General features: G+C 66.1%; 52 protein-coding genes (2 of these 52 cut by a window edge). 24 read left to right on the forward strand and 28 right to left on the reverse strand.

The annotated features are described in order from the left end of the window. The 4 genes in view from trpA to AAIO73_RS05885 are tightly spaced (at most 47 nt apart) and all read right to left on the reverse strand, a layout consistent with a single transcriptional unit that may run on beyond the window. On the reverse strand, positions 1–671 hold the 5' portion of the coding sequence (trpA, locus tag AAIO73_RS05870) for a tryptophan synthase subunit alpha (protein WP_345876798.1). Its footprint begins 133 nt before the window's first position; the window shows 671 of its 804 coding nt (coding positions 1–671); the start codon lies at positions 669–671; its stop codon lies beyond the left edge, outside the window. Further along, positions 668–1,108 carry an endonuclease domain-containing protein gene (locus AAIO73_RS05875; protein ID WP_345876799.1) on the reverse strand — a complete coding sequence of 147 codons (441 nt, stop codon included), beginning with the start codon at positions 1,106–1,108 and terminating at the stop codon, positions 668–670. The genes trpA and AAIO73_RS05875 overlap by 4 nt, the downstream gene beginning before the upstream one ends. Positions 1,109–1,155: 47 nt before the next feature. Beyond that, the gene (gene trpB, locus AAIO73_RS05880) at positions 1,156–2,385 is read right to left on the reverse strand and encodes a tryptophan synthase subunit beta (RefSeq protein WP_345876800.1); all 1,230 of its coding nucleotides are present in this window, start codon (positions 2,383–2,385) and stop codon (positions 1,156–1,158) included. 40 nt (positions 2,386–2,425) lie between these two features. Then, on the reverse strand, positions 2,426–3,061 hold the full coding sequence (locus AAIO73_RS05885) for a phosphoribosylanthranilate isomerase (protein ID WP_345876801.1): 636 nt from the start codon (positions 3,059–3,061) through the stop codon (positions 2,426–2,428). Between the two features lie 177 nt (positions 3,062–3,238). On the opposite strand from AAIO73_RS05885, the gene AAIO73_RS05890 reads away from it, so the two are divergent. From AAIO73_RS05890 to AAIO73_RS05900, 3 genes are read left to right on the forward strand one after another with little or no spacing between them, the layout of a single operon-like run. Beyond that, entirely contained in the window at positions 3,239–3,499 is a 261-nt protein-coding gene (locus AAIO73_RS05890) for a hypothetical protein (RefSeq protein WP_345876802.1), read from the forward strand. After that, positions 3,489–3,908 (forward strand): SAM-dependent methyltransferase, encoded by a 420-nt coding sequence (locus AAIO73_RS05895; RefSeq protein WP_345876803.1) that lies wholly within the window; start codon positions 3,489–3,491, stop codon positions 3,906–3,908. The genes AAIO73_RS05890 and AAIO73_RS05895 overlap by 11 nt, the downstream gene beginning before the upstream one ends. Beyond that, positions 3,905–4,168, forward strand: a complete 264-nt coding sequence (locus tag AAIO73_RS05900; RefSeq protein ID WP_345876804.1) for a hypothetical protein — start codon at positions 3,905–3,907, stop codon at positions 4,166–4,168. The genes AAIO73_RS05895 and AAIO73_RS05900 overlap by 4 nt, the downstream gene beginning before the upstream one ends. Here the strand turns inward: AAIO73_RS05900 and pyrF are convergent. The 10 genes from pyrF to AAIO73_RS05950 form a co-directional block, all read right to left on the reverse strand. Next, positions 4,158–4,835 (reverse strand): orotidine-5'-phosphate decarboxylase, encoded by a 678-nt coding sequence (gene pyrF, locus AAIO73_RS05905; protein ID WP_345876805.1) that lies wholly within the window; start codon positions 4,833–4,835, stop codon positions 4,158–4,160. The two genes, AAIO73_RS05900 and pyrF, sit on opposite strands and share 11 nt — an antisense overlap. Continuing rightward, positions 4,832–5,146 carry a lipopolysaccharide assembly protein LapA domain-containing protein gene (locus AAIO73_RS05910; protein WP_345876806.1) on the reverse strand — a complete coding sequence of 105 codons (315 nt, stop codon included), beginning with the start codon at positions 5,144–5,146 and terminating at the stop codon, positions 4,832–4,834. The genes pyrF and AAIO73_RS05910 overlap by 4 nt, the downstream gene beginning before the upstream one ends. A 75-nt stretch (positions 5,147–5,221) precedes the next feature. After that, positions 5,222–7,519, reverse strand: coding sequence for a patatin-like protein (locus AAIO73_RS05915; RefSeq protein WP_345876807.1), 2,298 nt, complete (start codon positions 7,517–7,519; stop codon positions 5,222–5,224). Continuing rightward, positions 7,516–8,211, reverse strand: a complete 696-nt coding sequence (locus AAIO73_RS05920) for an endonuclease/exonuclease/phosphatase family protein (RefSeq protein WP_242116331.1) — start codon at positions 8,209–8,211, stop codon at positions 7,516–7,518. Before AAIO73_RS05920 ends, AAIO73_RS05915 begins: the two co-directional genes overlap by 4 nt. Positions 8,212–8,257: 46 nt before the next feature. After that, on the reverse strand, positions 8,258–9,604 hold the full coding sequence (locus AAIO73_RS05925; protein WP_345876808.1) for a sensor histidine kinase: 1,347 nt from the start codon (positions 9,602–9,604) through the stop codon (positions 8,258–8,260). After that, a complete protein-coding gene (locus AAIO73_RS05930; RefSeq protein WP_066689608.1) occupies positions 9,601–10,320 on the reverse strand; it encodes a response regulator in 720 nt (239 codons plus the stop codon). The genes AAIO73_RS05925 and AAIO73_RS05930 overlap by 4 nt, the downstream gene beginning before the upstream one ends. Before the next feature lie 74 nt (positions 10,321–10,394). Then, positions 10,395–10,985: an EF-hand domain-containing protein gene (locus AAIO73_RS05935; RefSeq protein WP_345876809.1), complete on the reverse strand. Its 591-nt coding sequence runs from the start codon at positions 10,983–10,985 to the stop codon at positions 10,395–10,397. A gap of 120 nt (positions 10,986–11,105) precedes the next feature. Next, positions 11,106–11,795 carry a glutathione binding-like protein gene (locus AAIO73_RS05940; protein WP_345876810.1) on the reverse strand — a complete coding sequence of 230 codons (690 nt, stop codon included), beginning with the start codon at positions 11,793–11,795 and terminating at the stop codon, positions 11,106–11,108. Positions 11,796–11,854: 59 nt separating this feature from the next. Continuing rightward, positions 11,855–12,520, reverse strand: a complete 666-nt coding sequence (locus tag AAIO73_RS05945; protein ID WP_345876811.1) for a phytanoyl-CoA dioxygenase family protein — start codon at positions 12,518–12,520, stop codon at positions 11,855–11,857. Beyond that, entirely contained in the window at positions 12,517–13,737 is a 1,221-nt protein-coding gene (locus AAIO73_RS05950; RefSeq protein WP_345876812.1) for an SGNH/GDSL hydrolase family protein, read from the reverse strand. The genes AAIO73_RS05945 and AAIO73_RS05950 overlap by 4 nt, the downstream gene beginning before the upstream one ends. A gap of 206 nt (positions 13,738–13,943) precedes the next feature. On the opposite strand from AAIO73_RS05950, the gene AAIO73_RS05955 reads away from it, so the two are divergent. Next, positions 13,944–14,858, forward strand: a complete 915-nt coding sequence (locus tag AAIO73_RS05955; RefSeq protein ID WP_345876813.1) for a PAS domain-containing protein — start codon at positions 13,944–13,946, stop codon at positions 14,856–14,858. Positions 14,859–14,862: 4 nt separating this feature from the next. Here the strand turns inward: AAIO73_RS05955 and AAIO73_RS05960 are convergent, their stop codons facing one another. Then, a complete protein-coding gene (locus AAIO73_RS05960) occupies positions 14,863–16,497 on the reverse strand; it encodes a TadG family pilus assembly protein (RefSeq protein ID WP_345876814.1) in 1,635 nt (544 codons plus the stop codon). A 5-nt stretch (positions 16,498–16,502) separates the two neighbouring features. Then, the gene (locus AAIO73_RS05965) at positions 16,503–16,877 is read right to left on the reverse strand and encodes a TadE/TadG family type IV pilus assembly protein (protein WP_345876815.1); all 375 of its coding nucleotides are present in this window, start codon (positions 16,875–16,877) and stop codon (positions 16,503–16,505) included. Positions 16,878–17,407: 530 nt separating this feature from the next. On the opposite strand from AAIO73_RS05965, the gene AAIO73_RS05970 reads away from it, so the two are divergent. From AAIO73_RS05970 to AAIO73_RS05985, 4 genes are read left to right on the forward strand one after another with little or no spacing between them, the layout of a single operon-like run. Continuing rightward, complete coding sequence (locus AAIO73_RS05970; protein ID WP_345876816.1) at positions 17,408–18,319, forward strand: SGNH/GDSL hydrolase family protein; 912 nt, start codon at positions 17,408–17,410, stop codon at positions 18,317–18,319. Continuing rightward, positions 18,319–19,563, forward strand: a complete 1,245-nt coding sequence (locus AAIO73_RS05975; protein ID WP_345876817.1) for a GDSL-type esterase/lipase family protein — start codon at positions 18,319–18,321, stop codon at positions 19,561–19,563. Before AAIO73_RS05970 ends, AAIO73_RS05975 begins: the two co-directional genes overlap by 1 nt. Then, a complete protein-coding gene (locus tag AAIO73_RS05980) occupies positions 19,564–20,967 on the forward strand; it encodes an MBOAT family O-acyltransferase (protein ID WP_345876818.1) in 1,404 nt (467 codons plus the stop codon). 13 nt (positions 20,968–20,980) lie between these two features. Further along, on the forward strand, positions 20,981–21,328 hold the full coding sequence (locus AAIO73_RS05985; RefSeq protein WP_345876819.1) for a hypothetical protein: 348 nt from the start codon (positions 20,981–20,983) through the stop codon (positions 21,326–21,328). A gap of 79 nt (positions 21,329–21,407) precedes the next feature. On the opposite strand, the gene AAIO73_RS05990 is transcribed toward AAIO73_RS05985, so the two are convergent. Beyond that, positions 21,408–21,986: a cell wall hydrolase gene (locus AAIO73_RS05990; protein WP_345876820.1), complete on the reverse strand. Its 579-nt coding sequence runs from the start codon at positions 21,984–21,986 to the stop codon at positions 21,408–21,410. A gap of 377 nt (positions 21,987–22,363) precedes the next feature. Here AAIO73_RS05990 and AAIO73_RS05995 point away from each other — a divergent pair, with 377 nt between their 5' ends. Continuing rightward, positions 22,364–22,801 (forward strand): YbaN family protein, encoded by a 438-nt coding sequence (locus AAIO73_RS05995; protein ID WP_345876821.1) that lies wholly within the window; start codon positions 22,364–22,366, stop codon positions 22,799–22,801. On the opposite strand, the gene AAIO73_RS06000 is transcribed toward AAIO73_RS05995, so the two are convergent. Continuing rightward, a complete protein-coding gene (locus AAIO73_RS06000) occupies positions 22,784–23,308 on the reverse strand; it encodes a ferritin-like domain-containing protein (protein ID WP_345876822.1) in 525 nt (174 codons plus the stop codon). The two genes, AAIO73_RS05995 and AAIO73_RS06000, sit on opposite strands and share 18 nt — an antisense overlap. Positions 23,309–23,428: 120 nt before the next feature. Further along, positions 23,429–26,002 (reverse strand): ATP-binding protein, encoded by a 2,574-nt coding sequence (locus AAIO73_RS06005; RefSeq protein WP_526023765.1) that lies wholly within the window; start codon positions 26,000–26,002, stop codon positions 23,429–23,431. Between the two features lie 226 nt (positions 26,003–26,228). Here AAIO73_RS06005 and AAIO73_RS06010 point away from each other — a divergent pair, with 226 nt between their 5' ends. Genes AAIO73_RS06010 through AAIO73_RS06020 form a run of 3 tightly spaced genes read left to right on the forward strand, consistent with a single transcriptional unit; the run spans position 26,229 to position 30,607 of the window. After that, positions 26,229–26,786 carry a PAS domain-containing protein gene (locus AAIO73_RS06010; RefSeq protein WP_345876824.1) on the forward strand — a complete coding sequence of 186 codons (558 nt, stop codon included), beginning with the start codon at positions 26,229–26,231 and terminating at the stop codon, positions 26,784–26,786. A gap of 1 nt (position 26,787) precedes the next feature. Continuing rightward, positions 26,788–30,222 (forward strand): CheR family methyltransferase, encoded by a 3,435-nt coding sequence (locus AAIO73_RS06015; protein WP_345876825.1) that lies wholly within the window; start codon positions 26,788–26,790, stop codon positions 30,220–30,222. After that, positions 30,215–30,607, forward strand: coding sequence for a response regulator (locus AAIO73_RS06020; protein WP_345876826.1), 393 nt, complete (start codon positions 30,215–30,217; stop codon positions 30,605–30,607). Before AAIO73_RS06015 ends, AAIO73_RS06020 begins: the two co-directional genes overlap by 8 nt. A gap of 37 nt (positions 30,608–30,644) precedes the next feature. Here AAIO73_RS06020 and AAIO73_RS06025 read toward each other — a convergent pair whose 3' ends face one another. Genes AAIO73_RS06025 through AAIO73_RS06035 form a run of 3 tightly spaced genes read right to left on the reverse strand, consistent with a single transcriptional unit; the run spans position 30,645 to position 34,074 of the window. Then, positions 30,645–31,646, reverse strand: a complete 1,002-nt coding sequence (locus AAIO73_RS06025; RefSeq protein WP_345876827.1) for a glycoside hydrolase family 5 protein — start codon at positions 31,644–31,646, stop codon at positions 30,645–30,647. A 31-nt stretch (positions 31,647–31,677) separates the two neighbouring features. After that, positions 31,678–33,174, reverse strand: coding sequence for a lipopolysaccharide biosynthesis protein (locus AAIO73_RS06030; RefSeq protein WP_345876828.1), 1,497 nt, complete (start codon positions 33,172–33,174; stop codon positions 31,678–31,680). 60 nt (positions 33,175–33,234) lie between these two features. After that, positions 33,235–34,074: a glycosyltransferase family 2 protein gene (locus tag AAIO73_RS06035; RefSeq protein WP_345876829.1), complete on the reverse strand. Its 840-nt coding sequence runs from the start codon at positions 34,072–34,074 to the stop codon at positions 33,235–33,237. A 265-nt stretch (positions 34,075–34,339) separates the two neighbouring features. Between AAIO73_RS06035 and AAIO73_RS06040 the strand changes: the two genes are divergently transcribed. Then, positions 34,340–35,251 (forward strand): hypothetical protein, encoded by a 912-nt coding sequence (locus AAIO73_RS06040; protein WP_345876830.1) that lies wholly within the window; start codon positions 34,340–34,342, stop codon positions 35,249–35,251. A gap of 14 nt (positions 35,252–35,265) precedes the next feature. Then, positions 35,266–36,471 (forward strand): glycosyltransferase, encoded by a 1,206-nt coding sequence (locus AAIO73_RS06045; RefSeq protein ID WP_345876831.1) that lies wholly within the window; start codon positions 35,266–35,268, stop codon positions 36,469–36,471. A 1-nt stretch (position 36,472) separates the two neighbouring features. Here the strand turns inward: AAIO73_RS06045 and AAIO73_RS06050 are convergent, their stop codons facing one another. The 3 genes from AAIO73_RS06050 to AAIO73_RS06060 form a co-directional block, all read right to left on the reverse strand. Next, positions 36,473–37,930: a tryptophan halogenase family protein gene (locus AAIO73_RS06050; protein ID WP_345876832.1), complete on the reverse strand. Its 1,458-nt coding sequence runs from the start codon at positions 37,928–37,930 to the stop codon at positions 36,473–36,475. Further along, positions 37,927–39,423, reverse strand: coding sequence for a tryptophan halogenase family protein (locus tag AAIO73_RS06055; protein ID WP_345876833.1), 1,497 nt, complete (start codon positions 39,421–39,423; stop codon positions 37,927–37,929). Before AAIO73_RS06055 ends, AAIO73_RS06050 begins: the two co-directional genes overlap by 4 nt. A gap of 231 nt (positions 39,424–39,654) precedes the next feature. After that, on the reverse strand, positions 39,655–42,549 hold the full coding sequence (locus tag AAIO73_RS06060) for a TonB-dependent receptor (RefSeq protein ID WP_345876834.1): 2,895 nt from the start codon (positions 42,547–42,549) through the stop codon (positions 39,655–39,657). A gap of 217 nt (positions 42,550–42,766) precedes the next feature. Between AAIO73_RS06060 and AAIO73_RS06065 the strand changes: the two genes are divergently transcribed. Continuing rightward, positions 42,767–44,470 carry a glycoside hydrolase family 13 protein gene (locus AAIO73_RS06065; RefSeq protein WP_345876835.1) on the forward strand — a complete coding sequence of 568 codons (1,704 nt, stop codon included), beginning with the start codon at positions 42,767–42,769 and terminating at the stop codon, positions 44,468–44,470. 3 nt (positions 44,471–44,473) lie between these two features. On the opposite strand, the gene AAIO73_RS06070 is transcribed toward AAIO73_RS06065, so the two are convergent. Further along, positions 44,474–46,801 carry a bifunctional diguanylate cyclase/phosphodiesterase gene (locus tag AAIO73_RS06070; protein ID WP_345876836.1) on the reverse strand — a complete coding sequence of 776 codons (2,328 nt, stop codon included), beginning with the start codon at positions 46,799–46,801 and terminating at the stop codon, positions 44,474–44,476. 293 nt (positions 46,802–47,094) lie between these two features. Between AAIO73_RS06070 and AAIO73_RS06075 the strand changes: the two genes are divergently transcribed. Together AAIO73_RS06075 and AAIO73_RS06080 are read left to right on the forward strand one after the other, a co-directional pair. After that, complete coding sequence (locus AAIO73_RS06075; RefSeq protein WP_345876837.1) at positions 47,095–48,174, forward strand: SPL family radical SAM protein; 1,080 nt, start codon at positions 47,095–47,097, stop codon at positions 48,172–48,174. Next, complete coding sequence (locus tag AAIO73_RS06080; RefSeq protein WP_345876838.1) at positions 48,171–48,668, forward strand: metallophosphoesterase family protein; 498 nt, start codon at positions 48,171–48,173, stop codon at positions 48,666–48,668. The genes AAIO73_RS06075 and AAIO73_RS06080 overlap by 4 nt, the downstream gene beginning before the upstream one ends. Before the next feature lie 74 nt (positions 48,669–48,742). Here the strand turns inward: AAIO73_RS06080 and AAIO73_RS06085 are convergent, their stop codons facing one another. Both AAIO73_RS06085 and AAIO73_RS06090 read right to left on the reverse strand, forming a co-directional pair. Continuing rightward, complete coding sequence (locus tag AAIO73_RS06085) at positions 48,743–49,636, reverse strand: alpha/beta hydrolase (protein WP_345876839.1); 894 nt, start codon at positions 49,634–49,636, stop codon at positions 48,743–48,745. 57 nt (positions 49,637–49,693) lie between these two features. After that, positions 49,694–50,725: a LacI family DNA-binding transcriptional regulator gene (locus AAIO73_RS06090; RefSeq protein ID WP_345876840.1), complete on the reverse strand. Its 1,032-nt coding sequence runs from the start codon at positions 50,723–50,725 to the stop codon at positions 49,694–49,696. Between the two features lie 184 nt (positions 50,726–50,909). On the opposite strand from AAIO73_RS06090, the gene AAIO73_RS06095 reads away from it, so the two are divergent. The 7 genes from AAIO73_RS06095 to AAIO73_RS06125 all read left to right on the forward strand — a co-directional run. Beyond that, the gene (locus AAIO73_RS06095; protein WP_345876841.1) at positions 50,910–52,151 is read left to right on the forward strand and encodes an MFS transporter; all 1,242 of its coding nucleotides are present in this window, start codon (positions 50,910–50,912) and stop codon (positions 52,149–52,151) included. Next, entirely contained in the window at positions 52,148–53,752 is a 1,605-nt protein-coding gene (locus tag AAIO73_RS06100; protein ID WP_345876842.1) for a glycoside hydrolase family 43 protein, read from the forward strand. Before AAIO73_RS06095 ends, AAIO73_RS06100 begins: the two co-directional genes overlap by 4 nt. Before the next feature lie 79 nt (positions 53,753–53,831). Further along, positions 53,832–54,380, forward strand: coding sequence for a hypothetical protein (locus tag AAIO73_RS06105; protein ID WP_345876843.1), 549 nt, complete (start codon positions 53,832–53,834; stop codon positions 54,378–54,380). Between the two features lie 72 nt (positions 54,381–54,452). Next, positions 54,453–55,064 carry a TetR/AcrR family transcriptional regulator gene (locus AAIO73_RS06110; RefSeq protein ID WP_345876844.1) on the forward strand — a complete coding sequence of 204 codons (612 nt, stop codon included), beginning with the start codon at positions 54,453–54,455 and terminating at the stop codon, positions 55,062–55,064. A gap of 334 nt (positions 55,065–55,398) precedes the next feature. After that, positions 55,399–55,794, forward strand: a complete 396-nt coding sequence (locus tag AAIO73_RS06115) for a hypothetical protein (RefSeq protein ID WP_345876845.1) — start codon at positions 55,399–55,401, stop codon at positions 55,792–55,794. Further along, positions 55,791–57,038, forward strand: a complete 1,248-nt coding sequence (locus AAIO73_RS06120; RefSeq protein ID WP_345876846.1) for an efflux RND transporter periplasmic adaptor subunit — start codon at positions 55,791–55,793, stop codon at positions 57,036–57,038. Before AAIO73_RS06115 ends, AAIO73_RS06120 begins: the two co-directional genes overlap by 4 nt. Before the next feature lie 84 nt (positions 57,039–57,122). Continuing rightward, positions 57,123–57,307 carry the start of an efflux RND transporter permease subunit gene (locus AAIO73_RS06125; protein WP_345876847.1) on the forward strand. Its footprint extends 2,986 nt past the window's final position, so 185 of the gene's 3,171 nt are visible here — the first part of the coding sequence; it begins with the start codon at positions 57,123–57,125; its stop codon lies off the right edge, out of view.

Raw genomic sequence — 57,307 nt, forward strand, 5'->3', positions numbered from 1 at the left:
GCGACGCGCGCAATATTGGCCGCCTGTTCGGGAGTGCGCACGCCGAAGCCGACGGCGATCGGCAGGTCGGTCGCGGCCTTCAGCCGGGCGACGGCATCGTCGATCGACGCCTGCACCGCCTGCTGCTTGCCGGTGATCCCCGCGACCGAGACATAGTAGAGAAAGCCGCCGGCCCCCTCCAATACGTTCGGCAGGCGGGCGGCGTCGGTCGTCGGCGTGGCCAGCCGGATCGCGGCGACACCGTGTTCGCGCAACTGCTGTCCCAGGCTGTCGTCTTCCTCGGGCGGAATGTCGACGCAGATTACGCCATCGACCCCGGCCGCCGCAGCGGCTTGGGCGAACCAGTCCGCCCCGCGCCGGACCATCGGATTGGCATAGCCCATCAGCACCAGCGGCACGTCGGGGTGGCGTTCGCGAAAGCCCGTCGCGATGCGCAGCACATCGGCAGTCCGCGTTCCCGCCGCCAGCGAACGGATGTTCGCCGACTGGATGGCGGGACCATCGGCCATCGGATCGGTAAACGGCATGCCCAGTTCGATCACGTCCGCTCCCCCCGCGACCAGCGCGTCGAGGATGGCAGGGGTGGCGTCGGGCGTCGGATCGCCGGCGGTGACGAAGCACACCAGCGCCGGTCGGCCCTTGCCGAACGCAGCGGCGAGGCGCGCGGTCAAAGCCCTCTCTCCTTCAGGGGAGTTGCAGGTCGGTTGTGCCCCCGGCACAACCTCAACAGCGCGGGGCGCTGTTGACCTGCAACTGGTTGGGAGAGGGGGTGGGTCACGATACTTTCCAACAAGCGCAACACGCCTTCCAAATTATGCATCACGTCAGCGTTAGCGAACCGCACTACCCGATAGCCGAGTTCGGTCAAATAGGCGCTGCGCGCTTCGTCATACTCGACGGTTTCGCCGTGCAGGTGCCCGTCGAGTTCGATCACCAGCTTCGGCACGTTGCTGGCAAAGTCGGCGATAAACGGCCCGATCACTTTCTGCCGCCGAAACTTCACACCAGCGAACCGTTCGGCCCGCAACGCGAACCACAGACGCTGTTCGGCAGGAGTGGGAGCCTTACGTGCCGCCTTGGCTCTTTCCGTCAAACCGGCGTCGCGCACTGCCCCTCTCCCAACCCTCTCCCCTGAAGGGGAGAGGGCTTTTGGCTTTAGATATCGACCCCCAGCGCGCTAGCCACCGTGAAGATATCCTTGTCCCCGCGGCCGCACAGGTTGGCGAGGATGATTTGGTCGCTCCGCATGGTCTTCGCCCGCCGCGCCACTGCCGCAATGGCATGGGCGGGTTCCAGCGCCGGAATAATCCCCTCGGTCCGGCACAGCATCTGGAACGCGTCGAGCGCATCGACATCGGTCGCGCTGTCATATTCGACCCGCCCGATATCGCGCAGCCACGCATGTTCCGGCCCGATCCCGGGATAGTCGAGTCCCGCCGAGATCGAATGCCCCTCGGCGATCTGCCCGTCCTCGTCCTGCAACAAATAGGTCTTGTTGCCATGGAGGATACCGGGGAACCCGCCGGCCAGCGACGCGGCATGGTCCTTGTCCAGCCCATGGCCCGCCGCCTCGACGCCCAGCATCGCCACGTCGGCATCGTCGAGGAACGGATGGAACAGCCCGATCGCGTTCGATCCGCCACCGATCGCCGCGACCAGCAGGTCGGGCAGGCGGCCGGTCCGCTCCAGCATCTGCGCGCGCGCCTCGCGACCGATGATGCTTTGGAAATCGCGCACCAGCTCGGGATAGGGGTGCGGGCCGGCGGCGGTACCGATGATGTAGAAGGTGTCGTGGACGTTCGCGACCCAGTCGCGTAAGCCTTCGTTCATCGCGTCCGACAGCGTCGCCGCACCGCTGGTCACCGGCCGTACCTCGGCGCCCAGCAGCTTCATGCGGAACACGTTCGGCTGCTGCCGCTCGACGTCCTTGGCGCCCATATAGATGACGCAGGGCAGGCCGAAGCGCGCGCAGACGGCGGCGGTCGCCACGCCATGCTGGCCGGCGCCCGTCTCGGCGATGATCCGCGTCTTGCCCATGCGGATCGCCAACAGGATCTGGCCGATGCAGTTGTTGATCTTGTGCGCGCCGGTATGGTTCAGCTCGTCGCGCTTGAACCACACCTGCGCGCCCATGCCCGGCTCGGCCGATGCGCGCAGCGTCTCCGACAGCCGTTCGGCATGATAGAGCGGGCTGGGCCGACCGACATAATGCGTCATCAGGTCGTCGAACTGCGCGGCAAAGGCGGGATCGGCCTTCGCCGCCTTATATTCGCGGTCGAGGTCGAGGATCAGCGGCATCAGCGTTTCGGCGACATAACGGCCGCCAAAGGCACCGAAATGACCACGATCGTCGGGCTGGGCGCGATAGCTGTTGGGAGCGTTCATGGGGTCGCTCGTTACGCCCGGCGGCGGGCGCTGTCGAGTATCAGCCGCCGGTCACGCTGCGTACGAACGCGGCGATCCGCCCGGCGTCCTTGACCCCCGGCGCGCTTTCCACGCCCGATGACACATCGACCAGCGGCGCCCGCGTGACCCGGATTGCCTCGGCGACGTTGCCGGCATCGAGTCCGCCCGACAATGCCCAGGGCAGTGGATGGACGAAGCCGTCGAGCAGCCCCCAGTCGAACCGCAGCCCCATGCCACCCGGCAATGCCGCCCCGGGCGGGGTCTTGGCATCGTACAGCACCCGGTCCGCCGCTCCGACCAGCGTCCGCGCGGCCTCCAGATCGGCCCGCGTCTTGATCGCGACCGCACCCCAGACTTCCCGGCCGGTCCGCGCCCGGATCGCGGCGATCCGATCGGGCGCGGTCTTGTGAAGCTGGATCGCGTCCAGCCGGGCGGCGGCCATCGCCGCATCGAGCAGCGCGTCGTCGGGATCGACGAACACGCCCACCTTCGCGACCCGGTCCGGCACCTGCCGCGCCAGCCCCGCCGCCGCGTCGAACGCTAGATTGCGGGGGGAGGGGGCGAAGAAGACGAAACCGACATGGCTCGCCCCGGCGGTCAGCGCGGCAGCCAGCGTGTCGGGCGTCGACAGGCCGCAAATCTTGATCAGGGTCATGGACCGCGGCTTAGCGGGCGGCAGGGCGCGGCGAAAGGGCGTCGACCCCTGGAAAAATGCGCATGCTATGTCCGCACTATGCGATTGCCGACAATCGATCTCGTATTGCTATGTCGCGGTAAGTAGCTGGAACGGCACGGCCGCAACGACGGCCGGGTCCATCGAAGGCAACCGTATATGGCATCTGCAACGCAATCGGATATCGCGGAACCCGACCTGTTCTATGTCGGACAGGACTGTGCCGGGCACTGGCTGGTCCAGGACCGGCATCGGCGACTGGAGGGACGTTTCGTATCGTTTTCGGCGGCGTTGCGCTTCGCGGAGGCGGAGCGGCAAAGCTATCATGCCGGCATCGAACTGGCGACGGTCCCGCTGATCCCGATCATCCCGTTCGGACCGGTCGCGGGCGAACCGCGGGAGGCAGCACATGGCGCGTAACATCGCTCTCCGCGATCCGCGTTGGGATGCGATCGCCGCCACCTTGTCGGGATTGCGCCAGCGCCGCCGCCGGGCGGTGCGGATCGTCGATGCCGATTGCGGGTGCGGAACCCTGCTGCTCGCGGCATTGACCCATGCCCGCGCGCTCGGTTTCACCGCAATCGAAGGCCGGGGTCTCGACCGGTCGCCGATGCGGATCGGGCGTGCGCGGCGTGCCGCGATGCGGCTGCGCGATCCGGCGATCGGCGTGACGTTCGATGCGGGCGACGCGCTTGGCGCACTGGTCGAGGAAGTCGACGCGCCGGCCGATATCCTGCTGTGCCACACCGCCGTTCCGGGGTCGATGATGGCGGCGGCCGGGGACGTCGTGATCGGCGATTCGATCCCGTCCGGGCGGGGGGCGGCATGATGCGTCGTCGCGATCTATGCTGGCGCGCCGCGGGCATGACGCTGATCGTCGCTGCCTGTGCGGTCGCGGTTCTGGCTTATGGGTCGGCGTCGGCTCTGTTCGCGCTGCCGGCGGCGCTCGCCGGCCTGACGCTGGCCGTACAGGGCAAGCGGGTGATGCAGGCGATCCGGGCCACCCGTCACGGGCATGCCGACACCGCCGCTGCCATCCATCTCGGCCGGCGGCGGCACGGTCGATCCGGTTCGTGGCCTATAGCGTAGCCTCGATCGCGCGTGCCGCCTGATCGGGGTTTTCCGCCTGGGTGATCGGCCGTCCGATCACTAGCACCGACGCGCCGCCGTCCAGCGCCGCGCGCGGGGTCACCACCCGCTTCTGGTCGCCGACCGGGCCGTCCGCCGGCCGCACGCCCGGTACGACGAAGAACCCTTGCGGCCATGCCTTCTTCGCCGCCGCGACCTCGGCCCCCGAACACACGACGCCGTCGATCCCGGCACGCTTCGCCAGTTCGGTCAGCCGCACCACCTGTTCGTGCGGATCGGGGGCCAGGCCGATCGACGACAGGTCGTGCGCGTCGAGGCTGGTCAGCATCGTCACCGCCACCACCTTGGTCCCGACCGGCGCCGCCGCCTTCGCATCCTCCAGCATCGCCTGCCCACCGGCGGCATGGACGGTCAGGATGGCGGGATCGAGCGGCCCCAGCGCCTGGATCGCCTTGGCGACCGTGTTGGGGATGTCATGGAACTTCAGGTCGAGGAAGATGGGCAGGCCCAGATCGGCCATCGTCCGCACCCCCGCGCGGCCATTGGCCATGAAGAATTCGAGGCCGAGCTTCAGCCCGCCGACATGGCCGCGCACCGCCTGCGCCAGTGCCTTTGCCCGGTCCAAATCGGGGGTGTCGATCGCGACATAGATGGGCGAACGGCTCATAGCGTGGCTCCCATATTGGTCGTGGGTACCGCCTCGGCCGCGACGACCGGCACTGCATCCGCCCGGTGCAGGTCGGCCAGCGTCCGGTCGGTCGCCGCGATCCGCTGCCGCAAGCGCCAGCGCGTCAGGTGAAGCGCGACGAAGGTTGGCAGGAACCCGGCCAGAAAGGTCACGAGGAGCAGCAGCGGCAGGTTCACATCGGCATAAAGCGTGCCCCACAGCTTCAGCGGCACCATCGTCATGTTGTTCAGTGCAAAGGCGACCATCACCCCCACCAGCAATGCCCAGAACAGGGTTTTCAGGAACTGCATCGCTCAGGGAGCCTTCGTCGTTGTCGTCCGCCCTTCCTTACGCCCGTCGCGGCGGCTTTTCCAATAGGTGTCGGGTCAGCCGATTTCGGCGCGGAGTTCGTCGAACAGCGGCTGGATCGCCTGCAACCGCGGCTGTTCCTCGTCGAGAATGGCAAGGAACGCGGCACGCTTGTGCCGGGTGATCCAGCCGGGTGGCAGGCGGACCTCGGGCGGCAGGGTCGACAGCGCGATATCGATCATCCGCTCGGCCCCGTGTAGCCGCCCCCACAGATAGTCGTTCTCACGATAGGATCGGCTGAAGAACGCACCGAAATTGTTGAAGCGAATGCCTTTCAGCGTCGCCTCCGCACCGCCCGCCCGGATCGACGGCGCATCGTCGGGCGCGATGCGGTCGACCCGCACCGGATCGAATTCGTCCAGCCCTTCGCCGCCCAGCAGCGGCAGCGTCGCGATGTCGAAGAAGGGAAAGCCGAGATAGGCGAGCAGGATCGGCCGCCGGATATCGCGCGGGGTGGCGGACAGCGCCTCCGACATCCGCGCGTCGGTCTGCGCGTCGAGCGTCGCGAGGTCCATCGCACCGGCCATCGTCGTCAGCAGGTCGGCGGGATCGGCGCGCTTGTCCGCCGCCAGTGCCCGCACCGCGGCGAAATGGTCGGCATTCTCGCACGCCAGATAGGGCGTCAGGCTGGCGAAGATCGCCTCGCGCACCGGCGCCAGTGCCGCCGCGTCCTGTTCCGGCTCCATCGCCGAAATCGTCCGCACCAGCAGCCGCAACCGCCGGATGCGAAAGGCGAGATCGTGCGCGCGCAGAAACGCGACCGCCTCCGCCGACGCGCCGTCGCCATCGAACCGGACGCCACCGCGCTCCGCGACGACCCCGGCGAAGCCGTCGCGCAACCGCCGTATCCGGTCGGGCGACGCATCGTCCGCCAGCGTCGCGACGCGTTCGGCCAGCCGGTCCAGCACCTGATCGACCTTCAGCAGTCCATAAGCGGCATGGCCATATCCGGCGCGCTTGACCGCCTGCGCCTGCGCCCGCTGTCGCCAGCCGGCCAGCCGCGACGGCGTCGGCCAGTCGAGGAACAGCGTATAGCCGAACAGCTGTTCGACCTCCGCCTCCACGCCGCCGCGCAGTTGCTCGACGATCGCCAGCATCCGTTCGATCCGTTCCGATCTTCGCTGGATCGCATCCAGATTGTCGCGGATCGGCTGTTTGCGCGGCAGTTCGGACAGTGCGCCGAGGATCGTCTGAAAGAAGCTGGGGGGGCCGTCATGCGCGGTGCCGATGCCGAACTTGTGGTTGGGGGCGGGGTCGAGATAGACGAAGCGCCGATCGATCTGCCGCCGCGCCGGACGTTCGCGCAGCGCGTCGATCGCGGGGGCGAAGGGCGCATTGGCCAGCACCGATCCGTCGATCAGTGTCGCCTGCTCCGCCATGCCGACCGCCGACTGGCGCGGCAGCACCCGGCGCAGAAACGCATCGCGTCCCGGCCACTCCACCGCCCGATCGGCCAGCGCCGCGTCCAGCTCGCCGACCCGGAACGGCGGAAACGCACCGGGAAAGCTCGACGTCGCCCGCGCCGCGAACACTAGCTCGGCGGTATCGACCAGCCGTTCCCCGCCATGGTCGTGAAAGCCGATGACGAGCCGGTGCTCGGTCTCGACCACTTCCGGCGGTGAATTGAGCCGCAGCGTTTCGGGATGCCCCGCGAAATCGGTGACGGTCACGAACAGGTCGAGCGGCTGGCCGGGCGGCAGCAGCCGCGGCCCGGCGGGCGTCGCGGCCATCGCGGCAAAGGCGTCGAGCAGCATGTCGACCATCGCCCGCCCGCCAAAGGGCGGCTCGAACCAGCGCGCCCGCACGAAGCGGTCGAGCTTGGCGCGCAGTTCGTCGCGCGCAGCGATATCGACGCTCGACGCGGACTCGTCCTCGCGGCCCAGCGCCATCCACGCGATCGGTCGCGCCCAGGGTCGCGACAGCGCGCTCGCCGGCGCCTGTGCCGGATCGATCAGCGCCTCGATATCCGCGCCGTCGAGCCACAGGTCGGTCAGCGGATCAAGCGACTGGCCGGTCGACACCGCCTGCGCCAGGAACACGCCGTTGATCCCGCCCGCGCTCGCCCCAGCGACGATATCGACCAGCACGCGCAGGCGGATACCGGTCAGCGCGGCCAGATCGGTCAGCATCGCCTGATACACCGCCGCGCTACCCGTCAGCGGCTCGCCCGCGTCCTGCACCGCCCGGCTGGCACGAGCGATGTGCCATATTTCCTTGACCAGCCCGTGCATATACACGGCGAGGCTGATCCCCCCGTAGCAGACCAGCGCCAGGCGCAGTTCGCGTTCGTGGAGCGGGGGCGGGGCGTCGGTCATGCCGGGGCGAGCGTCGCCCAGATCGGCAGATGGTCCGATGCCTTGCGCGCGGCCGCGCTGTGATGAACGCCGGCATCGACGATCTTCAATTCGCTCGACACCATGATCCGGTCGAGCCGCCCGACCGGGTGGCGCGCGTGGAAGCTGGGGCCGGTCTCGGCAAAGCAGTGCGTCCGCCCGAAGTCGCGCAGACACCCCGATCGCGGCGTCCATTCGTTCAGGTCGCCCATCAGCACGCTGGGCAGTTTCGGCGAACAGCCATCGACCTCGCTCAGGATCGCGTGCGCCTGTTTACGTCGCCACAGCCCCGACAGGTCGAGATGCATGCCGACCACGCGCAAGGCTATGCCGTTGGTAGTGACGTCGGCCCGCACCGCGCCGCGCGGTTCGAGCGCCGGTATCTCGATCCGCCGCTGTCCGCTGACGCTCGCTTCCTTGCGCACCAACAGGGCATTGCCGTGCCAGCCCATCGATTTGGCCCGAATCGCCAGCGGCACCGCGACCCATGGGCTGTGTTCGTCGAGCAGATGCGCCGGAATCACGCCGGCGCGCTCGCCCAGCCGCCGGTCGCATTCCTGCAATGCGATGATATCGGCATCGATCTCGCGCAGCACCTCCAGCGTCCGCTCGGGCATCCGGCGGCGATCGGTGCCGATCGCCTTGCGCATATTGTAGCTGGCCACTTTTATCATCGCTCGGCACTCAACGTCGCGATACCGTATTTCGTTTCGCAGCCGTTCAGCGCGGCAACCGGATGGTCGCGTTCAATCCGCCGCCGTCACGGTTAACCAGCGTGATCTCGCCACCGGCATCCCGAACGATCGCCCGCGCGAGCGCCAGTCCCAGCCCGATCCCGCCGGTTTCGCGATTGCGCGACGTTTCCAGCCGGGTGAACGGATCGAACACCGCATCCATCCGGTCGACCGGAATCCCCGGCCCCCGGTCGGCGACGACGATCGCCACCGCGCGCGCGCTCGTTTCGACCCGCACCTCCGCTGCGCCGGCATATTTGATCGCATTCTCGATCAGGTTGCGCACCGCCCGCCGCATCAGATTGGGACGCAGGTGGAGCGGCACGCGCGCCGCCTCGACGAAATCGACGTCATGGCCAAGGTCGCGAAAATCGTCGACCACGGCGTCGACCAGTGCGGCGACGTCGACATCGGTCGGCGCCTCGCTCGGCCGACCCAGCCGGGCCAGCGAAAGGATATCGTCGAGCGTCGCGTTCATCTCGTCGATCGTTTCGGCCATGCGTGCCCGGTCGGTATCGTCCTCGACCGATTCGATCCGGACGCGCAGCGCCGCCAACGGCGTGCGCAGGTCGTGGCCGATCGCGCCCAGCATCCGGTCCTTCTCATCGACCATCGCATTCACCCGCTGACCCAGATCGGTAAAGGCGGAGATCAGCAGCCGCACATCCTGCGGCCCCGACGGCTCGATCGCCGGCAGCGGCCGGGCGGGGTGAAATTCGCGGGCCGCCACCGCCAGCCGGCGCAGCGGCTTGGCGATCCGCCGCCCGATCCACAGCACCGGCAACAGCACGATGACATAGAGGATGAAGGTCTGCGCCAGCGACTGCCATAACAGCCCGCGCTCCGCCATCGGCCAGGGAGTATGCGATACCAGCCAGCCGCGACCGGGCAGTTCGACCGCCACGTCGAGCACCGCGCCCATGCGCCGCAGCCGTTCGGCACGCTGTCCGCCTATGCCGCGTTCCTGGATCTCGGCCTCGTCGATCGGACGGATGCGTGCGGCGATCCGGCCGGGGCGAATGCCGGCATCGGCAAAACCGGCGCGGATCGCCTGTTCGACGTCGCGTTCGGGTTCGCCGCGCAGGGGGGGCATCCGGTCGGTCACCAGCCGCACGCCGCGCATCCGGTCGCGCGCCGGCGCGGGGCGGGGCGCCGTCGTCCGCTCGGCGGCGTCGATCAGGCGGGTGACCGCAGGAAGGGTGATTTCGGCAAAGCGAAAGGCGCGCCGTTCCCGCAGCAGCAGCGCGAAGTTCAGCGCCTGCGCCACGAACAGCGCCACCGCGACCAGCAGCGCGATCTGACCGGGCAGGCTGGTCGGCCACAGCCGCCTCACAGGCGGGTTACCTCGGTCGCCAGCGTATAGCCGCCGCCCCAGACGGTCTTGATGATCTCCGGGTTGCGGACATCGGTCTCGATCTTCTTGCGCAACCGACTGACCTGATTGTCGATCGCGCGGTCGAATGCAGCGGCCTCGCGCCCTTGAGTCAGGTCGAGCAACTGGTCGCGGGTCAGCACCTGGCGCGGGCGCGTCACCAGTGCGTGGAGCAGATTATATTCGCCGGTCGACAGCGGCACCGACACGCCCTCGCGATCGACCAGCGCGCGCTCGCCGGTCTTGAGCACCCAGCCGGCAAAGGCGAACGATCCTGCTTCGGGCGCATGCTGCCGGACAGCGCCACCGGCCGTCCGGCGCAGCACGACCTTGACCCGCGCCGCCAGTTCGCGCGGGGAAAAGGGTTTCACGACATAATCGTCGGCGCCCATTTCCAGCCCGACGATGCGGTCAGTCTCCTCCGCGCGCGCGGTCAGCAGGATGACGGGGGTCTCGCTGGTCTCGCGGATATGGCGGCACAGCGACAGCCCGTCCTCGCCCGGCATCATGATGTCGAGGATGGCAAGGTCGATCGCATAGGCGTTAAGCCGCGCGCGTGCGCCCTCCGCATCGCCCGCCTGGGTCACGCGAAACCCCTGTTTCGTCAGATACTGTGCGAGCGGTTCGCGGATCGATCGTTCGTCGTCGACCAGCAACAGATGTGGGATATCGGCCATGTCGGACATGCTAGGCGCGCAAGCTCCTGAATGGAAAGGCCGGACGGCAAGGTAGCGTTGCCGTCCGGCGTGGATCAGCCGCCGATCTGCGGACCGCGACGCTGCATCCGCTTTTCGCGCGCCATGAAGCGTTCGGCCGGGTCGATCTGGCCGTCCTTGTTCGCGTCGATGCGATCGAACCGGGCGAGCGCGCGCGCCTGAAACGCGGCGCGGGTGACCGTGCCGCCCTTCGCCCCGCGCTGGCTCATCCGCTGTTCGCGCGCCTGACGGCGTTCGGTTGCGTCGATCTTGCCGTCGCGGTTGAGGTCCTGCCGGTCGAAGCCGGCGGCGGCCATGGCACGGAACTCGCCGCGGGTGACGACGCCGTCGCGATTGGCGTCGGCCCGCTCCAGCATCCGCGCGCCACCGCCGCCCCGGCGCGGCGAGCTGGCCTCGCCATCCAGTCCGCGAGGCCCGCGCTGTGGCAGCGCGGCACGCTCGGCGGCGTTGATCTTGCCGTCATGGTCGGTATCCAGGGCGTCGAAACGCTGATCGGCACGCGCCATCGCGTCGGCGCGGGTGACGACCCGGTCGGCGCCGGGCGGCGGGGGCGGGGTCTGCGCGGCGAGCGCGACGCCTGGCAGGGCGATGGCGGCGAGCGAGGCGGCGACGATCAACGATCGCATGGGAAGCGAACCTTTCGAAAACGGGGAGCACCCCGATGGATAATGCTCCCCATTTGCCCGCGACTTGTCGCCGACCTATGTCGTCGCGAGCGATTATTGTCGCAGTTTGTCGCAGTTGGTTCAGCGCGCCGGCGTCCCGAACAGGATGCGGCGTTGTTCCTCACTCATCAGCTGGTTGCCGCTGCTGACCGCCTTGCCCTTCTCATATGCCGCGATCGTCGCGGGACGCGCCGCGATCGTTTCGAACCAGCGCTGTAGGTTCGGAAAATCCTCGAGCTTCTGCCCTTGCGCCTCATGCGGCACGATCCACGGATAGGCGGCCATGTCGGCGATCGAATAGTCCCCGGCGACGAACGCCCGGTCGGCCAGCCGCTTGTCGAGCACGCCGTACAGCCGCGCCGTTTCGCGGATATAGCGGTCCTGCGCGTACGGAATCTTTTCGGGCGCGTAGATGTTGAAATGATGGTTCTGCCCGGCCATCGGTCCCAGACCGCCCATCTGCCACATCAGCCACTGGATCGCATCGAATCGCCCGGGCAGGTCGGCAGGCAGAAAGCGGCCGGTCTTCTCCGCCAGATACAGCAGGATCGCCCCGGATTCGAAGATCGCCAGCGGCGTCCCGCCGCCGGCCGGTTCATGATCGACGATGGCCGGCATCCGGTTGTTGGGCGCGATGGCGAGGAATTCGGGGCGGAACTGCTCGCCCTTGCCGATATCGACCGGATGGATGGTATAGGGCAGCCCGGCTTCCTCGAGGAAGAGCGTGATCTTGTGGCCGTTGGGCGTCGGCCAATAGTGCAGATCGATCATGAAGCAGCCTCCGATTGGTTCGCGCCGCACATGGGGGCCGTGCCCTGTAGCGCCAAGGGTCAGACACCCAGCCATTCGAGGCCGGCGGGTAGCGCCTGCGCGGCGAAATCGATCTGGAGCACCCGCCGCCGGGCCGGACGCAACGCCGCATCCGACGCGTGCAGGATCGGCGTTGCATATATCCAGACGTCGCCCCGTTCGGCGAGACAGACATGGACGCGGCTATCGGCGACGACTGTCTCGACGATGCCTTCGGCGATGCGTCCGCGCTTGTGGGATCCGCGCGCGACCAGCAACGGCGCATTGTCGCCTGGGACCGGATCGATATGGACCCGCAAGGTCACCATGGTTTCGAGCAACGCGAAAGGCGGCGCGACATGCTGCAGCCCCTGTTTGACGGTCCATGGACCAAAGCCTGGTACTTCCCGCCGTTCGCGAACCACGATCGTTCGGTCCTGATGCCAGCCGAGCGCCCAGTTCGTCGCCGCCGATTTGTCGAACAGCAACGCCCGGACCGGCTGCGTCGCCGGCCCGAGCACCTCTGCCGCAAGGGTGCCGATCGCGCCGGTCGGGGCGAGCAGGTCGCGCAGTCCTGCCAAGCCATTCAGCCGCACTCCGGCTCGATCAGCGGGTACTTCCACAAGTGCCGCCTCGATCTCTGGCAGGACGCCGGTAGCGGCCCCCGGCAGCAGCACCGCGCCGTCGCGATCCAGCGTCAACGTCATTTGGCAAACAGGGCCAGCGGTACGGCGTCGGCCATCGCCTGATAGCCCACCATCGACGGGTGCAGATGGTCGCCCGAATCATAGGCGGGCAGCAATCGGTCGGGCTGTGCCGGGTCGCGGACGATGCGGTCGAAATCGATCACGGCGTCGAAATGGCCGGGCGTGCGGATCCATGCATTGACCGCCTGCCGCGATGCCTCCGCCGCCGCATCGGGACGATAATAGTCGTTGCCCATGAACGGCATCACGGTGCCGCCGATCACCTTCAGTCCCTTTGCCCGGGCGCGTGCGACGATCTGGGCGTAGCCGGCGATCATCCGTTCGACATGGGCGCGGCGTTCCTCGTCCGTCGCCGGTTTTTCGCGGGCGAGGCCGCCCAGATCGTTGATCCCTTCCAGCAGGATCAGATAGCGCGCGCCCGGCTGGCTCAGCACGTCGCCGTCGAAGCGTGACAGGGCATTGGGCCCAAGGCATTCGACCAGCAGGCAGTTGCCGCCGATGCCGTGGTTCAGCACCGCCACGTCGCGGGTCGCGCGGTTCGCTGACAGCCGCCTCGCCAGACCATCGGTCCAGCGCTGATGGCGGCCGTCCTTCACGCCGAACCCGTCGGTAATCGAATCGCCCAGCGCGACGATCGCGCGCGCGGTCGGTGCCGCATCGACCTCCACCGCCGCGATCTGGAACCAGCGTTCCACCGGAACCGCATCGGCGAATGCCCCATCCGACAGCCGGTCGCCTGGTGCGATCCAACTGCGCGTCCGCGCGCCGGGATGGCCCGTCTGTTGTTGCGGCAGGTCGGCGAAGCGGGTGCTGATCGCGAGGTCGGCAAGCGCCGTCACCGGTAAGGCAACCGGATCCGACCAATAATCCGCCCCCGCCGGTATCTCCACCATCGCCCTGCCGCCGAAGCGCAGCGGCCGATCGCTGCCGGCCCGGATCGACGCGGCCGCCGGCCCGGTCGCCAGTGCGACGCTTGCGCCCGCGATGCGCAGCGGCGTCGCGCCGAAGCGGTTGGTGAACCGAACGCGCACCGCCCGTCCGCCGATCGTGACCCGCACGATTTGGCGCAGCGTCGCGTCGCGATATTGCGCATCGGCCAGCACCTGTTCGGCATTGGGCTTGATCGGCGATGCCGTCCAGCCCGCGACCCATGGCTCCGCCTGCGCCGGAATGGCGACCGTCGCCATTGCGGCGGTCGCGCTCAGCAGGATGCGCATGTTCTTCTCTCCCAACGTCGTCGCCGATTCGGCGCGGCAGGTATCGTTATCACATCCATCGCGGTGGTTGTTTGCGTTTGATCGTATTGATTTGATCCAAGCAGGGAACTAACTCGGGTTAGGTGTATAAAGACACGTTAAATCAGCATGATGCAATCGATCGATCGGAGTTTCGCCACTACTTACGTTGATGGGGAGAAGGGATTATGGCGTTGCATGACCGGGAAGTCGCGAACCACAACGAAACCCAGCATCCGATGGTATCGTCCGCCGACTTCGCCCGAAAATTCGGTCAGCTTCGACAAATGCAGGATGAAGAGGCGATCTTCGTCACCCATCACGGCCGCGCCACCCATGTGTTGACGACAGTCCGCCACTATACGGCGCTGCAGCAGGCCAACGGCGCCGACCGGGCGGAGACGATTGCGACGACCAGTCTGCACGAACTCGCCCACTGCCTCACGATCGGCGTGCTGCTGATCGACTACGACCTACGGATCGTCGCCGCCAACCGCGTCGCACACGTCCAGCTCGACCGGCAGGACGGCGACCTGACCGGCCGCAAGGTGTTCGAGGCGCTCCCGACGCTGCGCCGGTCGTTGATCGAAACCTATGTTCTGAGAGCCGTTGCGAGCAAGGAACCCTATTCGGCTGAAATTCCGTCGCTGTTTCGCGAAAATACCTGGGTCCGGGCCGAAATTTATCCGTTCGCGCACTATGTCACGGTACTGTTCCACGACATCACGGACGACATGAAGATCCACCGCCTTGCCGACGCGCGCAAGTCGCTGCGCGAGGCGATCGCGGTGCATGACGGCATCGGCTATGTCTGCCTGAACACGCGTGGACATATCGATCAGGCTGAACCGACCTTTTGCGAGATGATCCACCTGCCCGAGGAGTGGCTGCGGCACGTCGCGCTGGCCGATCTGATCCCGGTGGGCCAGCGCGTGGCATTTCGCGAAGCGCTGGATCGCGTGTTGAGCGGCGAGGGCGCGCGCACGATCGACAGCGCCATCCTGTCGAACGAGGGACGCGCCGTCCCGGTCCGGATCACCATCGCCGAATTGCGCGGCACCTATGGCAATGAAGGCGCGATCGTCCTGCTGACCCGGCAGTAGCGGCTTACCGCACCAGCACCGGCGCGCCGCACCGCACTCCGTCGACGCGCACATCGGCCTGGCCCAGATGCACGCCGGCCAGCGCGCCGATTTGTCCGACGACGAGGTCGAGCGCCGGCGCCGCGACCATGAGTGTGTTGCCCAGCGTCGTGGTCAGCAAGCCACCCGACAGCCCGATGCCGAGGACGTTGACGCGGATATCGACGTTGCGCAGCAGGCTGCTGGCAATGCCGGCAGCGATATCGTTGGTCGCCACCGATTTGACGACATTCCCGTCCATCTCGGCACGCGAAAAGGTAACGCGCTGTGCCTGCATGCCGCCTAGTTTGATATCGGCAAACCCGGTCAACGTGGCGAGCGGCAACGTCACCATCCGGGCCGGACGTAGCGCCATCGCCTGCTGGAAATTGCCGAGCAACGTCGGATCGAGATCGGCGATCGCGGCCCGGCCGAGCGAGGGCGTGACGTCGAGGCCGACGTTCGAATTGGCAGGGCCGCCGACGCACGCGATCGATGCCAGCCGCGCTTCGGCTTCTGCCAGTTCGACATAGATCGGCACCCGGACCGACCCCAGGCTCAGCGGCGCGTTCAGCAACGCGATATCGATCCACAGCCGCGTCTGTGCGCTACGCACCACGGTGCGACCGGCCTGTCCGATCGACAACCATGGGCTGTTCGCCGGGCGCTCGCCGATTTGCAGCCACAACCGGGTCCGCCCGATCCCGGCGATCCCCAGATCGATATCGGTTTGTATCTGGCGATTGCCGGTGCCGATCTGCACCGCTTCGCGCAGGATCGCATAGGCATCGGTCCGGATCGGGCGCTGCGGATCGGCGGTGGTGCGGTCGGCCAACGGACCCAGATCGAGGATAGATCCAAGCCGGATGCTGCGCGCCGGCAGCTTGGTCGACAAAGTGCGCAGCGTCGCCGCGGCGCTGCTGCTCGTCGTCGCGCCCGCCATCGCGATCGCCAGTTGCGGCAGGGTGATATCGCTGGTCAGCACCTCGCCGAACGTCGCGGCACGGACACCGGCACTGGTACGCAGCAGTTCGATGGTCTTGAGCAGGTCGACCTGTCCAGATGCCAGCGCATTATAATCCATCACCGACAGCGATAGATCGCTGCCCGCAAGTTGCGACAGCAGGGTGCCGGGCAATCCACCCTGCGCCGATGCCAGTCGCGTCCCGATCGAGAAGGCGGCGAGATCGATCCTTGCAGCCGTCGCCTGCGCGGCGACGGTCACCTGTTGCGTCCCGAAAATCTGCGCGAAGAAGGGGCGAAGCTGGCTTTCGACCGTAACCTGCGCGGCATTGACCGATGCCGTGCCGGCGACGAAGCGCGCGTCGACTGTAACCGACTGATCTCGAATGAAACGGCCCGGGGTCAGGTTGACCAACCGCGTGCCATTGTCCGGCGAAAGCGCAACCGCCACCTGCGCGCGCTGGGCGGCATTGGCCGGGTCCTGCGCCGCCGCCAGCGCCGCGGCATCCGCCACCCCCTGCAACCGGCGTTTTTCAAGGAACATCGACGCGGTATCGATGCCGATCACGGCGGTTCCGGTCAGCATCGCCATCCCCCCGGCAACGATCATCGCGACGTTGCCGTCGCGCCGCCGGACGAGCGTTCGCAGTCGGTGCACCGCGGTCACAGTCCGTTCAGCACGACGCTGGCCTGACGGCGGATCGTCGTGCTGCTGGCGGGCAGGATCGGCAGCTTCATCAACGGGTTCGTCGATCCGTCATAGGTGACGTTCAGCGTCAGTCGCTGTCCGTCGTCGTCGACCTGCATTCCGACATCGGTCTGCGATATGCCGTATGTCCCTGCCAGTGCCGTTCGCGCCGCATCGCTCGCCAGCGCCGCGCGTTCCGGCGCGTTCAGCCCCGCCAGCGCGGCGCGCGCACCTTCGTTCGCGCTTTCCTGAACGACATGCGCAATCGCCAGCCAACAGCCGCCGCTTAATATGCCGAACAGGAACATCAGCAGGACTGGCAGGGTCAGCGCCAGTTCGACTACGGCCAAACCGCGCCGATCTTTGGCGAGCCGCGTTATAGTATGTCGACAGGCGCGCGACGCGCCGCCGCACGACCGATATATCCTTACCCGATGACGCATGCAGCGACCCTCCGCCGCTGCATCCTATCCGCTACCGATCAACCCGGCGTTTGTCGGGATCGGGCATAATATACGGAAATTGTGAAACGATCGCAGAACGTTGCGGTAGGTGGCTGCCGGTAGGTCCAAATCGATTGCTACCCCGCCGGCGTTGTAGTGATCTGTTTCGCACGACGGGCCGCCGCAACCGGAAAGACCGGAATTTACGCAGGGTCCGGACGATCGCTTCGCCGACGACGACCGGACCCTGAAAGGCCGGCACGAAGTATTTGCCGGTTCGAGCGCCGACGGTCCGCCTTGCTCGAACCGGTGCGAGCGGTTACGCGGACGTGCCGACCCAATGGTGCAACGCGCCCCAATCCAGATTTGAACGAGTGTCGAACGTGACTGCTGCCTCTCGCACGACCGATTCCAGGCTGTGGTGGCTCGGGGACCGGATGGCGGTCCTCGTTCTCGGGCTGATCGCCGGCTTCGTCGTCGGGCTGTCCTTTGCGGGGGGCGTACATATCGCGCTGCCCGACATGCCTATGCCGACCGCTTCGCCGACACCGCCGGTCGCCCCCGGCGCCTCTTCGACCGGCAATGACGTGGTGGCGCCTGCGCCGCCGCCGCCTGCCACCGCGCGAACCGTCGACGGTCCACTCGACCCGCGCGTGATCGACCGGATGCGGCGGGGCGGCGTGTTGCGCGTGGGCGTGTTCGGCGACAGCTTCGGCAACGGCATCTGGGACGCGCTCTATCGGCAACTGCCGGGAAGCGACGGGTTCGAGGTTCTGAAGTTCGCCAAGGAAGCCACCGGTTTCACGCGCTATCGCACGCTCGATCTAGAGAAGCGGGCACTCGAACAGTTGCGGCAGCAGCCGGTCGATGCCGTCGTCATTAGCTTCGGTGCCAACGACAATCAGGCGGTGTTCGCCGACGGCCATCTCCATCCGTTGATGAGCGACGGCTGGAAACGGGTGATTGGCGAGCGCATCGACAAGTTCGTAGCGGCGGTCCGCTCGACCGGCGCGGTCGTTTATTGGGTCGGCCTGCCGGTGATGCGCGACCCGCAACTCGATGCCGATATGCAAGCGATGGACGCATTCTACGAAGACCATATGCGCCGCCTCGGCGTGCCGTTCGTCGATTCGCGGCCGCTGACGCTCGATGCGGAGGGCAAGTATAATGCCTATCTGCCCGACCTGAAGACCGGCAAGCCGGTGTTGCTGCGGACCGGCGACGGGCTGCACATGATTGGCGTCGGCTATCAGCGGCTGACCAACGGCGTGGCTGCCGATCTGAGACGCTACGCCGATCGTGCGCGTCTCGCGGCGGGGCGAGCGGCACCGGGCGGAGGGACGCGCTGATGTCGGCGCTGATGGCGATCGCGCTGGCGCAGGCGGCGGCATCGACCTGTTACGGCGCGCTGTGCGACGCCGATCGCATCCGTCCTTTCCTCGAAAAGCTGTCGGCCGCCCGCAGCAGCCCGGCGCCGGTCCGCATCGTGCAGATCGGCGACAGCCATACCGCCGGCGACCAGATCACCGGCAGCTGGCGGACGCTGTTGCAGGCGCGCTACGGCCGGGCAGGGCGGGGAACGCTCGCCCCCGGAAGGCCTTATGCCGGTTACCTGACGCGCGATATCACCGCGACGCAATCGGCGGGGTGGCGCGTCAACGGCATCTTCGGATCGGCCTATCAACCGACCGGCGGCGTGCGCATGGGGCTGAGCGCCTATAGCGTGACCAGCTACACTCCCGGCGCGGCGGTGACGCTCAGCGCCGATGGCGGGCGGACCTTCGATCGGCTGACCGTCTGCGCCCTGACCGGCCCGGGGGCGGGGACAGTGCAGTTGAGCATCGGCGCGGCGGTGGTCGAATGGCCGCTGACCGCGCTGGAAACCGGTAGCCGCTGTCGCACGCTCGATGCCGGCGCCGAGGCGGCGATCGCCTCGGCCACGGTCGTACGCGGTCCGGTGACCCTGACCTCGTGGAGCACCGAACGCAGCCTCGGTGGTGGCGTGATCCTGTCGAACCTCGGCACGGTCGGCGCACAGTTCAGCCATTTCGACCGGACCGACGATCGCGTTGTCGCAACCGAACTTGCCGCCTATCGCCCCGACCTGATCGTCGTTGCGTTCGGCACCAACGAAGCCTTTCGCCCCGGCTTCTCGGCGGCGGCGTACGAAGCGACGCTGCGCGCCGATCTGACCCGGCTGCGGGGGCTGGCCCCCGGCGTGCCGATGCTGCTGTTCGGCGCGCCCGACTCCGCAACGCGTACCCCCAGCCTCCAGATCGGCGAGAGCGGCACCAGCCTGCCCTGCGCATCCTCCGCGCTGTGGCGTCCGACGGCGGCGCTGGCATCGGTACAGGCGATTCAGCGGCGACAGGCGAGGGCGTTCGGCATCGCCTATTGGGACTGGGCGCAGGCGATGGGCGGCCGCTGCGTCGCCGATGGCTGGACACAAGGGGCGACCCCGCGCATGCGCGGCGACCATGTCCACTTCACCAGCAGTGGCGGGGCCGAGATCGCCCGCTTGCTACAGGCGGATTTAGACCTCGCCATGAACAGCCTGCTGGCACCGACCGTTCCCATATCGACGGTCCGTTAAATGCTGTTTCCGACGCTCAGCTTCGGGCTGTTCTTCCTGATCGTCTACGCGATCACCTGGTCGCTCGGCCGATCGAACGAATGGCGCAAGCTCGCGCTGCTGCTTGCAAGCTGGTTCTTCTACGGGGCGTGGGACGCGCGCTTCGTGGCGCTGCTGTTCGTGTCCGCCTTCGTCAACTGGGCGCTGGCCGCGGCGATCGTGCGTAGCGAAGACCGGCGCGGGCGCGCGCTGGTAACGCTCGGCGTTGCCGCGAACCTCGGCGTGCTCGGCTATTTCAAATATGCCGGCTTCTTCCTCGAACAGCTCTCGGCGCTGTTGCAGCCTCTGGGCTTCGGCCGCGACCTGCCGCTGTTGCAAGTCATACTGCCGGTCGGCGTATCCTTCTTCACCTTTCAGGCGATCTCCTACCTGGTCGACGTCCATCGCCGCCGCCTGCCTGCCGCCAGCCTGCTCGACCTGACGCTGCTGATGTCGTTCTTTCCGCATCTGGTCGCCGGGCCGATCGTGCGTGGCGCCGACCTGTTGCCGCAGTTCCGTCGCGTGCCGAGCATCGATCGCGGCACCGTTGCTGCCGCGCTGCTGCTGATCCTATGGGGTCTGTTCAAGAAGGCGGTGATCGCATCGCAACTGGCCGGTGCGCTGGTCGATCCGGCCTTCTTCGATCCGGCCAGTCGTTCCAGCTTTGACCTACTGATCGGTGCCTATGGCTATGCCGTGCAAATCTATTGCGACTTCTCCGCCTATTCCGACATGGCGATCGGGTTGGCGGCGTTGCTCGGCTACACCTTTCCGCGCAATTTCGATCAACCTTACCGCGCCGCCTCGCTGCAGGATTTCTGGCGGCGCTGGCATATCAGTCTGTCGAGTTGGCTGCGCGACTATCTTTACATTCCGCTGGGCGGCAGCCGGAAGGGGGCGGTGCGCACCTATCTGAACCTGTTCCTGACGATGCTGCTGGGCGGGCTGTGGCATGGCGCGAGCTGGAGCTTCGTGATCTGGGGCGCGCTCCACGGCGGCTGGCTGGCAATCGAGCGTTTCTGGTCGCGCCACCGCCCTGCCGGCTGGCGAGCGGCCCCGCGCTGGTTGGGCATCCTCATCACCTTCCACATCGTGGTCCTCGGCTGGATCTTCTTCCGGGCACAGGGGGAGGGGGAAGCATTCGCCTATCTCGGCCAGTTGTTCGCCGGTGACTGGCGCAACACGCTGGTGACGCCGCTGTCGCTGGGACTGGTCGCGCTAGGGCTGGCGATCCACGCCGTTCCCGTCGGCATCCTGCCCGCCATCGCGACGCGCGTGCGTACGCAGGCCGCGCCGATCGTCGGGCTGGCGCTGGGTGTGTCGATCCTGATCGTCGATGCGATGCGACCCGATGGGGTCGCGCCGTTCATCTATTACCAGTTCTGATGGAAAGCGCAGCATGACCACCGGTGCCGAACAGGGAGAGATCGCCGAGGTCGGATCGCCGGTGCTGGTGCCGGCCGATCGGGTCGACACCGTGCGGCCATGGCGCTGGATGACCGGCACGATCGCCATGGCGACGCTGTTCTTAAGCGTCTTTAACGCGCACGCGATTGGCGCATGGTTCGACGAACTGCCGCCGTCACCGGTCACCGAACCGCTGCGCGCGTCGATCGCGTCGTGGGTGGCGCTGACGACCAGGCTGGGGTTCGATGCACCGCGTGCGGAGGTCCGCAAGCGCTGGGAAGCGGCGCAGGCGGCACGGTTCGGTACCGAACAGCCGGGTGAGGATGGCAGCACGCGATAGGCGCCGCCCCAAACGGCAACGCCCGCGCGAGCGTTGCTCAGCGCGGGCGTTGCGGAACGCGAACCTGCTTGGCGGCGGTTCAGCGATAGAAAGTGTGGTCGGCGATCTGGGTGACGCGGGTGCGCTTCGGCATTGAAGCACCGGCCGAATGGAAGAACAACGCGCCCGGGGCCACGTCCTCGCCCTTGCCGCTCAGCGTGCGCTTGGCGATGTCGACGGCGGTGTCCCAGCGGCCATTGTTGCGGGGCGGGTTGTAAGCATCGACGTTGAAGAACTGACCGCGCTGCTTGACCACGCCGCAGGCGCTGTCGGCGAAGCGGCCGCTGTTCATGCGGGTGCGGATGACCTGCGCGACGGCGACCTGACCACGATGCGGCTGGTTGCCGGCTTCATGCACCACGACCTTGGCGACGCATTCGACTTCGCGCTTGTCGAGGCTGGCGGTGTCGTTGTCGGATAGGGCCGGTTCGGCCTCGGGAAGGGCCTGCACCACCGGGGCGGGGGCGGCGAAGGTAACGGGGGCGGGGGAACTCTGTGCTGGCGTCGATTGCGGAGCAATCTGTGGTTCGGAATCCGTGCTCATCGCGACATGGGCGCTCGCGACGCCGCTCACTGCGGTCAGGCTCCACAAAACCAATACGGACCAGCGCTTATTCATTCCCACTCACTGCTATTGCGCGAGGGTGCCCGCCATCGGCCGCAGAAACGCGGACAAATAGAGCGGCCGTCGGGATCCCCCACGTCTCGCCGTCCGCTATCCGCTGCTTGCACATGCGGAATGCCGGACCGGCTGAACTCGGCCCGGCTCATCGCTTCGGCGCGGCAAACTGTCAACGCGGGCGCCGTTCATCGGCGACGAACCGTTCGGCACATCCGATCAATCCACGCACGAAACGACAATTCGGGAAGGTGTTAATCGATTTAAACCATGATCGCTGTCGCCGGACTGACGCGAATCGTTGTTACGGACCGTCGAGTCCATCTTCCGTTCAGCTTCGCTGGTATCGAGAACGTCCCGCAGGCGTTAGGGTGTCGATGATGTTGCCACCCGTTCCCCAACGACCGCTATTGCGCCGGATGCGGTTGGTGCGCGCAGGCTGGATCGTGCTCGGGGGGCTGTTCGTCGGGCTGGGGGTGATCGGCGCGTTGTTGCCGGTGATGCCGACGACGATCTTCATCATTCTCGCCGCTGCCTGTTTCGCCCGCGGTTCGCCACGGCTGGAGCGCTGGCTGCTCCACCATCCGCAGTTCGGCCCGACCCTCGTCGCGTGGCGCCGCGACGGCGCGATCGGTCGCCGGGCGAAGGCGATGGCTTGCGGCGGCATCGCCTTCGGATATTTGCTGTTTGTCGTCGGCGCCCGGCCGGGCATCGGGCTCGCCACGCTGGTTGCGGCGCTGATGACGGCATGTGCCGCCTATATCCTTACCCGGCCGCTACCATCCGACCGCGGCGGATCAGACCTTCGCGCCTGACGAACCCTGTTCGGCGTACAGCATGGCATAGCGGCGGGTGACCACCGGCAGCGATTCATCGATCCACTGCGCCATCGCCTGTTCCTCGCTCAGCGACTGTTGCAGCAATGGCGTGGCAGAGGCGAAGCCGCCGTCTTCGGCCATGGTCAGCAGCGATTTATAGGCCGCGATCTCGAAATGTTCGAAAGCATAGTTGGCGAAGCTGTTCTTGACGATCTCGTCGCCCGCAACGCTATGGCCCAGTGCCGCCATACCGCCCGACAGACTCAGGCCGAGATCCTTGAGCGTCGAACCGCTGGTGTCGAAGCCGGCGAGCATTTCGTCGAGGCGGGCGATCTGGTCGTTGGTCTCGTCGATGTGCAGGCGCAACCGATCGGCGACCTCGGGGTAGTTCACGATCCGCTCGACCTGCGGTGTCAGGATAGACAGCGCCTGTTTTTCGACCGCATGCGCGTTGGTCAGCCCGGTGACGAATAGTTCGCGGAGGATGTCCTGCTGGATTGTCATGTCGCTTTGCTCCTTGGTCGGGGGCGCGCGTGGTGCGCACCGCACGCTGCGGTCCGGCCGGATGTTCTCGTCGGACCGTCCCTCCACCAACCGATAAGCGACTGATTGGTCCCGGTTAAATCAGCTTATTTCAATGATTTGGATTAAGTCTGGCGTCTGAGCGCTAGTCGCGGAAAGGGCCGACAGGCTTGCCTGCAACTCATCGTTGCGGAACGGTTTGGTCAGACGCGGGACATCGGAATCGATCCCTGCTTCTTCGGCATAGCCGGATACGATCAGTACCGGCAGCGTCGGATGGCTCGACTTGAGCATCCGCGCCAGTTGCGCGCCGCTGATGCCGGGCATCAGATGGTCGGTGACGACGATATCGGGGGTCAGTCCCTCACGAATCATGCGCAGCGCGTCCTCGGCCGATACCGCCTCGACCACGCGATACTGCAGATCGGTCAGCATGTGCGCAGTGCTCATGCGGACCAGTTCCTCATCGTCGATCAACAGCACGGTGCCGATCCGCCCCGGCATCGCCAGCGTGTCGGGCAGGGGTTCGGCGTCGCAGATCGTCAGCGGGCTGACCGGCAGCCACAGACTGACCACCGTACCGTGACCGGGGGTGCTGTCGATCGTCAGGCCGCCGCCGAGCTGCGCGGTCAACCCATGGACCATCGACAGGCCAAGTCCCGTCCCCTTGCCCACGCCCTTGGTAGAGAAAAACGGCTCGATCGCGCGGCGGCGGGTTTCCTCGTCCATACCAAAGCCGCTGTCGCCGACGCTCAGCCGGACGTAATCGCCCGGCGGAATGCCGGCGATATGAGTCGACAGCACGCTTTCCTGCCGTGCGGTGATCGTCAGGGTGCCGCCTTCGGGCATCGCGTCGCGCGCATTCACCGCAAGGTTCAGCAGCGCCATTTCGAGCTGGTTTAGATCGGCGCGTGCCGGGGGCAGGTCGGCAAAATCGACGCGCATCGCGATCGTCGGGCCCAGCGTCGACCCGATCAGCCCGGTCATGCTGTCGATCACCCGCGCGACGTCGACGGCGGTCGGTTGCAGCGGTTGCCGCCGGGCGAAGGCCAGCAGGCGCTGCACCAGCGTCTTCGCCCGCTCGGCCGATTGCAGCGCGCCGCCGATCAGCCGCTGTTCGCGCTCGGTGCCGACGCCCTTGCGCACCAGCATGTCGAGAGAACCGATGATCGGAGTCAGCAGGTTGTTGAAATCATGCGCGACGCCGCCGGTCAGGCTGCCCATCGCCTCCATCTTCTGGCTCTGTCGCAGCGCATCGCGCGCGACTTCCAGATCGGCTTCGCGCGCCTTGGCGTCGGTCAGGTCGCGACCGACCGCGACGAAATTCATTCCGTCCGATTCGGGCGCGACGGTCCATTCGATATGTTTCCAGTCGCCGTCGCGGGTGGCGATGCGATTTTCGAACCGGCACGGCTGGCGGGTCTGCGCCATGCCGGCGATCGCCGCCAGCGTCTGCGGCTCGTCGTCGGGGTGCATGAAGCTGGCATAGCCGCGCGACAGCAGCTCGGCTTCGCTCCAGCCCAAGATCTTCGTCCAGGCCGGGCTGACCGCCGACATCATGCCGGCATAATCGGCGCGCGCCAGCATATCCTGCGACAGGTTCCACAACCGGTCGCGCTCCGCGGACCGGATCGCAACCTGCTCCTCCAGCGTTTCGTTCAGCCGGCGCAGACCCTCTTCGGCGCGGGCGCGTTCGACCGCGCTCTTTACGCGTTCGCCGACTTCGCGGATCAGGTTTTCCTCGGCCTGCGTCCATGTCCGCGGTGTTGCCGACTGCACGGCAAGTACCCCGACCCTGTCCGTTTCATCGAACAGCAGGACGTCGACGAACGCCGCGACACAGCGTTCGGTCAGCCCGGCCCGGGTTTCGTCGTTCAGGTCCATGTTGTTGGGAATGTCGCAGCAAACCAGCGGTTGACCGCTGCGATAGGCCGTGAGCAGGCCGGGACCGAAGGCGGCGAGGGAGTGGACGCCGGCGATGGAAGGGACTTCGCGACAATGGTCGCGTTCGACGACCATCATGCCTTCGTTGCTGATCTCGGCGTAGAAGACTCGCGACGCGCCCAGCCATTCGGCGATGCGTTCGGATGCGACGGTGGTGATCTCCGCCCGTGTCGAGAGCGGTCGCAGCGCGTCGGACAGCGACAGCAGGAACTGGCTGTGGCGCACGCTCGCGAACCGTTCGGTCGTATCGGCAAGGATGCAGATTACGCCCGCCGGTACCCCGTGTTCGTCGAGCACCGGCGAATAGTCGAGATCCATCCACACCTGTTCGGGTCGCCCGCTGCGCGCCAACGTCAGTTCCTGGTCGCGGTACCGGAGCGTCCCGCCGGCCAGTACCACCTGCATCACGTGATCGTTGAACGCGGCGACCTCGGGCCATCCCTCGCGGACGTTCGATCCGAGCAGGTGCGGGTGTCGCGCATCGGCAAACACCAAATAGGCGTCGTTGTAGAGCATGACGCCCTCTGCGCCCCATAGCAGCACGATCGGTACCGGCGAGCGAAGCGTCATGGCGAGCGTCGTCCGCAGGCATTGGGGCCAATCGTCGATGGGTCCGAGCGGTGTTTGCGTCCAATCGTGCCGCGCGATCAATTTGGCGCACTCGCCGCCACCGGCAAGATACCCCGGCGTGGTATGCGGGGCTTGCGCCGGAGAAACGGGGATATCCGACATTGGGAAGATCGAGGTCCTGGGCTAGGGCGCGGTCCGTGTAATGCGTCACACGACCCGCCGAGAGCATAATGCTCCTACCTCGAATATGATCCGGATCATATCCTCATCCAAAGGTTGGACGTGTAGTGCGCCGCAATCCGCAAAGTCGTCGCCTCCGGCAGGGCCACGCGGGTTGTTATCGTAGGGGATTTGCGCGTAATCCGCTGATTCGGAAAAAGGAGCGCGCGTGCAACAGGAACTGCCAGGGTCGCTCGTCGACTATCTACGACAGTCGCGCGTCGCGTTGGCACTCGCGTCGGCCCATGGCGACAATCATCTGCTGATGGTCAACGCCCCGTTTTCCGCGCTGACCGGCTATACCGCCGAGGACGTGGTCGGCCGCAATTGTCGCCTGTTACAGCGCGAAGCGCCGAACATGCAGCCGCGTGCCAAGCTGCGCGAGTTCCTCGCCCAACCCGATCAGACCAACGTCAGGACCCCGATCGTCAATTTCCGCAAGGACGGGACACCGTTCGTCAATCTGCTCTATATGTCCCGGCTGCGATCGATCGAGGGGCGAGCGGATTTCATCTTCGCATCGCAATTCGACGTCAGCCGGTCCCAGCCCGAGATGCTGGCCGAATATGACGAACAGCTTCGCGCGACGCTCGGCAAGTTGGTGCCGATCGCGGGCGAGGCCGGGATCGTCGTTGAAGGTACGCTGCTGACCATCGCCAACAGCGCCGCGATCGTGGCACAGGCCAAGATGATGCTGTCCGATCTGGAGTCCGCACCCGGTGCATGATGTGACGACGTCGCGCAGCAATGCGGCGCCGCAGACGGCAGCGGTGCCGATCGTCGGTATCGGCGCTTCGGCCGGCGGGCTGGAAGCGCTGCGCGAGATGCTGGCCCCGGCGACCTTGCCGACCGGCCTCGCCTTCGTGGTGGTCCAGCATCTCGATCCAAATCACGAAAGCATGCTGGCGCAGCTGCTCGATCGCAACACGGCATTGCAGGTGCTGCAAAGTGCTGGTGGCGAGCGGATCGAAGCGGACACCGTCTATATCATTCCGCCCGGGCGTGGGCTGGCGGTGCGCGACGGCGTATTGGAGCTGACGGAGTTCCAGCAGCCGCGCGGGCTGCGCCGGCCGATCGACGATTTTTTCCTGTCGCTGGCCAGCGACCAGCAATCGAATGCCGCTTGCGTCATCCTGTCGGGCACCGGCGCCGATGGCACGACCGGGCTGCGCGCGATCAAGGAGAATGGCGGGGTCTGCGTCGCGCAACAGCCCGAAAGCGCACGCTATGACGGGATGCCGCTGTCGGCGGTCGGGACCGGCATGACCGATTTCGTCCGGCCGCCGGGCGAAATCCTCGAATGCCTGCAACGCTTCTTCGAACGGCGCCGCAGCGATCCGGACGAGCATGAGGCGGATGTCGTCGCCGACCATGTCGACGAACTGTGCCGCGTGCTGCGATCGACGATCGGCCACGATTTTTCCGGGTATAAGCGATCGACCTTCGTCCGCCGGGTCGAACGGCGCATGCATGTCCTCGGCATTGATACCGGCCGCGCCTATCTGTCGCGAGTGCGCAGCGATGCGGGCGAATGCGAGGCGCTGTTCCGCGACCTGCTCATCAACGTCACGCGTTTCTTCCGCGATCCCGAAGCGTTCGAGCAGTTGCGCGTCCGCGTCATCGAACCGCTGATGGCGCAGCGACCGCCCGATGAAGACCTGCGCGTCTGGGTGCCGGGATGCTCGAGCGGCGAAGAGGCGTACACCATCGCGATGCTGTTCGCCGAGGCGGCACGCAAGACCGGCCAGCCGCCGGCGGTCCAGATTTTCGCGACCGATATCGACGAACAGATGCTCGCCATCGCACGCGAGGGCAGCTATCCGACCTCGGCACTGGTCGACCTGCCACCGGCGCTGCGCGAACGCTATACGGTTCCGCATACCGACCGGTTCTCGATGGCTTCGACGATCCGCGACATGATCCGCTTTTCCAGCCACAGCTTGGTCAAGGATCCGCCCTTTTCGCGCATTGACCTGGTGTCGTGCCGCAACTTGCTGATTTATTTCGACGACCGGCTGCAGCAGTCGGTCGTGCCGCTGTTCCACTTCGCATTGCGCGAAGGCGGCTATCTGTTCCTCGGGCCATCGGAAAGCGTCGGTCGGTTCGAACATCTGTTCCAGCCGGTCGATCAACCGGCGCGGCTGTTCGTCCGGACGGCAGGAGCGACCAGCTATCCGATCGATCTGCCGGCCAATACCCATCCGCCGGTCGTCCGGCGCGAGCGCGGCGAACGCGCCGACAGCCGGTCGTTGGCCGGGGAGGGGATAGCCATCCGGCGGATGGTCGAACGCTATGCACCGCCCAGTCTGATCGTCGATCAGGACGGCGGCATCGTCTCGGCCTATGGCAAGCTCAGCCGCTATTTTGAGTTTCCGGTGACGCGGACAGGCGGCAGCAGCGCGGTCAACCTCGCGCGCCCCGGCCTTCGCACCGTAATCGGCCCCCTTCTGCGGCAGGCGCGCGACGAACGGCGGCGGACCATCGCGCGCGACGTGACCGTCCAGACCGATTACGGCAACCAGCCCATCGAGGTGATCTGCGACCCGCTGGGTGACGGCACATTGTTGTTCGTGTTCCGCGAAACCGGCCCGTTTCGTCCCGCCGATGACGACGAGATGCGCGATCTCGAGGCCGGACACGACCATATGGAGGCGCTTGAGGACGATCTGCGCCTGACCCGCCACCGCCTGCGCTCGGCGATCGAGGAACTGGAGACCGCGAACGAGGAGTTGAAAAGCTCCAACGAAGAAATGATGTCGATGAATGAGGAGCTTCAATCGACCAACGAGGAGCTGTCGACCGTCAACGACGAATTGAAGAGCAAGGTCGACCAGCTGACCGTCGCCAATTCCGACCTGCGCAATTTCTACGAATCGACCGAACTGGCCGTCGTCGTCCTCGATGCCGACATGAAGGTCCGCAGCTACACAGATGCGGCAACGACGATCTTTCCGCTGAAACCCGCCGATCGCGGCCGCCCGCTAACCGACGTCGCCAGCCGGTTGCAAGGCGCCGACCACCTCGAAGATGCCCGTGCAGTTGTGGGCGGCGCCGCCCCCCGGCAGCGGCGCGTCCGCACGCTCGATGGCCAGCGCATCTTTTCGATGCGCGCCTTGCCCTATCGCAAACAGAGCGGCGACGTTGATGGCGCCACGCTGGTGCTGACCGACATCACCGACGCGCTGGCGCTCGAACGGCAACTCGCTGCCAAGCGCGAGCGGCTCGACATCGCCATCAAGGCGGCGGGCATCGGCGTATGGGAATATGCGCCCGAAACCGGCGAACTGGTCCTCGACCCGGTCGAACGCGAACTCTTCTCGCTGAACGCGCATGACGGCGATGATATCGCCGCACTGCTCGATCGGATCCTCGCGGCGGACCGCACGAATGTCGAGGCGGCACTCCGCCGCGCGGTCGAACGCAGCGGCGATTTCGAGGCGACCTTCCGCGTCCATGCGCCCGACGGGCAGACCCGCTGGATCAAGGGCTTCGGGCGGATCGTCGCGGGCAGCACGCCCAAACGGCTGGTCGGGGTGTCGATCGACGTGACGCCCGAATATGCCGTCGCCGAGACGCGCGAATTGATGCTGCGCGAGATGAACCACCGGGTGAAGAACCTGTTTGCGGTGATTGCCGGCATGATCACTATCGCCTCGCGCAGTCATGGCGACGTGCCGGGCTTTGCCGACGATATCCGTCGCCGCATCGCCGCACTCGGGGCAGCGCATTCGCTCGCTTCGCCGGCCGGACAGCCGCAGGCGGTCGGGCTGGACGATATCGTCGAAACTACCCTTGCGCCGTATCGCGATCACGCACGGATCGAAATCGACGGTCCGGTCGTTGCATTGAATCGGAACTGTCTGTCGCCGTTGGCGCTCGTTCTTCACGAATGGGCGACCAATTCCGTGAAATACGGGGCGTTGGGCAGTAACGGAAAGCGTGGGTTGCGCGTCCGGTGGCAGGCCGGGGACGGGGGAATTGAACTGACATGGATCGAGGAAGCGGACGGGACGCAGCAGTCGGCATCCGGCAAGCGTGGTTTCGGTTCGGTGCTGGTCGAAACCAGCGTGCGGCAATTGCGCGGCACGATGCACAATGTGGTCGACGACGGGGTCTTCCGCCTCGAGATACGGCTGCCGACCGCCGTACTGCTGCGTGACTGATCCGGTCCTGCTCGTCGAGGACGAGCTGTTCATCGCGCTGGACGTACAGGCCACGATCGATGCGGCGGGTTTCTCGGTAGAGGGCCCGTGCATGACGCTCGTCGAGGCGCAGGAGGCGGTCGATCGTTACAACGCTGCCTTCGCTGCGGCGGTACTCGACGTCCGGCTGGCCGACGGCAATGTCTTTGAAGCGGCCGACCGGCTGCACGTCGCGGGCGTGCCATTGATCTTCCATTCGGGCCATGCCGACGATGCCGATCTGAGGCGGCGCTATCCGCAGGCGATGGTATGTCCCAAGCCGAGTGCGCCCGATACGTTGGCAGCGGCGATCCGCCGTGCGGCGATGCGCGACGCCGATCCTTCTCTACGTTCCGCCACCGGCTGAGCGTCCCGAACCGGGACGGTCGGCACGACCAACGGTTTTACTTTGCCCACAGCGAACGGATCAGCCGACCATTCTCCGTGTCCCAGCTTTTGGTGCGGTCGCCGATGCTCTCGCCGCGAAACAGATAGGTTTTCGACCAGCGCGGACCCCATCCCCATGCCGCACCGCCGACCACTTCGGGCGTGTTGCGGAAAAACGCGACGATGTCGTCGACCATCGCCTTGCAGGTCAGCGGTACCGTCTTGGCCCGTCCGAACGCGAACTCGCCGACATAAAGCCGCATGCCGAGCTTGCGCGCCGCCTTTACCGAATTGCCGAGCGGTCCGGTCGGCGGATAGGGGCGGCATTCGGGCGTTGCGCCCGAACCGCCGCGATTGAAATAGCGATGCGGCGACAGCCAGGTGCGCTTCAGTGGGTCTAGATCGGCAAGGGTGAAGATGCCGGCGCGGTTCAGGCTGCACAGCGCACTCTCGCACGCCTTCTTCGGATGTTCGCCGCGGTCGGCACGACCGAAACCGGACCAGCCCCGCCATTCGAGGATCAACTGATTGTCGACCCCGGCCTTGCGCAGCGCCTGGATCAGATCGCGCGCGTCCGGACCCCAGCTGACCCAGGTCCCGCCCTTCGGCTCGTTCTGCAGATCGAATGCGACCAGCGGCTGGCCGCGATAGCGCCGTCCCATCCGCAACCAAAAATCGCGGATATCGGGGTCGCCGATATTGCCATAGCTGTGCTCGTCGATGACCATCAGCATGCCGCGCGCCGTCCCGCGCCGGATGAGCGCGTCCAGCGCAGCAAGCTTCTCCGGCGTCTGCAGCCGGGCGCGCTTGACGGGCAGGCGGATGCTCTTGGCCCCCGCATCGGCATAGAAGTCGATGTCCTGCGGTTTGACCGGCAACTCGTCCTTGAACTCCATACCGCTGACATTCACGCCCCACCAGCGTCCCTGATCGAGGAACGCGTGGCTGTCCCTGCGCGGCGCAGCGGTGGCCGAGGTGGCTGATACGACCAATGCGAGGAGGAGCGGGGCGAGCTTCATGGTCCGGTTCCTTCGATGGCGGGGACGGTCCTTATTTCACCGCGAACCGCCGCAGCCCGGTCAGCGTCACAATCTTCGCCAGCCCAATCGCGTCGAACAGGTCGATCAGCGCGATGCGCGTCGTCCGTACGATCAGGCCGAACAGCAACGTGCATACACCACCCACCGCGAAGCCGACGATCGAGGTGATCGCATCGGACCACAGCATCTGGTGCGACACTAGTACACCGGCACCCGCGCCGATCGCGGCGACGATGCCGAGCAGCAGCCCCGGCAACCCTGCACGAAGTTGATCGAGCGCGCTGACCGGCCCCTTGCGGCCAGAAGCGAAGACGCGGACGAACGCCATCGCGATCGATGCCGCGCTGAACCCTATCGCGGCGCCCGCGATGTCGAACTGCACGCCGATCAGGATGGCGACGATGCGCACGATCATGTCGACCACGCCCAGCGTTCGCAGTTCGCCCGACCTGTTCTGCGAGATGAACAGGTCGCCCGCCGCATAGCCGAACCCGACCGCCGCCAGCGACGGCGACAGCAGCGCGAGGACGAGACCGGCATCATGCCAGCGATCGCCCAGCAGCGTGCGGACCAGCGGCAGCGCGACGATGCACAAGGCGGCCGATGCCGGGATCAGGAAGGTGCAGAGCCGGCGGACGAGGCCGATATAGGCGCTGCGATATTCGTCAGGATGCGGCCGCATCCGTGCGAGGAAGGGCAGGGTGGCCTGAGCGATCGGCTGCACGATGTTCAACGTCGGGATCTGGAACAGCGCCTGCGCACGGTTGAACTGTCCGAGCGGCGCGGCGCCGAGAAAGCGGCCGATGATGATCGGTGCGGCGTTGCCCGCCGCGAACAGCGCCAGCGAATAGATCGACGTGTTCGCACCGAACGCCAGCAATTCGCGCAGATTGTCGGGCTTGGCGGGACGATCGGGCTTCCACCGGTTGCTGCCGACATACATGATCGCGCCGCTGACGAGCTGCGCGACGTTGCCCAACACGATCGCCCACACGTTGCGATAGAGATAGGCCAGTACAAGCGTCGACAGGAAACCGATGAACAGCGATGCCGAATCGATCAGTGCCAGCCGCTTGAACTGCAGGTTGCGCGACAGCATCGCCTTGTACTGCGATGCGATGCCGCTGAACAAAAACCCCACCAGCGAGGCGAGGATGGTCCACACAATGATCGGCTGGCCATAGAAATCGGCGATCCATGGCGACGCGATGCCGATCGCGAGCGTCAGCAGCACGGTCGTCGACGAATTGAACCAGAAGACGAAGCTCATCTCCGCCTGGCTGATGCTGCCCTTGCGCATCAGCGCGTTGGTCATGCCAAAGTCCCGCAGCGTGACCGCGAATGCCAGCATGATGAGCGACATGTTCGCCAGACCATAGTCCTTCGGCGACACCAGCCGGGCAATGGTAAAGGTCGATACCAGCGAGATGATCAGCGTGAAGGCACGCCGCGCCAGCAAGGCTTTCGGCCCGACCTGCGCCCGGCGTTTGGCTTCAGCGATATCCACCTGTCAGTCTCACTTTCATCACAATCTGGTTTCACGATCCGAAGGAGGATCCCGGCTGCGTCAGCGGCGCAGGATGCGCTTCGCATAGCGAAGGGGCCCATGCGCGCGGATCAACTGCACGCTGAGTTTCAGCTTTTCGAACCGACTCTTGGTATGGAGGCGACGAATGCCCAGCATCGTCGTTTCCAGATCGCGCCAGACCTGTGGCGACATGCGTTTGCCATGCCGGTCGAGGAAGAAGCCGATCCCGGCGGCACGGCGCAGCGACGGCGTGGCGATGCGGTCGCCCGGATGGAACCGCCATTCGGCCAGCGGTTCAGGATCGACGGCATAATTGACACCGGCATCGAGCAGCCGGACGAAGAAGTCCCAGTCGTTGAATACGGTCACCGCCGGGTCGAATCCGCCGACCCGGAAATAGGCGTCCCGATCGATCACGAAATTGCTGCCGGTCATCGATCCGTTCTGGCGCAGCGCCGTATCGGGAGTGAGACCGGTCAACTGTGCGCGCGGTTTGACGGTGTGTTCGTCCTCGTGGTGCAGCAGCCCGCCGAGCACCAGCCCGACCCGCTTCTTCTCGCCCAGTCCGACCAGCCGTTCGAGGAAGGGCGGATGCCACAGATCGTCATCGTCAAGAAAACCGATCCACCGACCGGTCGCGGCCTGCGCCCCCTTGTTGCGCGAATGGCACACGCCGCCGGTTTCGTTCGCGATATACCGCACTGCAAAAGGAAGCCGGGCGTCGGCTTCGGCAACGACCGCCTGGGTCGCCGGGTCGTTCGCATCGTCGACCACCAGCAATTCGACCGGCTGCAACGTCTGCGCGGCGACACTGGCGATCGACTCGCGCAAGAGATGGGAACGCAAGTGCGTAGGTATCACGACGGAGACAGCTTGCATGGCTGTTCGCCTAGCCTACCATGCATCGCAGCGAAAGGGTTTTACTGCGGACGGCCGCGACGGCTTCTGCGACGGATCGGTCGCCTTGCCGCATTTCGCTATATTCCTGAAGGCGTCTTGGCTGTACCAACCGACGACTTGGAAACGGCTTGGCTTCGGTTCACGCTTGCGCCATGAGTTCGCACCTGCAGCATGGCTGTCGGGTCGATCCGTATCGCGCCGGGGGGCTTGGCGCGATCGGATGTAATAAGGGAGGTGTTCGACCATGGGTGTGGCTGGATCGAACGAGCGGCTTGCCATTTTGATGATCGCGATCGGCGCACGGCCATGGTCGCGCGCCACGTCCGAACTGTTCCGCGATTATGCGAAGAAGTGCGGCGCGACGTTCATTCTTCAGACCGAGGAACCTTCGGAAGCGGACTTCCCACTGCCCGCCATGCCCGACAGCCCCGGCCGCGCGCACAAGCGCGTCTATGCGTTGAAGGCGTTCCTGCCATGGCGGCTGCTGGCGCAGGAGGGCTATGACCGGGTGCTGGTCGTTGACGATTCCTGCTGCGTGAAGCACGACGCCCCCAATGTGTTCGACTTCATCGAGCCGGGCGCGGTCGGCCTGACCGAGACCAGCCATGCCCATGCCGAGCTGAGCTTCAAGGAAATCCGCAAATATCTGAAGGCGCGTGGCGAGCCGGAAATTCCGTACAATCCCGAGCATTATATGAATTCGGGCGTCATGCTCTACACGCGCGGCATGGCGGACGCGATCTCGCCCGAACGCATCCTCGCCGCGCGTGAAATGCTGTTCGCGGCCTATCCGCACCAGACCCTGACCTATTATCTACTGAACAGTGCCAGGGTGCCGCTGACGATCCTACCCAAGGCGTTCAATCGCCTGCCGGCATCGACGCTGTCGCCGGGCGAATGGACCAACATGACCGACGCGACCCCCTATTTGCGCGATGATGACGACACGTACATTTATCACGTCACCGGCGCGTTCAAACGGCGCGAGGTGCTGATCCCGTCGCTGGCACTGCATCTGCTGGCCCGGACCGATCCGGAGCGCGCGCGGGCGGTGGCCGCGACCATGCCGCCGCCGAGCGACGTCGCGACGCCGCCGGTCGCGCCGCCGAGTATCGCCCGGCGGATCGCGCGCAAGCTGCGCTCGCTGGTCCGCTAGGGAAACCTTCGTCTATGCGTATTGCCTTCTTCCTCGCCGCCTATCCGGTGCTGTCGGAAACCTTCGTGATCCGGCAGATCCGCGGCATGATCGACCTTGGCCATGACGTAACCGTCGTGACCGGGAAATATCATCCCGAAGTGGCGGACCCGTTGGCAGGGAAGGTCCGGTTGCGTGCGATCCGCACCGCGCGCGATCCGCATCGATCGATCCCGTCGCGCATCGGGCATGGCGCGGCGGCGATGCTGGGCAGCCGGTTTCGCGGCACGCTACTGCGCGCGATCAAGGCGGCGAAGGGGGGCTACAACGCGCCACTTGCCGATCTCGCTGGCACGATCGGCCGGCATCTCGGCAGCTATGACGCGATCATCGCCCATTTCGGCCCGCCGGGCGTGCGTGCCGAATTCCTGCGATCGGCCGGCGTCATCGACGGCCCGATCGCGACGATCTTCCACGGGCTGGACATTACCGAGATCGCGCTCATCAAGCAGATGAAGCCGTACTACCAGCAATTGTTCGCGCGGACCGAACGGCTGCTGCCAATCAGCAATCTCTGGCGCGAACGGCTGATGGGCTGGGGCGCCGAAGACCGCAAGATCACCGTGCTGCGCATGGGCGTCGATATCGACGAGGCGGCGGTGCCGGCGTTCGATGCGCCGATCCAGTCGCCGCTCCGCGTGCTGAGCGTCGCGCGGCTGGTGGAGAAGAAGGGCATCGCATACGCCATCGATGGCGTCGCCAAGGCGAAGGCAGACATTCGCTATCAGGTGATCGGCACCGGCCCGCTCGAACAGGAATTGCACGCCGCGGCGCAGCCGTCGGGCGATGCCATCGCGTTCCTGGGACCGCAGCCGCATGGGCGGGTGTTCGCCGAACTGGAACGGTCGGACGTGTTCCTGCTCCCCTCGGTCACCGCCGCCAATGGCGATATGGAAGGGATTCCGGTGTCGCTGATGGAGGCGATGGCGAATGGCGTCCTCGTCCTCGCCACGCGGCACAGCGGCATCCCCGAACTGATCGAGGACGGCGTGTGCGGATTGCTGGTCGACGAGCGCGACGGCGACGGCATCGCGGCAGCGCTCGACCGGATCGCGGCGGGCGGGGTTGATGTAGTCAAGCTGCGTCAGGCTGCGTTCGAGAAGGTTGTCGGCGGATATAACAACCGCAAGCTCGACCGGCAGCTTGAAGCAGTCGTTGCCGAAATGAAGGCGGGGCGCTGAGTCAGGCAGGCGAAAAGTTCAGGGCACACCCGTCGAGAAACGCGCCGACCCGTCGCGCAGCGTAGAAGTCCATGTCGTCGCGGGCAGTCTCGCTGACCGGGGGGAAGGCGCCATAGCCAGCAAGCAGGCAGTGCCATGACAGGTTGCCGAAATGGCTGCGCTGTCCCTGTCGCGCCAGTTCCTCCGCCACGTCGCCACGCCGGAACCATCGGTCGAGAATATGGAGCAGCGGGTCGGACAGCGCCTCGTTCGCGGCATTGGCGCGCCAATAATCGGTGTCGGTGCGGGTGTTCAGCTTGTAATGCGCGACGATGTAATCGCGCACCCCGTCCATCCGTTCGGCGGCGACGGCGTTGAACGCGGCGCGGTGCCGGTCGGTGCAGCCGCCCTCGCGATAATGGCGGATGAACTGTTCGACGGTGCCGAGTACCAGATGCAGCGCGGTCGCCTCCAGCGGTTCGATGAACCCCTGCGACAGCCCGACCGCGACGCAGTTGCGCTCCCAATGCCGCGCGACCTGTCCGACGCGGAAGGTGAGGTGGCGCGCCTCGACCGCGTCACCGACGCCCAGCGTTTGGCGCAGTTCGGTTTCGGCGGCGTCGGCCGACTGGAAATTGCGGGCATAGACATAGCCGTTGCCGAAGCGATGCTGGAGCGGGATCGACCAGCACCAACCGTTCGACAGAGCGGTGGCGACGGTCTCGACCGGCGGGCGATCGGTCTTGTCGGTCGGCAGAACGACGGCGGCGTCGTTGAACAGATTGTCCTTGAAGCTGTGGAACGGCACGCCCAGCGTCCGTTCGATCAGCAAGCCTTGGAAGCCGCTGCAATCGACGAAGATGTCACCGGCGATGGCCTCGCTGCGATCGGTGACCAAAGCGGCAATGTCGCCATTCTCTGTTCGCCGAACCCCGGTCACCTTGGCCGCGCGATGGACGACACCGCGCGCGACCGCCAGTTCGCGCAGATACTGGCCGAGCAGCCCGGCATCGAAATGATAGCCATATTCGATGCGGAACGGGAAATTGGGCGGCGCGACCGGCGCCAGTCCCTTGGCCGACAGCACGCCGTTCAACAGGAAATCGTCGGGCCTGGCCGGTACGTCATGGCCGAGTCGCCGGTTGCGGCAATTGAGGACGAAGGCCTCCTCGGTATGCACGTCGATCTGCGTCGTGAACGGGTGGCGATAGTCGCGCCACGGCGCGGCGGGGCTCCAGTCGACGAAGCGGATGCCCGCCTTGTAGGTCGCGCCACAGCGCGGCATCCAGTCGGTCTCGTCCGCGCCGATGATCTCGAAGAAGCGTTTCAGCGAGGGCGTCGACCCTTCGCCGACACCGATTGTACCGATCTCCGGTGATTCGACGACGGTGATGCTCGCATCGGGCCATGCGCGTTCGAGCAGGTGCGCGGTGATCCAGCCGGCCGTGCCGCCGCCCAATATGACGAAGCGCTGGTTCACGCCGCCGTCGCGCCGAAACCGCGCAGCCAGCGGTCATGCATGGGCATGTTGGGCACCGGCTCGCGCTTCATCGCCGCCAGCTGCCGCAGCTGTTCGGCCAGTTCGGCATCGCTCGGCCCATCGGCCAGCGGATGATAATCGCGCGGTTCGATCCCTTGCCCCATCAGCACCTGCACCCAGGACGGTTCCATGAAGATGTCGAGCGGGTCTTGCGTCAGCGTGCCAGTTGCGCGGAACAGCGCGATCTTGTCGGCCAGCCGGTCGGGAAGGGTCATGGTGCGGACATGGCGCCAGAAGTCGGAATCGTCGCGGCTGGTCGCATGGTAATGGAGGATGATGAAGTCGCGCACCGTTTCGAACTCGATCCGCGACTGGCGGTTATATTCGGCGATCTGCCGCGCGTCGAAACCTGCATGGGGAAACAGGTGCAGCAGCCGGACGATCGCCGACTGGATCAGATAGATGCTGGTCGATTCGAGCGGTTCGAGAAACCCGCTCGACAGGCCGATCGCGACGACATTGTGATCCCATTGCCGCCGCGTGCGGCCGGTGCGGAAAGGGATGATGCGGGGATCGGCAAGTACTTCACCGTCGAGGTTGCCGAGCAGCATGTCGGCGGCCTGATCGTCGCTCAGGTGGCGGCTGCTATAGACCAGTCCGTTGCCGACCCGGTGCTGCAACGGGATACGCCATTGCCAGCCGGCGCTGCGCGCGGTCGATCGGGTATAGGGCGGGGTGTCGTCGTGGCGCGCGGTCGGCACCGCCATTGCGCGGTCGCAGGGCAGCCAATGACCCCAATCCTCATAGCCGACATTTAATTGCCGCTGGATCAGCAGACCGCGTGCGCCCGAGCAATCGATGAACAGGTCGCCCTTAACCTCGCGCCCGCCACGCAAGGTCAGCGAGGTGACGTTGCCGGTCTCGCCATCGCGTGCGACGTGTTCGACCAGCCCCTCGATCCGCTCGACACCGCGTGCCTCGCTGTAACGGCGCAGATACTGGCCATAGAGCGCGGAATCGAAATGATAGGCATAGGGCAGATGCCAGAGCGGATCGTCGACCTTGATCTTGGCGAACTTGCCCTCGCGCGCGCACAGATAATTGAGGTCATAGTCCCAATAATCGGCAGCGATGCCGGCGCGCTTCGCCCGGTTCCAATAATGGTGGAACGAGCAGAAGGCGGTGTTGCGACCCGCCGCACCGAACGTGTGATAATAGGATTGGCCGATCGCCCCCCAATCGTCGAAGCGGATGGCGAGTTTGATGCTGCCGCGCGTTTTGCGCAGGAACTCGGCTTCGTCGATACCCAACACGGCGTTGACGTGCTGGATCGGCGGGATGGTCGCCTCGCCGACGCCGATAATGCCGATCTCGTCCGACTCGATCAGCGCGATGCGGACCTGCGGGCCGATAACCTTCGCGATCAGCGCCGCCGCCATCCAGCCCGCCGTCCCGCCGCCGACGATGACGACCCTGTTGATCGCAGCGGTCATGCGCCTCTCCCTTTCGTGCCGGCACGACCTATCCCCGCCGGACGCTGCCGGCGAGGATATTTCGGCCAGCGCTGACGTCTATCGGAATCCGAGCTACCCGTTCGTCCTGAGTAGCCGCTGAGCTTGTCGAAGCGGCGTATCGAAGGACCGTTGGTGCCAGGTGCTTCGATACGGGCTTTCGACAAGCTCAACCCCTACTCAGCACGAACGGGCAGGGTTCACATCAGGTCTTCAAAAGATGGCGTAGGTCAGGTTCGCCATGAAGTTGCGGCCGAACTGTTCGTTGCGCAGGAACAGGCCGGTCTGCGAGTCGCGATAGGTGTCGCGTTCGTTGGTCAGGTTCATCGCCTGCAACGAAATGCGCAGCCCTTCGAGATAGCGGATACCCGACCCGGCGAAGTCATAGCCGATCTGCGCATCGATCAGCGTCTGTCCAGCGCGGTTGAGCGGGGCGATGGTGTTGCTGCCGCCGCGATCTTCCGACAGCCAACTCGACCGGTTGTTCGCCGAGACACGCGCCGAGAAGCCGTATTTCTCGAAATAGGCCGTGCCCTGGAACACCCGTGCCGACAGGCCGGGAATGTCGCTGCCATTGTCGAGCTGCCCATCGGTCAGCGCTGCCGAACCGGTGATGCCGAACCCGTCGAGCGCGCCGGTCAGCAGCCGCAACGGGACCGATGCCTGTAGCTCGACGCCCTTCACGTCACCCTTCAGCCCGCCGGTATAGGTCGTATCCACGCCGAGGAAGGTGGCGGGGGTGAAGACCGTCTGACCATCACTGCTGACCGCGCGGTGATAACCCGGGATGTAGAATTCGGTGTAGTCGCGGATCGTGCTGTTCTGCACGTTCCAGTTGGTCAGCTTCTTGTAGAAGGTCGATGCCGACACAAAGCCGTCGCTGGCGAAGTAATATTCGTAGCTCAGATCGGCCTGATTGGCCTCGTACGGACGCAGCCGCGCATTGCCGCCCGTCGACAGCCACGGCCCGCGTTCGGGATCGGTGCTGGTCACTTCGGCGACGTTGTTGCGGAATTTGACCGAGGAACCGGGGTTCAGGAAGTCGATGCGCGGCCGGCTGACGACCTTCGACGCGGCGAAGCGAAGCGTGTGGCCGTTACCGAGGTCGAAGTTGACGTTCATGCTCGGCAAGATGCGGGTATATTTCGCCCCGTCGGAGATCGGCGTCGCCTGTACCCGCAGGTTGGACGCGACCAGCGAGGTGAAGCCGGTGCCGCGCTGATCGGTAATCAGGCCCTGCACGCCGACATTGCCGAAGATGCGGGCGAAGTCGGTCTGGACTTCGAAATCGGCCTTGATCGAGGGTTGCCAGACCTTTTCCCGGATCGAGTAGGTGTCGCCCAGACGATCGGGTTCGAGCGAACCTGCATCCCAGCGGCGATAGAAGCTGCTGTTGATGAGGCCCAGCGCATCATAGGCGACGACGTTGCCGAGCCCCGCCCAGCTCAGATCGGCGACGCCGCGACGGGCGTCTTCGGGGACCGGGCCGTCCGAAGGATAGGTTTCGGCGGTCAGGAAGAAGCCTTGATTCGTCTTCGACTTTTCATGATCGGAATAGCGCAGCGCTACGTTGATCGATTTCAGGAAGCTGTCGTCGAAGCGATAGGTCGCCTCGATCCGCGCCGAGTTCAGATATTCGTCGAACAAGGCCGAGTTGACGAAGCCGTCCTGCGCCTGTGCAAAGCCGATGCCGGCGGCACGTGCGGCCGGGGTGTCGAGTTCGGTGATCGGCGCGAGGCTGCCGCCCCATGACTGCGGCCCGGCCAGCTTCACCGCGGCGTAATTGTCGAACGACTGGCTGTTGTTCGCGAACATCAACCCGCGATCGGTATAGGTCCATTCGCGGATCGTGTTCGGCCCTTGGGTGCTCAGACCGGCGCGGCCGAGACCCGAATAGCTTTCGCCCCGGGTATCGTTCTTGCTGCTGGTGGAGCGCGACAGATCGAGCTTCAGGTCGAGATTGTCGGTCGCGGCATATTCGAAATTGCCGCCGATCACGAACAACTCGCCCTGCTTGTCGAGCGGATCGCTGCGCAGCACCGAATTGAAGCCGGTGGTGCGGGCCGAAGTGACCAGATCGCCATCGGCACTCAGCACGCCGCTGCCGTCGGATGCGACCGCCAACTGTTCGATGAAGCCGCGCGAGATGCCGGTGTCGGCAAAGTCGATATACAGGGCATCGACCGTGGCGGTGAACTTGTCGTCGGGCCGCCACTGCACCACGCCGGCCAGCGTATTGCGCTTCAGGACTCGCGAGCGGGCCGCCGCTTCATAGCCGGATACGACCTGTTTGCCGGCATTTGGCCCGGACGCGATGGCGCCGTCGTCATAGCCCCACACGCTGGAAAATTCGTTCTGGACCGGCGACGACGTCGTGGCGGCGGTCAGTGCGACGCCGATCGTGTCGTTGGCGAACTTGTCGCTGTACGACAAGGCGAAGCGATAACCGCGATTGGAGAAATCGGGGTTGCGCGACGGCTGGCCATTTTGTTCGAAGCTGCCGTTCGCGATCAGCGCGCGCTTGCGCTCCAATGGGCGGACGGTGCGGATGTCGACGGTGCCGCCGACGCCCATCGCGGTCAGCGCGGCATCGGGCGTCTTGTAGACGACGGCGGCGCTGACGATTTCGGCGGGGTAGAGGTCATATTCGACGCCGCGATTGTCGCCGATGCCGATCAGCTCGCGACCGTTCAGCGTCGTGCCGACGAAATCCTCACGGAAACCACGGACCGAGATGCCGCTGATACGGCCCGAACGACGCTCGCCCGCCAGACCCGCGAGACGACCGAGCGAGTCCGCCACGCTCGACTGGGGCAGCTTGCCGATATCCTCGGCCGAGACCGCTTCGACCACCGAGCTGTTGTTGCGCTTCAGCGACTGCGCGCGCTCGAGGCTGGCGCGCAGGCCGGTGACGACGATGTCTTCGGACGGCGCTTCGTCAGTGGCGGGGGCCGTGTCGCTCTGGTCACCGACCGGCGGCTGCGTCACCGGTGCTGCCGGATCGACTGGCGGGACGACCGTAGTGCCGGCGGTCTGCGCCGATGCCGACGCCGCCGCCAGCAGCGCGAGCGCCGCGGTCGAGCAAGCGAGCTTGTGCCGTGAAGTCATGGTGTATCCCCTCCTGAAGTCTTTTTTATGCGGTCTTGTGCCGTGGCGACTTCCCGCGTTCCACGCTGGATATGCAATACCACAATCGTTTGCAAATGATTGTTTACGCATACGTATTCGTAAGCTACGCCGTTGTCGCCATCGCATCGCACCGGTAGCCTTGGCGATAGAAATCGATTGCACCGCGATAGTGATCGGGATTGGGAGAGGATCTGCTATGCGTAATAGCATCTATAGTGCGATGTTGCTTGCCGCGACCATTCTTCCGAGCACGGGCGCATCGGCGCAGGACCACCCCGTCGCGTCCCGTTCGACCGCGACGACTGCATCGACGGCTGCGCCATGGTGGCAGCATGCGACGATCTACGAAATCTATCCGCGCAGTTTCCAGGACAGCGACGGGGACGGGATCGGCGACCTGCGCGGCATCACGTCTCGGCTCGATTACCTCCAGTCGCTGGGGCTCGATGCGATCTGGATCACGCCGTTCTTCAAATCGCCCAATGCCGATTTCGGCTATGACGTGTCGGATTACACCGCGATCGACCCGCAATATGGCACGATGGCCGACTGGGACAATCTGGTCGCCGAGGCGCGCAAGTGCGGCATTCGCGTGCTGGTCGATCTCGTCGTCAACCACAGCTCGGCCGAACATGCGTGGTTCAAGGAATCGCGCAGTTCGCGCACCAATGCGAAGGCCGACTGGTATGTCTGGCGCGACGGCACGCCGGACAAGCCGCCGACTAACTGGAAATCGATCTTCGGCGGGCCAAGCTGGACATGGGATCCGACCCGCAAACAATGGTATTACCACATCTTCCTGTCGCAGCAGCCCGATCTCAACTGGGCCAATCCGCAGTTGAAGCAGGCGATGTTCGACGTCGTCCGCTTCTGGCTGGATCATGGCGCATCGGGCTTCCGCCTCGATGCGACGCCCTATCTTTTCGAGGACAGCAACTGGCCGCAGGATCCGAACCCCGATGCCGATCCGGTCTGGCTCAAGCCCTATAATTCCCAGCTACCCGGCACCAACCAGGTGCTGCGCGAGATGCGCAAGGTCGTCGATTCCTATCCCGGCAACCCGATCCTGCTCGGCGAATCCTCGACCCGCTCGATCGAACAGCTCCGCGCGGTCTATGGCAAGGACAAGGACGAGATCCATCTGCCGATGAACTTCCTCGTCGGCAACATCACCAAACTGGACGCGGCCGAACTGAAGCGGCGGTACGACGAGGCTGCGACCAAGCTCGACGGGCTGACCCCGGTAGAATTCTTCAGCAACCACGACCAGTCGCGCCAGTGGAGCGAGTTCGGCGACGGCGTGAACAACGACCGCATCGCCAAGCTGTCGGCGGCGCTGACCCTGCTCAACCCCGGCGTCGCGCTGCTTTATTACGGCGAGGAGATCGGCATGGGCGATGCCGACAAGGCGACGCTGGCGCAGACGCCGATCGGTCCGAAACGCCCGCGCACCGACGATCGCGACCGCGCGCGGACCCCGATGCAATGGAGCGCCGGTCCGCAGGCGGGCTTTACCACCGGCACCCCCTGGCTCCCGGTCGCGCAAGGCTATCGCACGCACAATGTCGCGGCAGAGGAACGCGATCCCGTGTCGCTGCTCAACTGGTATCGCAGCCTGACGAAGCTGCGCCGGACCGATCCGACCTTCCGCACCGGCAGCTATATCCCGCTCGACAGCGGCGACCCCGCAGTCTTCGCCTTCGCCCGCGCCAATCCCGATGGCAGCGGCGCGCTGGTGCTGACCAATATCAGCGCGACGGCCCGCACCGCCGCGCCGGTCGGCTGGACCGGTGCCGCCCCGCAATTCGGCGAACGCAGCTGCGCGTCGGGGGCGGGGCAGGGCGGCATGACGCTGGCGCCATGGGACAGTTGCATCGTCCGCTTCCGCAGCGCGCGGTAGCGGTCAGGCGCGGCGCGCCTCAAGACGGGCCGGGCGGGCGTCGATCACGGCGCCCGGCCGCCCGAACAGGTAACCTTGCGCCAGTGTGCATCCCTCTTCCTGCAACATCGCGCGTTGCGCCTCGTTCTCGACGCCTTCGCCCACCACCGGCAGATTCAGCCCCTTGCCCAGCCCGGCGATGGCGCGGACGATCGAGCGCGCCGCCTCGTCCTCGTGCATTGCGGACACGAAGCTGCGGTCGATCTTGATCTTGTCGAAGGGAAAGGTGCGCAGGTTGCTGAGCGACGAATATCCGGTCCCGAAATCGTCCATCGCGATGCGCACGCCCAGCGAACGAATGTCGCGCAGGATGCCGAGCGATACCTCCCGGTCGCGCAGCAGTGCCGATTCGGTGATTTCCAATTCGAGCCGTGTCGGGTCCAGCCCGCTGTCGTGCAGCGCGGTGCGTACCAGTTCGGGCAGCGTCGGCACGCGCAGCTGCACCGGCGACACGTTGACAGCGACCGTCAGGTGCGGCGCCCAGCTCGCAGCGTCGCGGCACGCCTCGAACAACACCCATTCGCCGATCGCCATGATCGTGCCGGCTTCCTCGGCGACCGGGATGAACAGCGATGGCGGGATCGGGCCGCGTTCGGGATGTTGCCAGCGCAGCAGCGCCTCATAGCCGACGATCGCGCCATTCGCGGTCGCGACCAGCGGCTGGTACACCAGCCGCAACTGGTTGCGGCAGATCGCGTGACGCAGATCATGTTCGAGGCTGCGGCGCTCGCGCGCTTCGCGGTCCATGGCCGCGTCGAAGAAGGAGGCGGTGCCGCGCCCGTCCTGCTTCGCCCGGTACAGCGCGACATCGGCATTGTGGCGCAGCGTTTCGGGATCGCTGCCGTCCTGCGGATAGGTGACGACGCCGAGGCTGCACCCGACCGCCATCGGGTCGCGCGCCGAATCCATCTCGGCGGCAAAGCCGGCAAGGATTCGTCCCGTCAGCCGGCGGCTATCGTCGGCTGAATCGATGTCGCGTTGCAGGACGACGAATTCGTCGCCACCGACCCGCGCGACGAGGTCGCGCGCGCTGACTGCCTGGTCGAGGATGCGTGCGACCCGGATCAGGATATCGTCGCCCGCGGCATGGCCGAACAGGTCGTTGACCGCCTTGAACCGGTCGAGATCGACCGCGATCAGCCCGAACGGCGCGTCCGACCTTACCGCCTCCAGCAGCGCGATGTCGAAGGCGGCACGGTTGACCAGCCCGGTCAGCGGATCGTGCGACGCGAGATGCTCGATCGCCCGCTGCGCCCGTGCCGTTTCGGTCAGGTCCCGGATCGCGATCACCGTTGCCGCCCGCGCCTGATATTCGATCTCGCGCGACGCGAGTTCGATCCGCTGATCCTCCACCGCGCTATTCCGGATGCCGACGCACAGGCGTTCCCCCGGTTCGAACGCGAGCGCCCGACCGGCCGGCGGTTCGAACCACGTCGCCGGATCGGTCCCGATCAGCCGCCCGCGATCGATGTCGAGCAATGCGCAAGCCCGCTCATTGGCTTCCAATATCGTTCCGTCGCGGACGATCAACAGACCCTCCGACGTCGCATCGGCAAGGCCGCGCAGGTCGGTGAGGAACCGGTCGACCACCGTCGCCGCCGCCGTCAGCCCGATCAGCAGGAACGTCACCGCCGCGACCCATTCCGACAACTCCATATGGCTGTGGTCCATACCGGGCATTGCCGTCATCGGGGCGCGGACCGTCACCGAAGCCATTGCGACGAAGTGGATCGTTCCCGTCGCAACGACCATGGCGAGTGCGGGCAGGATACGACGCATGCTCCCCTTGCCCCGGCAAAGGCCGGCAAAGGCGCTTGCCAGCAGCAGCCAGCCGAACATCGCCGCAACCGCGATCGGGCGATAGTCGGTTTCGATCCTGACCGGCTCGGCGATTGCTGCCATGCCGGTCAGGTGCATGCCGATGATACCGACGGTCGCGATCGCGGCACCGACCGCGACGCCCGACCGGCGCGGGGCACGCCGCAGCAACAGGAACGCCGCACCGAAGCAGATGATTGCGATCATCGCCGACAGCGCGGTGAGCACCCGTTCGAATTCCAGATGCGCCGCGCTGCGAAACCCGATCATCGAAATAAAGTGTGTCGACCATACACCGACGCCGGCGGTCACCGCGGCCGACACCAACCATAGTCGCCGACGCGCTACCATGCATTCGAACGACCGCCGCAACTGCGCGAATGCTGACATTGCGCTGACGATACAAACGAGGATGGCGAGGAAGAGCACTCGTTGGTCGTGATGCGTCACGATGCAGTCGAAGATATGGTACATTCGTCGAGGATCCCGACCGCCATAGTTGCGTTACGTTACAGGTCGCACGGAATGGGTTAAGTGACAGTATACGGCGCCATCTCCCGCTGGTCGCGCAGATCGGCGCAAGATCAGCCCGGCAAATTACGTAGAATATTCGCGAAATACTGAAATCGCTGTACGCCATTGTTGCCGGTGCGCAGCGGGCTTCGTCGTGCGGACGACAATGCGGCGGGGCGACTCGGACCGGGATGCATCTGCCGCGCGTCCGGCTGCGGGTGGGAGCGACCGGCGGTGCGAAACGTTGGGCCGTCATGGCCACCGCCCTGAAGCTTCGACCGGTCCTTTGGCGTCCGCACCGGTTGCTCGTTACCCGGGCGTCGATGGGGTTCGCGCATGGTCGCGCCATCGCCGAACGCGCCGCCGCCCTGGGGGTGGAGATCGTGCTACTGCCCGGCGACCGGCTCGCGCTCGACCTGCCCGACGATCCCCGGCGCGCCTATGCACAGGCGAAATCGACGCTGGCGGTGGTCGTCGCGCCGCCCTCGAAGCGCAAGCTGCAACCGATCGCGCCCAGTGCCGACTGGCGCGTCGATCTGGCGGAGGGCTGCCCGGCGCATTGCGGCTATTGCTATCTCGCCGGTTCGCTCAAGGGGCCGCCGATCACCCGTGTCTACGCCAATCTAGATGAGATACTGGACGGGTTGCCCGCCTATCTCGGGCAAGGCAGCGTCACGTCGCGCAATCGCGATCGCGCGCAGGAGGGGACGACGTTCGAAGCTTCCTGCTACACCGATCCGCTCGCACTCGAACCGATCACTGGTGCGCTGTCGGCGACGATTGCATGGTTCGGCCGGTGGGACGCGCCAGTACAACTGCGTTTCACGACCAAGTTCGCCGGGGTCGACCCGCTGCTCGGCCTCGACCATCAGCGCCGCACCCGGATGCGCGCGTCGATCAACCCGAGCGCCTTCGCCCGGTTCGAAGGGGGCACCGATCGTGTCGCCGCGCGACTGTCGGCGTTGGCGCGGATGGCCGCGGCGGGCTATCCGGTCGGCCTGACTATCGCGCCGATCATCGCGGCGGCGGGCTGGCGCGAAGCCTATGGATCGCTTATCGCCGATGCAGCGGCGGCGCTCGCGACCGTGCCGGGGATCGATTTGACGATCGAACTTATTACCCACCGCTTCACTGCTGGGTCGAAGGCTGTGCTGGACAACTGGTATCCCGGATCGTCGCTCGACATGGGGCCGGCGAACCGAACGACCAAACGCACCAAGTTCGGCAGCGAAAAACAGGTCTATGACGCGGCGACGATGCGGATGCTGCGCGACTTCTTCGCCGAACGGATTGCGGCGCTGATGCCGCAGGCGCGGGTGCTTTACTGGACATGACCATATTCTTCACCGGCGACACGCATTTTGGTGACCATCGCACGATCAATATCCATAAACGTCCCTTTGCGACGGTGGCGGAGATGGACGCGCTGCTGATCGAGCGCTGGAACGCGATCGTCGGGCCGGACGACATCGTCTGGCATCTGGGCGACGTCGCGCGCCGCCCGGCAGACGTTCCTTCCTTGCTCGCCCGCCTGCATGGCACCAAGCATCTGCTGCGCGGCAACAATGATCCCGACGCGACCCTCGCAGCGGCAGGTTGGGCCAGCACGGGCGATTATGCCGAGATCGATCTCGACGGTCATCGCCTCGTCCTGTGCCACTATCCGTTTCGGAGCTGGAACGGGCAGCACAAGCGCGCGATCAACCTCCATGGCCATAGCCATGGGCGGCTCAAACCGATGCCCCGCCAGTTCGACGTCGGCGTCGACGTCCATGATTTCGCGCCGATCCGGCTCGATGCGCTGTTAGGTACGCGCCCGCAAAGCTGATCGGCGACGATAGCCAGGGCTGCGTGCTGCGCAGCGCCCTCCGCCCTCGTCGAACGCTTCCGCGGCACTGCAATTTAACCGCTCAACTTGCTCTCGATCGTCAGCCGATCGTCCTTGCAGAAGCCGCAGGCGGGGCCGGTAAAATAACCGGCCGCCTTGCCATCGCCCTTCAGTTTCCAGTCGAGCCATTTGGTGACGACGGTCGCGGCGACGCCGCCATGCGGTTGCATATAGGTGCCGCCATGTCCGACCGGCACGTTGACCAGCGCGGCCGGGATATGATCGATCCGGCGATAATCGTCGGTGCCGTTGCCGTACGCGATGTCGGTCGTGCCACCCAGCACATACAGCACCGATCCGTGCAGCGTCTTGAGCAGCTTCTTGTCCGACACCACCCCCGCAATCGGGTTGGCGCCCTCTGGAAAGAAGCCGCTGTTCATGACGACCGCGGTCGTGACCCGCGGGTCCTGCGCCGCCGACAGCGCCTGCAACCCGCCGCAGCTGAAGCCCGACACCGCGATCCGGTCGGTCGCGATCCGCCCGGCGAACGGGCTGGCGACACGGCCATTCTCCCGCTGTGCCCAGTCGATCGCGTCGGTCAGCGCCTTGGTTTCGGTCGGTGCGGCCATCCGGCCGGCGGGCGCCGTTGCCTTGGGCGCTGCCGGCTTCGGGATCGTGCCCGATGCGATCACCAGATAGCCGTGCGACGCGATTTCGAGCAGGTGGTTGCGCGAACTGGTGCCATCGGCACTGCACGCACCGTTGCCGAAGACATAGATGGGCAGCGCGCCGCGCCGGACCTTGCTTAGATCGGCCGGACGATAGACGACATGATCGGGCAGGTCGGCGCGTTCCTCGAACAGCGCAGGGTAGGGGCCAGAACCGCGTTCTTCGGGCGCATCGGCGGTCATCGCCGCCAATGCCACGCCCGCCATCATCGCCGCACCCGCCCGCCGAATCGCCTGCATCCTCGCTCCCCCTTGTCGTTGCCGACAGCCTGTCACGGCGGGCGAAGCCGCGCAATGTCAGGCGCTTGGCGGTGCCGTCGACTGACGCTCGATCAAAGCATGGTCGAGCAGGCGCAGCCGTTCCGCGGCCGGCAACGGCTCGGCGGTCCGCATCTCGCGGATCAGCAACTGCAACGCCTCTGCGGCAAGCTGCTGCACCGGCTGGCGGATCGTCGTCAGCGGCGGCCATAACGTCACCGCCGCCGTACTGTCGTCGAAGCCGGTGACGGTCAGGTCGGCGGGAACGTCGAGATGCCGGCGATGCGCGACCGAGACCACCGCCGCCGCCATGTCGTCGTTGCTGGCGAACACTGCGGTCGGGCGATCGTCCGCCCCAAGCAACGCCTCGCCCGCGATCAGACCGGAGGCATAGCTGAAATCGCCCTGCACGATCGTCGGCGTGACGTCGCCCGCTTCGGCGACCGCCGACCGGAACCCGTCGAGCCGGGCGATGCTCGCCTGCTGATCGGGATTGCCGACGACGAAGCCGATCCGGCGATGTCCCATGGCAATCAGATGCCGGGTCATGTCGCGCGCCGCGCCGCGATCGTCGATCCCGACCGCAATTGCGTCCGTCGCGACCGCGCCGACCAGCGCCACCGGCACCGCCGCATCGTGCAGCATCCGGCGCAGCCTCTGCGCCTCGCCCAGCGGCGGGGCGAGGATCACGCCGCCGATCCCCGAAGCCAGCAACCGCCGGACCGCATCGGCCGACGGCGCGCCGCCCGCCTGTCCCTTCAGCAGGATCAACTGCGCCGCGCGGTTCGACGCTTCCTCGAACACACCGGCCAGGAAATCGCCCATGAACGCCGCGCTGGGGTTGGAATAGACCACGCCGATGCGGATCTCCCTCAACGTCACCAGACTGCGCGCCATCAGGTTGGGCGTATAATTCAGCTCACGGATCGCATCGTTGACGATCGTACGGGTTGCCTCGCGCACGCCGCTATCGCCGTTGATGACCCGCGACACCGACATAGGCGAGACCCCGGCATATTTCGCGACATCGACGATGGTGACGCTGCGACGTCGGCGGGTGGGTTGGGTCAAGCGTCTCTCTATCGTGCAGTGCGCGGGGCGATTGCCGGTTCCGAACATGCCCGGCCCGATGCGCGATCACCCGTCGCGCCATCGTATCGGTGCCGAGCGCCGTCGAGCAAGCGCGGATATCAGGCTTGCATTCCCCGACCGGTAGCGCCTACCACCCGATGGTAACGTTACCGGGAGGGGTAAGTTGGCGCGATTCAAATCGGTGCGCTGGACCATCATCGCGCTGTTCGTCGGGGCGATGGTCATCAATTACCTGACCCGCAGCATCCTCGGCGTCGCGGCACCCGCGATCATGACCGAACAGGGCATTTCGTCGCAGCAATATTCGTGGATCACCGGCGCGTTCCAGTTCGGGATCATGTTCCAGCCGGTCGCCGGCTATCTGCTCGACCTGATCGGGCTGAAGGTCGGCTTTACCCTGTTCGTTGCGGTCTGGTCGCTCATCACCATGGGGCATGGGCTGGTGACCGGCTGGTTCGGCTTCGCCGCCCTGCGCGGCGCGCTGGGACTGGTCGAGGGGTCGGCGCAACCGGCGGGGATGAAGGTCGTCGCCGAATGGTTTCCTGCGCGCGAACGCGGGGTGGCCGGCGGCATCTATCAGATCGGTGCATCGTTCGGCGCGGTGCTGGCGCCGGTCCTCGTCGCATGGGCGGTGTTCAACTATAGCTGGCGGGCGGCCTTCTTCGTCGCCGGCGGCCTCGGCCTGGTCTGGGTCGTGGCGTGGCTCGCCTGGTATGCGCCGCCGCGCCGCCACCGCGCGCTGTCGGCCGAGGAACGCGACCTGATCCTCGACGGGCAGGAACCGGAACTGGCGCAGCAGCGCCGCCGCCCGCCGCTCGGCCAGTTGCTGCGCCGGCGCAATCTGTGGACCATCGCCGCCGCACGCTTCCTCGCCGATCCGGTGTGGGGAATGCTGTCACTGTGGATGCCGCTCTATCTGGTCCAGGTCCGCCAGTTCGACCTGACCCAGATCGCGATGTTCGCATGGCTGCCCTTCCTCGCCGCCGATCTCGGCTGCCTGTTCGGGCCGGCGGTGGTCGCAGGGTTGCAACGGCGCGGTGTCGACCTGATCGACGCGCGCCGTTGGGCGTTCACCATCGGCGCGTTGCTGATGACCGGCATGATGTTCGTCGGCACGGTCGGCAGCCCGCTCGCCGCCGTCGCGCTGCTGTGCCTCGGCGGCTTTGCGCACCAGACATTGTCGGTCACCGTCATCACCATGACGTCGGACCTGTTCCCGCAGGATCAGGTGGCGACCGCGACCGGCGTGTCGGGGACCGCCGCGAACCTTGGCGTGCTGATCTTCACGCTGGTGCTCGGCTCGCTGGTCGACAGCGTCGGCTATCGGCCCTTCTTCATCCTGCTCGGGCTGCTCGATCTGGTCGGTGCGGCGCTGCTCTGGACCCTGATACGAAAGTCCGTATGACCATCGGCAATCCCATCCTGCGCGGCTTCAATCCCGATCCGTCGATCGTTCGCGTCGGCGCGGATTATTACATCGCCACCTCGACCTTCGAATGGTTTCCGGGGGTCCAGATCCATCATTCGCGCGATCTTGCCAACTGGCGGCTGGTTTCGCGGCCGCTCCGCCGTCCGACCCAACTCGACCTGCGCGGCAATCCCGATTCCTGTGGCGTGTGGGCCCCGGACCTGAGCTATGCCGGCGGCCGGTTCCACCTGATCTATACCGACGTAAAACGCTATGGCCGCACCACCGTCGAAGGAGCGCGCGGCGCGTCGCTGCGCGATTTCCACAATTACTGGGTATCGAGCGACCGGATCGACGGCGACTGGTCCGATCCGGTGCACCTCAACAGCAGCGGCTTCGACCCTGCACTGTTCCATGACGATGACGGGCGCAGCTGGCTGCTCAACATGCTGTGGGACCATCGCCCCGATCGCAAACGCTTCGCCGGCATCGTCGTGCAGCAGATGGACCTCGCCACCGGCCGGTTGCTGGGCGACCGCCGCACCATCTTCGAAGGGACGCCGCTCGGCTTCACCGAGGGCCCGCACCTCTACAAGCGCGACGGCTGGTATCACCTGCTCGTCGCCGAAGGGGGCACCGAACGCAATCACGCGGTGGTAATGGCCCGCTCGCGCGACCTTTTCGGTCCGTATGAAGTCCATCCCGACGGCCCGGTGCTGACCGCGCGCGGGCGGCCCGACCTGCCGCTGCAACGCGCCGGCCATGGCGATCTGGTCGACACGCCGAACGGGGAGACATGGCTCGCCTATCTGTGCGGTCGCCCACTACCCGACAGCGACCGCTGCGTGCTGGGTCGCGAGACTGCGATCCAGCCGATGATCTGGGGGCAGGACGGCTGGCTGCGACGCGCATTGCCGCAGGCCGAGGTGCCGGGTCCCGCGACCGCAACCCCCGCGACCGATACGATCGACACCTTCGATGGCCCCGATCTGCCCGAAGCGTTCCAGTGGCTGCGCACCCCATATTTCGACCGGCTGTTCAGCCTGACCGCACGGCCCGGGCATCTCCGCCTGTTCGGGCGCGAGACGATCGGCAGCCATTTCGAACAGGCGCTGGTTGCCCGCCGGCAGCAATCATGGTGCTACACCGCGACGACCGAAGTCGACTTCACCCCCCACGACTTCCAACAGGCGGCCGGGCTGATCTGCTACTACAATTCGACCAAATATCATTTCCTGCACTTGACCGCCGACGACGCCGGACGGCGCCAGTTGCAGCTGCTGTCGGTCGAACCGGTCGGGGAGGGCCGCAGCAGCGCGTCCGCCCCGATCGCCATGCCCGCCGGCCCGATCGAACTGCGTGCCGAGGTCGATCGCGAACGGCTGCGCTTCGCCTGGCGTGCGAAGGGGGCGGGCGACTGGCAATGGCTCGACGGCGAATACGACGCCAGCCTCCTGTCCGACGAAGCGACCATTACCGGCCTGCCCAATTTCACCGGCACCTTCGTCGGCATGGCGTGTCAGGACATGTCTGGGCGGGGGACGCCTGCCGACTTCCGCTATTTCGGCTATCGGGAGCACGCACCGCAGCCCGCCTGATCCAGCGCTGCTACCCCTCGTCTTCGTCGCCCTGCTCGCCTACGCTGGCGCGGTCCGTTCATCAGCCGTTCGAGAAGCCGTGGCCCGCAAGCAAGCGCTGAAGGTGTTCCGTACCCCGATCGGGTTCCACGACGCCTATGTCGCCGCCCCCAGCCAGAAGGCGGCGCTGGCGGCATGGGGCAGCAGCGCCGACCTGTTCGCGCGCGGCGTTGCCGAACGGGTGACCGACGAAGCGTTGATGCGCGAACCGCTGGCATCGCCGGGCAAGATCGTGCGGCGCCTGCGCGAGGGCGATGCCGACGCTCTTGCCGAAGGTGACACGTCCAAGCGGAAGAAGCCGGCCGGCAAAACGAAGGCCAAACCGCCGGCAAAGCGGCGGCGCCCCGATCCCGGTCCACGCCCGTCGCGCGCCGACCTGACCGCTGCCGAGGAGGCGCTGGATCAACTTCGGTCGCAGCAGGAACGCGAGGAAGCCGATCTGCGGGAGCGGGAAAAGGCGATCGAACGCGAGCGGCGCGACCTCGACCGGTCGCACCAGCGCGATCTTGCCGCGGCGGAAGCGGCGGTGGAACAGGCCCGTCGCGATCATGCAGCGGCGCTCGACCGCTGGCTCGCACGGCAGGAATGATCGGATACGATAGCCGCTTGGGCGGTCCGGCCCCCTTGCACAACCGTGCGAATAGAATATGTACCGGACGTTATGGAAAAGACGTCGACTGTAGCCGCCAAGGGTAGACCAAGGGAATTCTGCGTCGACAATGCGTTGGCGGCGGCGCTCGGCGTATTCTGGTCGAAGGGCTATGAAGGCGCTTCGATGAGCGACCTGACCGAGGCGATGGGTATCACCAAGCCCAGCCTCTACGCCGCCTTCGGCAACAAGGAAGCCCTGTTCCACAAGGCGCTCGACCTCTACGAAAACGAAAAGCTCGAATATACCCGCGAAGCGCTCAAGCAGCCGACCGCGCGGGCCGTTGCCGAACATTTCATGCGCGGCGCAATCGATGCGCAGATGAGCAGCTGCGATCCGAAGGGGTGTCTCGGCGTCATCAGCGCGACCGCGTGCGGCGCGGAGGCGGCATCGATCAAGGCCGATGTCATCCAGCGGCGCGCCTCGTCGCAGGCGGCGTTGGTCGAGCGGTTCGAACAGGCGAAGCGCGACGGCGACCTGCCTGATCACGTCGATATTCCGGGCCTTACCAGCTATTTATACGCCATTCTTCAGGGGATGGCGGTGCAGGCCGGATCGGGTGCGACCCGCGCCGAACTCGAGCGCGTCGTCGAGACCAGCCTGATGATGTGGCCGGGCCGGTAGAAATTTCTACCGACCGGTACAAAAGGCGTTGACGAACCGAATCGCCGTTAATATACCAGTCAGTATAGAAGAGGGCATCGCAACGGTGCCCCGGCTCTCGCAAGGACGCCGCTATGCTCGAACCTGACTGTCGCACGGTCATCGCCCTGTAATTCGGCGGTACGTGCAACCTTCGTAACCTTTGCCGCAGAACGCGCTTCGCCTGGACCATGATGGTTCGGGCGCCGGCGACCTGCGTCCCCGCACCAGCGCCTTGGCTCCGAAAGGGGGGGCTTTGGCGGTCGCCCCCGCGCGTCCGCTGCTGCGTGCCTCTGCCTGTTTGGGAGGATTTCTCATGGCTTATGTCGATTTCTCCGGCGACACGCTGTTCGCCACCCCCGCCGCCGCCCCCGTCGTCGAGGCCGCCGAACCCGCCCCGACCGGCCTTACCGCACTCGAATGGTCGGTCGTGGCGCTTGCCCAGCGCGACCGGATGGCGTCGCTGCGCGAACCCTCCGCGCTGTCGATCGCGCTCGGCCGCGTGTTCGGCACCCGCCGCCGCGACCCCAATCTGGCCGACCCGAAGCTGGAGGCGCTGCGGCGCATGGCGGTGCTCAGCTGGCATCGCGGCTACGCGGTCCCGGTCCATGAACTGGCCGCCTTCTTCGCCGCCGGCTTCAACACCGATCAGTATGAAACGATGCTTGCCAGCATCGGCGCGGCGCAGGCGTCGCGAAAGGCCCGCGCATGAACATGCTCTCCGCCATCCACAAGCCCGACGCGGTCGACGCGCCGGCCACGCCGCACCGCTCGCGCTGGCGACGCGCCGGCTGGGTCGCGGTGCCGGTCGTGGCGCTGGGCGCCGCCTGGGCCCTGTTGCAGCAGGACACGCCGGCCGTCGCGGCAATGCCGACTCCGACGGTCGAGGTCGCCGCGCCGCTGATCCGCAACGTCACCGAATGGGATGATTTCATCGGCCGGTTCGAAGCGTCGAAATCGGTCGAGGTCCGCCCCCGCGTCTCGGGCGCGATCACCGGCGTCCATTTCACCGACGGGACGATCGTGCGCGAGGGGCAGTTGCTCTTCACCATCGACCCGCGCCCCTTCGCCGCCGCGCTTGCCGAAGCGCGCGCCACTGTCACGGGTGCGGCAAGTGATCTGGCGCTCGCCCGCGCCAATCTCGACCGCGCCAACCGGCTGGCAACCGAGGATGCGGTTTCGAAAAGCGATCTCGACCAGCTTGCCGCCCGCGTCCGCGCGGCGCAATCGGCACTGGTCGCGGCACAGGCGCGGGTGCAGGCGCGCGCGTTCGACATGGAATTCACCCGGGTCCGTGCACCGATCGCCGGCCGCATCTCCGACCGGCGGATCGACGCCGGGAATCTGGTCGCGGCGGGCGAGCCCAACGGCACGCTGCTGACCACGATCAACGCGCTCGACCCGATTTATTTCGCCTTCGATGCCTCGGAAGGATTGTTCCTGAAATCGAAGCGTGCCGGGGCGGAAGGGGCGGCGGTCGAGGTCCGGTTGCAGGACGAAGCGGCGTATAGCCGCACCGGCCGGCTCGACTTTACCGACAACGGTCTCGACCCAAGATCGGGGACGGTGCGGGGGCGGGCGGTGCTCGCCAATCCCGACCTGTTCCTGACGCCCGGCATGTTCGGCAACATGCGCCTCGCCAATGCAGGCGCGATGCGCGCGCTGCTGGTTCCCGATGCCGCGATCCAGACCGATCAGGCGCGCAAGACCGTGCTGACCGTCGCCAGCGACGGCACCGTCGCGGCCAAGCCGGTAACGCTCGGCCCGGTCGTCGACGGGCTGCGGATCGTCAAGTCGGGCCTGTCGGACCGCGACCGGATCATCATCAGCGGCACGCAGATGGCGATGCCTGGCGCCAAGGTGCAGGTCCGCCCCGCGACCATCACCGCCACTCGCGCCAGTGCCGCCCCAAAACCGGCGGCGACGATCGGCGAGGCGACTTTCGCCGGTAACTGACCGCGGCGAACGGGAAAGCCCGTTCGTCCGCCGCTCCAAATTCCGGATCCCTCTGACCACGCCCGCCGGGCGAGGAGGCCACCCATGCGCCTGTCGCGCTTCTTCATCACGCGCCCGATCTTTGCCGGCGTCATCGCGGTCGTCATCACGATCGTCGGCGGCCTCGCTTATTTCGGGCTGCCCATCTCGCAATATCCCAACATCGTGCCGCCAACGGTCACCGTCGCCGCAACCTATCCCGGCGCCGCGGCGGAGACGGTCGCCGAAAC

It is taken from the genome of Sphingomonas epibiotica (assembly GCF_039615155.1).
GTDB lineage: Bacteria > Pseudomonadota > Alphaproteobacteria > Sphingomonadales > Sphingomonadaceae > Sphingomonas.

What these genes read in the sequence shown, in the direction of transcription:
- trpB (WP_345876800.1), bottom strand. Translation starts at nt 2,385, where the DNA reads ATGAACGCTCCCAACAGCTATCGCGCCCAGCCCGACGATCGTGGTCAT.
- AAIO73_RS05885 (WP_345876801.1), bottom strand. Translation starts at nt 3,061, where the DNA reads ATGACCCTGATCAAGATTTGCGGCCTGTCGACGCCCGACACGCTGGCT.
- AAIO73_RS05890 (WP_345876802.1), top strand. Translation starts at nt 3,239, where the DNA reads ATGGCATCTGCAACGCAATCGGATATCGCGGAACCCGACCTGTTCTAT.
- AAIO73_RS05895 (WP_345876803.1), top strand. Translation starts at nt 3,489, where the DNA reads ATGGCGCGTAACATCGCTCTCCGCGATCCGCGTTGGGATGCGATCGCC.
- AAIO73_RS05900 (WP_345876804.1), top strand. Translation starts at nt 3,905, where the DNA reads ATGATGCGTCGTCGCGATCTATGCTGGCGCGCCGCGGGCATGACGCTG.
- pyrF (WP_345876805.1), bottom strand. Translation starts at nt 4,835, where the DNA reads ATGAGCCGTTCGCCCATCTATGTCGCGATCGACACCCCCGATTTGGAC.
- AAIO73_RS05910 (WP_345876806.1), bottom strand. Translation starts at nt 5,146, where the DNA reads ATGCAGTTCCTGAAAACCCTGTTCTGGGCATTGCTGGTGGGGGTGATG.
- AAIO73_RS05915 (WP_345876807.1), bottom strand. Translation starts at nt 7,519, where the DNA reads ATGACCGACGCCCCGCCCCCGCTCCACGAACGCGAACTGCGCCTGGCG.
- AAIO73_RS05920 (WP_242116331.1), bottom strand. Translation starts at nt 8,211, where the DNA reads ATGATAAAAGTGGCCAGCTACAATATGCGCAAGGCGATCGGCACCGAT.
- AAIO73_RS05930 (WP_066689608.1), bottom strand. Translation starts at nt 10,320, where the DNA reads ATGGCCGATATCCCACATCTGTTGCTGGTCGACGACGAACGATCGATC.
- AAIO73_RS05935 (WP_345876809.1), bottom strand. Translation starts at nt 10,985, where the DNA reads ATGCGATCGTTGATCGTCGCCGCCTCGCTCGCCGCCATCGCCCTGCCA.
- AAIO73_RS05940 (WP_345876810.1), bottom strand. Translation starts at nt 11,795, where the DNA reads ATGATCGATCTGCACTATTGGCCGACGCCCAACGGCCACAAGATCACG.
- AAIO73_RS05945 (WP_345876811.1), bottom strand. Translation starts at nt 12,520, where the DNA reads ATGACGTTGACGCTGGATCGCGACGGCGCGGTGCTGCTGCCGGGGGCC.
- AAIO73_RS05950 (WP_345876812.1), bottom strand. Translation starts at nt 13,737, where the DNA reads ATGCGCATCCTGCTGAGCGCGACCGCCGCAATGGCGACGGTCGCCATT.
- AAIO73_RS05955 (WP_345876813.1), top strand. Translation starts at nt 13,944, where the DNA reads ATGGCGTTGCATGACCGGGAAGTCGCGAACCACAACGAAACCCAGCAT.
- AAIO73_RS05970 (WP_345876816.1), top strand. Translation starts at nt 17,408, where the DNA reads ATGGCGGTCCTCGTTCTCGGGCTGATCGCCGGCTTCGTCGTCGGGCTG.
- AAIO73_RS05975 (WP_345876817.1), top strand. Translation starts at nt 18,319, where the DNA reads ATGTCGGCGCTGATGGCGATCGCGCTGGCGCAGGCGGCGGCATCGACC.
- AAIO73_RS05980 (WP_345876818.1), top strand. Translation starts at nt 19,564, where the DNA reads ATGCTGTTTCCGACGCTCAGCTTCGGGCTGTTCTTCCTGATCGTCTAC.
- AAIO73_RS05985 (WP_345876819.1), top strand. Translation starts at nt 20,981, where the DNA reads ATGACCACCGGTGCCGAACAGGGAGAGATCGCCGAGGTCGGATCGCCG.
- AAIO73_RS05990 (WP_345876820.1), bottom strand. Translation starts at nt 21,986, where the DNA reads ATGAATAAGCGCTGGTCCGTATTGGTTTTGTGGAGCCTGACCGCAGTG.
- AAIO73_RS05995 (WP_345876821.1), top strand. Translation starts at nt 22,364, where the DNA reads ATGATGTTGCCACCCGTTCCCCAACGACCGCTATTGCGCCGGATGCGG.
- AAIO73_RS06000 (WP_345876822.1), bottom strand. Translation starts at nt 23,308, where the DNA reads ATGACAATCCAGCAGGACATCCTCCGCGAACTATTCGTCACCGGGCTG.
- AAIO73_RS06005 (WP_526023765.1), bottom strand. Translation starts at nt 26,002, where the DNA reads ATGTCGGATATCCCCGTTTCTCCGGCGCAAGCCCCGCATACCACGCCG.
- AAIO73_RS06025 (WP_345876827.1), bottom strand. Translation starts at nt 31,646, where the DNA reads ATGAAGCTCGCCCCGCTCCTCCTCGCATTGGTCGTATCAGCCACCTCG.
- AAIO73_RS06035 (WP_345876829.1), bottom strand. Translation starts at nt 34,074, where the DNA reads ATGCAAGCTGTCTCCGTCGTGATACCTACGCACTTGCGTTCCCATCTC.
- AAIO73_RS06040 (WP_345876830.1), top strand. Translation starts at nt 34,340, where the DNA reads ATGGGTGTGGCTGGATCGAACGAGCGGCTTGCCATTTTGATGATCGCG.
- AAIO73_RS06045 (WP_345876831.1), top strand. Translation starts at nt 35,266, where the DNA reads ATGCGTATTGCCTTCTTCCTCGCCGCCTATCCGGTGCTGTCGGAAACC.
- AAIO73_RS06055 (WP_345876833.1), bottom strand. Translation starts at nt 39,423, where the DNA reads ATGACCGCTGCGATCAACAGGGTCGTCATCGTCGGCGGCGGGACGGCG.
- AAIO73_RS06060 (WP_345876834.1), bottom strand. Translation starts at nt 42,549, where the DNA reads ATGACTTCACGGCACAAGCTCGCTTGCTCGACCGCGGCGCTCGCGCTG.
- AAIO73_RS06065 (WP_345876835.1), top strand. Translation starts at nt 42,767, where the DNA reads ATGCGTAATAGCATCTATAGTGCGATGTTGCTTGCCGCGACCATTCTT.
- AAIO73_RS06070 (WP_345876836.1), bottom strand. Translation starts at nt 46,801, where the DNA reads ATGTACCATATCTTCGACTGCATCGTGACGCATCACGACCAACGAGTG.
- AAIO73_RS06075 (WP_345876837.1), top strand. Translation starts at nt 47,095, where the DNA reads ATGGCCACCGCCCTGAAGCTTCGACCGGTCCTTTGGCGTCCGCACCGG.
- AAIO73_RS06080 (WP_345876838.1), top strand. Translation starts at nt 48,171, where the DNA reads ATGACCATATTCTTCACCGGCGACACGCATTTTGGTGACCATCGCACG.
- AAIO73_RS06085 (WP_345876839.1), bottom strand. Translation starts at nt 49,636, where the DNA reads ATGCAGGCGATTCGGCGGGCGGGTGCGGCGATGATGGCGGGCGTGGCA.
- AAIO73_RS06100 (WP_345876842.1), top strand. Translation starts at nt 52,148, where the DNA reads ATGACCATCGGCAATCCCATCCTGCGCGGCTTCAATCCCGATCCGTCG.
- AAIO73_RS06110 (WP_345876844.1), top strand. Translation starts at nt 54,453, where the DNA reads ATGGAAAAGACGTCGACTGTAGCCGCCAAGGGTAGACCAAGGGAATTC.
- AAIO73_RS06115 (WP_345876845.1), top strand. Translation starts at nt 55,399, where the DNA reads ATGGCTTATGTCGATTTCTCCGGCGACACGCTGTTCGCCACCCCCGCC.
- AAIO73_RS06120 (WP_345876846.1), top strand. Translation starts at nt 55,791, where the DNA reads ATGAACATGCTCTCCGCCATCCACAAGCCCGACGCGGTCGACGCGCCG.